Here is a 57,671-nt window from a genome sequence, read left to right as displayed (position 1 = left end):
TCCCATGCCAGACGATTTGGCCACTCAGATAGCGCCTTTGCATGATGCGGTGCGTGCGTTGGGTTGGACTTTGATTTGCGAGCCAGGTGTCGAGGCCGATGATATTATTGGTACGCTTTCTGAGGCGGCTAGTAAGCAGCAGATTCACACCATTGTCTCTACCGGCGATAAGGACTTGGCTCAGTTGGTTAACCAGCACGTGGAGCTGGTTAATACGATGAATAATGAACGTTTAGATATGGCTGGGGTAGAGGCGAAGTACGGGGTGCGGCCAGAGCAAATTATTGATTATCTGATGCTGATCGGCGATACCTCGGACAATATCCCAGGTGTACCTAAAGTGGGCCCCAAAACAGCTGCGAAGTGGTTAGCTGAATATGGCAGTTTGGATAAGCTTGTCGAACAAGCAGATAAAATTAAGGGGGTGGCTGGGCAAAATTTACGCGACTTCATTCCTAACTTTGAATTGACGCGACAGCTCACGACGGTCAAATTAGATTGCCAAGTACCTGGCTTTGCAAAAGACTTTAGCGTTTTTAGGCCGCACCCTCGTAATACAGAAGTCCTCCGTGAGCTGTATGAGCAATACGGATTTCGCACTTGGTTGCGTGAGTTGACGCAAGATCCAGAGCGTATTCCGGCCGGAGATAGTCGTGTCGAGGTGCAGACCCCCGCCGCTCCTCTAGAGCTAGATTATCAAACTATCACTACTGAAGCTCAACTGAGCGCGCTGTTGCAGCAGCTTAAGGCTGCCAAGCTGGTGGCCCTCGATACAGAAACCACCTCACTGGATCCATTTGAGGCCCGTCTGGTGGGCTTGTCGGTAGCAATGCAGACGGGGAAGAGTTTTTATGTCCCAGTCGGGCATGTTGCCCCGGGTGATATTGAACAATTGGATAAGGCTTTCGTCTTGGCAACATTGCGTCCTTGGTTGGAAGACGCAGAGGCCCCTAAGGTGCTGCATAATGCTAAATATGATACGCATGTTTTTCTCAACGAAGGAATTTCCTTAGCGGGGATAAGCGATGACACCATGCTGCAAGCTTATGTGTTGCAATCGCATAAGCGCGTCAATATGGAAGAGTTGGCGCTGCAGTGGTTAGGCCTAAAGGGCACCTCGTACGAGGAGATTTGCGGCAAAGGAGCTAAACAAATTGGTTTTGAGCAGCTCGATGTGGCCACTGCCGCTCATTATGCGTGTGAAGATGCAGATTTTACGCTTCGTTTACATGAGTGCTTACGTCCTAAGGTGGCAGAACATTCGGGCACTGAGGACATCTACCATCTAGAGATTTTAGTGTCTCGTTGTTTGACCACTATTGAGCGCAATGGTGTGAAAGTGGATGCTCAGGTGTTGGCCGAGCAGAGCCATGAGTTAGGGCAAAAAATGCTGGCCCTGGAGGCAGCGGCCTACGAACTAGCAGAACAGCCTTTTAATATGAACTCACCCAAGCAGGTGGGAGAGATTCTATTTGTGAAGCAAGGTATACCCGTCGTTCGTAAAACGGCCAGCGGAGCTCCATCTACGGACGAGGATGTGTTGACGCGCTTAGCGCAAGATTATCCTTTACCTAAGCTGTTGTTGGAGTACCGCGGCTTAAGCAAGTTGAAGTCTACCTACACGGACAAATTGCCAACCATGATTAATAAGTCCACGGGTAGAGTCCACACACGCTACTCTCAGGCTTCGGTTATCACGGGACGGCTGGCCTCATCAGATCCTAACTTACAAAATATCCCCGTACGCACCGCCGAGGGAAGACGCGTACGTGGTGCATTTATTTCTGAGTTGGGTCGTGTGGTGTCTGCTGACTATTCTCAAATTGAGTTACGCGTTATGGCGCATGTGTCAGGAGATAAAAATCTGCAAAAAGTGTTTGAGATGGGTGGGGACGTACATAGCTCAACCGCTGCTGAGGTGTTCTCTGTTCCTTTGGCTCAGGTCTCGTCAGAGCAGCGTAGAGCTGCTAAAGCGATTAACTTTGGTTTGATTTACGGCATGGGTGAGTTTGGTTTGGCGAGTAATTTAGGGATTACACGTGACGCTGCTAGAGCCTATATCGATCGCTATTTTGCACGTTACCCTGGGGTGGCGGACTACATGAGCCGCATTAAAACCCAAGCACAGGAACAAGGTTATGTGGAGACCGTTTTTGGCCGTCGTCTGTGGTTACCCGATATAAAAGGGGCCAAAGGCCCACGTCTTGCCGGTGCACAACGAGCCGCCATTAACGCTCCTATGCAAGGCACTGCGGCAGATTTAATTAAAAAGGCTATGGTTGCCGTTCAGGATTGGATAGAAGCGCACGAGCTGCGTACTTTATTAGTGATGCAGGTGCATGATGAACTGGTGCTAGACGTGCCTTTAGACGAGTTAGCGTTATTGCACCAAGAGTTGCCGGGTTTAATGTGTCAAGTCGCGACCTTGGATGTGCCGTTAGTCGCGCAGTTGGGTGAGGGGGACACTTGGGAGCAGGCGCACTAGCCTGCATAGCGCTAGGCTAGAATTAGCTTAGCGCTTTTTTATTGGCCAGATGCCTATGGCGTCATGTCTTGATTGCTGCGTACGCGATTGGCCAGTAACTCACCATGCTTGGACAAAATTGGGTAGGCGACAGCGCTAACTAAGAAAGCGTTAATGGCCCCAAGATCTCGGATAATCTCCAGATATACCGAGCCTATATCGGCGGAATCAATGTTGCCGGCTTTAATAGCCTGTAAGTGGCGCTCGGCAACGGTGCTTTCTAACTCGCGAAAGTAGTCTTTTTCAAAGGCTAGATAACGTGCGGTTTTGACATCTTCGGCGACAAATAGTGCGGCAGCCTGCCGCTGGTTACGGATTAGCCTATCTAACACCTTATTGAGTTCATCTTTTTGTAACGGCGATAACGACGTGGCCAGCTTACGTAAGTTAGCGGTATGCGCCGATAAGCTAGTGACGCTAACGCTAGCCGCATGGGCAATATTAGAAGCAAAGGCAAGCACTTCGTTTAAGCGTCGAGTATCGGCGGTATTCAGGTTTTCGTTGTCGAGCCTAGCAAGATAGGCAGTAATAGCCATTTCCAAACGGTTCACAGCACTTAAAATATAGCGCACATGATTATTGTTTTGATTGTGGTTGCTTAGTAAGGCTGTGCGAGCCATACCCAAAATGCTTTGTAACATATCTGCCAGACGCAGCGCTTCCCGAGCGGCATTGCCCAGCGCTACGGCAGGGACTTCATGCGCGGAGGCGTCTAAGTATAGGGGCTTGGCAGGGTCATCAGGGTCGCTACGTTTGGGGAAGCGCTTAGTAAGTAGCTTGGCGTAAGGCTTAAGTAAAGGGAAAAACAGGGCTGCAGTGAAAATATTAAAAAGCGTATGAAAATTCGCTACTGCCCGGGCCGGATCGTCAGTCAGCCAACTCATCGCTGCAGGCACCCAAGGAAGCACTAGCATGGCCAGAGTGCAGCCAGCAAGGCGAGTACCAAAATTACCGATAGGCAGGCGCTTGGCCGAAGGGTCGTTTTCGCCTTGTGTGCCCTCGAGGATAGGGTTGATGGCCGTGCCTAAGTTAGCTCCTAATACCATCGCATAGGCAAGCTCTGGAGCGATGAAGCTGTGGTTGGCCAATGACATGATGAGTATCACAATGGCAACACTAGAATGTGCAGCCCAAGTGAGTGCCGCGGCAAGGAGCAACCCGATGAATGGGGCGTCGGCCAGCGCATCTAAGATGGTTTTAAGTAAGGGGGCTTGCTCAAGAGGAGCAAATAGGCTCACGAGCTCGTGTAGGGCTAGTAATAGCAGCCCCAGTCCAATGGCGACGCGGCCCAGATCGCGTTTGCGGCCAGGGCGTTGTGATTGGAACAGCCATACCCCTAATAAAATGAGGCCAGGGGCGATGGCGGTAAAGTTAAAGGACAGCAGTTGGACGATGAGCGTCGTCCCGACGTTGGCACCCAGCATAGCAGCCAGGGCAGGAACTAAGGCCAAGAGCCCACCAGCGGCAAAACTGGTAATCATGAGACCTGTGGCCGTGCTGCTTTGTACGGCCGAGGTAATTAAGGCGCCGCTTATAAAGGCTTTGCTAGGGCGGTTTAGTGCTTGCCCTAGCCAAACCCCTAATTGCGCGCCAAATGCGCGTTGCACGCCGGTTTGTACCATATGTACGCCCCACATTAGCAAGGCGATATAGCCACCGAAATTAAGCAGTATAAGAATCTCTTTCATGCCCGCCATGATAGCGTAACGCGGGCCTGCTCATACAGGGTAAAGGGTATTTTTACCTTACCGTGGCATTTTGCAAAGCGGCAATACGAGCAGGAATGGGTGGGTGAGAAGCGAGCAGGGCACTGACTGCTTTGCCGCCGGAAATTCCTGCTGCTTCAATGTTTTTAGGTAGGTCACCGGAGTGCATCCCCCCTAAACGAGCCAAGGCATTAATCATGGGTTGGCGTGCACCTAATAGTTGGGCAGAGCCAGCGTCGGCACGGTATTCGCGTTGGCGAGAGAACCATGCCACGATAATGGAGGCTAAAATGCCGAAAATAAGTTCGCAGGCAAACACAGCAGCGTAATAGCCAACACCAAAACCGCGTTCGTTTTTTAAGAGCACACGGTCTACAAAGTAACCCACGATACGCGCAAGGAAAATAACAAACGTATTGACTACCCCTTGTATGAGGGTGAGGGTGACCATGTCACCATTGGCAATGTGGGCGACTTCGTGCCCTAGCACCGCTGTGACTTCTTCTTCCGTCATGCCATGCAGCAAGCCAGTAGAAACAGCCACTAAGGCATCGTTTTTAAAGGCACCCGTAGCAAAAGCATTCGGCTCGCCGTCATAAATGGCCACATCAGGACGTCCAATGCCGGCCCGGTCAGCTAACTGATGAACCGTGTCTACCAGCCAGGCCTCGTCGGCGTTACGAGGCGCTTGAGGGTCAATAACGTGAGCGCCAACGCTGTGTTTGGCCATTGTTTTGCTCAGCAATAATGAAATAAAGGAGCCAGTAAAGCCCACAATGGCTGAGAAAATCAGAAGTTGGGTTAAGTCTAGACCTTGCGAGGTTAAATATCGACCTACGCCTAAAATATTCATGGAGGCGCTGAGGACCAGCATGACGGCAAGGTTGGTAATCAGAAATAAGACAATGCGCTTCATGAGAAGTATTCCTGGCGAATCAAAGAGTGATAGGACTGATGGTTGGGCTGAGGGTTCCGTCTGTGCCACAACTGAAAGGCTTTAAAAGCTAGAATTGTACGCAATTTATGCAACAGCTTAGAGCTAGATATGGGGGTGAACCGTATTTTTGCAAGCAAAAGAGTATAGTAATAACTTTAACGAATAACTATCTTTTTGGTCGCAGACATGCAGTCACTTTGGATGTTGCTTGCCAGCATCATGTTCGCGCTGATGGGCGCTTGTGTAAAAATTTCCGCCGATTTAGGGGTGTCTTTGCCTCAGGTTGTGCTGTTTCGTGGTTTGCCTTCTGTGGTGCTCATTGCTTTATGGGCTCACCTACGATCACGGCGCCTCAGGCCAGATAGTTGGAAGTTGCATATCCGTCGCAATATCTCGGGTGTCATGTCGATGTGGCTTGGGTTTCTAGCCTTATCAACCTTGCCTTTGTCTACCGCTGTGAGTTTGAACTACACGGCGCCTTTATTTATTGCTACTTGGCTATTGGTGTGGGGCGGTTCGCAGCGTGACCCCATTCGTATCTTGGCCGTCTTGTTCGGTTTCCTAGGGGTGTTGGCTGTTTTACGCCCCAGTATTAGCGAGGAACAGCTGATCTATGCCATGTTTGGTTTAACCGGTGGGGCACTGGCCGCGTTTGCCATGATGCAGATACGTGCCTTAGGTAGAGTAGGTGAACCAGAGTGGCGCACTGTATTTTTGTTTTCGTGTTTTGTCTGTGCAAGCAGTGTCATTGGATTGGGTATACAAGGATGGAGCGATCTGTCTTATGAAGCTTGGGCGGCAGTGATAGGGGTGGGCTTAGCGGGTTTAATCGGACAGCTAGCGATGACACGCGCCTTTGGTTTGGGGTCGGCCCTGTTGACGGCTGCCTTGCAATACACCACCATCATCTTTGCCGCCTTACTAGGTATGATGTTTTGGGGGGATATCCCCGATGTCGTGGCTTGGGCAGGAATGGTATTAATTATTGCTTCTGGTTTATTGTCTGTTTGGCGCACCTATCACGAAGATCGTATTATGCGAGGGCAGGCAGGAGCAACAACGACTCAGCGAGTGGAGGAAGATCATGTATAAATATTTGATTACACCAGAACAATTAAAACAACACTTGCACGAGCCAGGGTACCTAATCTTTGATGTTCGGCATGATCTGCTTAATCACCAAGCGGGTTTGCACGCTTATCAACAAGGGCATATACCTGGTGCGCTGTTCCTCGATCATGAACAGCAGTTAGCGGCCGAAAAAACAGGTAAAAATGGGCGTCATCCTTTACCCAAGCGTAGTGACTTTGCGGCATTAATGCGGTTACAAGGGCTGGGGACGCGTACTCAGGTAGTGGTGTACGACAGTAGTAACGGTTTGTTTGCTTGTCACTTATGGTGGATGTTGCGTTGGTTGGGGCATGAGAAAGTCGCGGTGCTCGAAGGTGGATGGCCTTCTTGGTTAGCGATAGGCGGTGAGCAGGAGACCGGTATACGCAAGCCCGCGCGCACCGAAGCACAGGCTTTGCAAAGCTTGCCTATGTCAGAGCACGCGGCAATGCCTGTGCGTACGGTGGACCAAGTTTGTGCAGAGCTAGGTAATGATAATCGGGTCGTGTTGGATGCTCGAGCTCCTGAGCGCTTCCGTGGCGAGCACGAGCCTATGGATCCAGTCGCTGGCCACATTCCGGGCGCACTGAACCGCAGCCATCTGCAAAACTTAGAGGCCGACGGTAAGTTCAAAACCATCGAAAAGTTGCGCGAGGAGTTTGACGCTTTACTGGGGCATATAAAGCCACCGCAGGTAACGCATCAATGCGGCTCGGGAATTACCGCATGCCATAATTTGTTTGCGATGGAAATGGCTGGCTTGGCAGGGTCTAATTTGTACCCTGGCTCATGGAGCGAGTGGGTCGCGGATGCTAGCCGTCCTGTAGAGCTGGATTAGTCCTTTTACTCATTAAAAGTGCAATAAGCGCCGCTGAGCGGCGTTTTTTTCGTGCTTTGAATAATTTAGTAAAGAAGAAAACAGAGGTTTTAACAGTAAGTGCTGCACATTCCCGTACAATTCGGTCTGAATGCAAAGCTGGCACGCTGCCAGAGTGGTTATAAATTGAGAATATATTCATGCTAGAGAGTCAAGATAAAGCAGCAACTGTAGAGGCTGCTGATTTCGAATCAGCATTAGCAGAGCTAGAAGCTTTGGTAGCCAGTATGGAAAGTGGCAGTTTGCCCTTAGAGCAGTCTATTAAAGCTTATGAGCGTGGTGTAAGTTTGGCCAAGCTATGCCAGAGCCGACTGGATCAGGCCGAGGAGCAAGTGCGCGTATTGCAGGAAAATTTGTTACGCCCGTTGTCTAGTGCTGATGAGCAGGAGTAGGTGATGAGTACATCCTCGTTAGAGTTTGATCAATGGTTGCAATTGCGCATAACCGAAACAGAGTCAGTCTTAAATACGGTGTTGCCTTTAGCAGAGCAAGCGCCGCAACGCTTACATGAGGCCATGCGTTACGCTGTCCTGGGTGGCGGTAAGCGAGTACGCGCCAGCTTGGTCTATGCCGCCGGTGAGGCGGCGCTGCAAGGTAAGCCTATGGCAGCAGCGCAGGAGAAGGCCTTGGGGTTGGCTGCCGCAGCGGTAGAGCTGATTCATGCTTACTCCTTAGTGCATGACGATTTGCCCTGTATGGATGATGATCAGCTTAGGCGTGGTATGCCCACCGTGCATGTGCAATATGGTGAGGCTTGCGCCATGCTAACGGGTGATGCTTTGCAGCCCTTGGCCTTTTCAGCCTTGGCACAAATGCCGGTGGCTCCCGCCTTGGTGGTACAAGCCATGGGTTTGTTAGCGCGAGCAGCGGGCAGCCTTGGTATGGCAGGTGGGCAGGCGATAGATTGTGATAGTGTCGGTAAAAGCTTAAGTCAAACCGAGCTCCAAACTATGCACAGTTTAAAAACGGGTGCCATGCTAGAGGCCAGTATTTTAATTGGTGGCATTGTAGCGGGTGCGTCGTCAAGTGTGCGTCAGGGCTTACAGCATTATGCCGATGCGGTGGGCTTGGCTTTTCAAGTAGCCGATGATATTTTAGATGTGACGGCCGATACAAAAACGTTAGGTAAAACGGCGGGCAAAGATGCCGCTGATAACAAACCAACGTATGTGTCTATTATGGGTCTGGAGGGTTCACGCAACTTACTGCAAGAACTCGCGCAAAATGCAGCACTTGCCATACGACCTATCGGGGCATCTGGCTTGCGTTTGAAACAGTTAGCTGAATATATCGTCGATCGCGACCGATAATTAGGGCCTGAGCTCATACCGGTTTACAATATTCAGTTCCCCCTTGATTGTATAGGGCATGCCCCTTTTTCTGCCTTAGAGCATGTGTATGGCCAAAGTATCCTTAGAACAAATTCAAGCACCTGCTGATTTACGGCAGTTAGATATGCGTGAGTTACGAGACATCACGAGCCAATTGCGTGAGTTTGTTTTGCGATCGGTTTCCCAAACTGGTGGGCATTTATCTTCCAATCTGGGCACGGTAGAGCTTACCAGTGCGTTGCATTACGTGTTTGAAACACCGCACGATCGCATTGTTTGGGATGTGGGGCATCAATCCTATGCGCACAAAATTTTAACGGGCCGACGTGAGCAAATGGCTGGTTTGCGCCAGTTCGGTGGAATATCAGGTTTTCCTAAGCGGTCTGAGTCCGAATACGATGATTTTGGTACGGCGCACTCATCCACTTCTATTTCTGCCGTATTAGGTATGGCGGTGGCCTCGCGGAATGCGGGTATTAAACGGCAGCATATTGCCGTCATTGGCGACGGTGCCATGACTGCCGGGATGGCTTTCGAGGCGTTAAATAATGCAGGCGTCACGCCGGGTGTGAACGTGTTGGTTATTTTGAATGACAACGATATGTCTATCTCACCGCCGGTAGGGGCACTTAATCGGTATTTAGCACGGTTGATGTCAGGTCAGTTTTATGCGCGCGCCAAAAATGTTGGCAAAGCCGTACTGCAGCATGTGCCCCCGGTGTTAGATTTAGCGCGTAAATTTGAAGGGCATGCTAAGGGTATTTTATCACCCGCCACGTTGTTCGAAGAGCTGGGCTTTAACTACGTAGGCCCTATCGATGGTCATGATTTAGATGCTTTGGTGCCGACCTTACAAAATTTGCGTGAATTAGGTGGCTTGCAATTTTTGCATGTGGTGACGCGCAAAGGCCAAGGGTATAAATTGGCCGAGGCTGATCCGGTGCTTTATCATGGCCCGGGTAAGTTCGATCCAGATGTAGGAATAGTTAAGTCCAGCGAGCCGCAAAAAATTAGCTTTACGCAGGTGTTCGGGCAATGGCTGTGCGACATGGCAGCTCACGATGAACGGTTATATGGCATTACACCAGCAATGCGTGAAGGCAGTGGCATGGTGGAGTTCGAGCAACGTTTTCCTACCCGTTATTTTGATGTAGGGATTGCTGAGCAACACGCAGTCACGTTTGCTGCTGGACTGGCCTGTGAAGGTCAAAAGCCTGTGGTGGCTATTTATTCGACTTTTTTGCAACGTGGTTACGATCAGTTAATTCACGATGTAGCCTTACAAAATTTAGATGTCACGTTTGCTCTCGATCGTGCTGGCTTGGTGGGCGCCGATGGGGCGACTCATGCGGGCAATTATGATATTGCTTTCTTGCGTTGTGTTCCCAATATGGTGATTGCTACGCCATCGGATGAGCAAGAAACCCGTTGCTTATTAAGTACTTGTTATCAACATCCGGGTCCGGCTGCGGTGCGTTATCCACGCGGCAACGGCGTAGGGAAACCTGTACAACCAAACTTAGCCAGTGTGGAATTAGGTAAAGCTAAGGTAGTGCGAATGGGTAAAGCCATTGCCTTGCTGGCGTTTGGGCCAATTTTATATGAGGCAGCCAAGGTTGCTGAGAAGTTCAATCTAACGCTGATTGATATGCGTTTTGTGAAACCCTTGGATACCGGTTTGCTGCAAGAGTTAGCCCAGACTCATATGGGCTTTGTCACGCTTGAAGAAGCCGCGCTGATGGGGGGCGCTGGTAGTGCAGTGCTTGAGTATTTCAGTGCTGCCGACATTACCGTGCCTGTACTGACATTAGGTTATCCGGATGAGTTCATTGATCATGGTGATCAAAAACGTCTAGCCGCTAACTTGGGGCTGGTGGCAGAAGGTATAGAGCGTTCGATAACTGAGCGTTTTTCCGATTTGCTCGAGGCCTGAATTCGCAAATAAGTGCGGAGAGCAATTTTGTTGTTTATACCAGACCATCCGTAAGGATATGCTGGGGTGACAACCATAAGCGTTAGATAATACGAGTCTTAAGCGATTACAGGGCTGTTTTAGTCCATATTGATGATAATGAATACTGTATCGGAAGCTCTAGAGAGCATGCCGGATGTGCAAAGCAGCGTCGATCAGCGAGAAATTGCTATCCAGCGCGTGGGCGTTCGTGGCGTTCGCTACCCTATGTTACTTAGCCTTGAGGCTGGGCAAAGCACGCCCACTGTTGCAGACTGGGAAATGACGGTAGCCTTATCTGCCCAAGAAAAAGGCACCCATATGTCGCGCTTTATCGCCTTGCTTGAACAGTACCGTAATGTAGCCGTTACACCGTTCCATTTTATGGCGTTAGCGCGCGAAATGTTGACCTTGTTGGGCGTAAAGCAAGGGGATATTAGCGCAAGCTTTCCGATTTTTCTGGAAAAGCTGGCGCCTGTCTCTGGTGTGGCGAGCTTGCTGGATTACACCCTGGGCTGGACAGCACGTGTCGGAGCGGATGCGGCACAAGATGAGTTTGAACTTAGTGTGCTGGTGCCGGTTACTAGCTTGTGCCCTTGCTCTAAGGCCATTTCTCAGTACGGCGCGCACAATCAACGTTCGCACGTGACGGTGGTAATTGTTTACCGTCACCCTGATGCCATTGATATCCCCCAGCTCATTACTCAGATCGAGCAGCAGGCCTCCTGCGAATTGTGGGGCTTGCTGAAACGTAGCGATGAAAAATATGTCACCGAACGTGCGTATGAAAATCCGAAATTTGTTGAGGACTTAGTGCGTGATGTGGCGGTGCTCGTTAAACAGCAGCCGGGAGTGCAACGGTTCCGAGTTGAGGCGGAAAACTTCGAGTCCATCCATAATCATTCGGCCTACGCTTGCGTTGAAGGTTAAGCAACACTTTTTATATTAAGTTTGCTGTTTTTTTGCAGGCTGTGCTAAAATCTACGGTTTCTTTGCTCGAACCTAATTTTATTAGGCGGGCTGTCGCGTCTTTGATTTGTATTGGCTTATGGTCAAGTAAATAAAGGCGATATCCACAAGGAGTTGTTCCATGCGTCACTACGAAGTAGTGTTTATTGTGCACCCTGACCAAAGCGAGCAGGTTCCTGCTATGGTCGAGCGCTACCAAACGATAGTCACCTCTGAGGGTGGTAAAATCCATCGCTTAGAAGACTGGGGCCGTCGTCAATTGGCTTACCCTATCCAGAAACTCGTTAAAGCACACTACGTTTGCTTTAACATTGAATGCGGCAAAGGCATACTCGAAGAGCTGGAGCATTCATTCCGCTACAACGATGCAATCTTGCGTTACTTGATTTCCAGCACTAAAACAGCTCCTGAGGGTGCTTCGGTGATGATGAAATCGGTAGAACGTGAAGAAGCGCGTAAAACCAGTTCTGATGCCAATGCAGAAGCTAGCGACGAAGCTATCACTGAAGAAGCTGCAGACGAATAAGTAGTATTGGTAAACGGTGAACCAGTTCGCACTTAGCGCTCACATTTTAGAGATTAAGCCCTTACGCTACACCCCAGGTGGAGTGCCAGCACTAGAGCTTTTACTGGAGCATCAGTCAAACGTAGTACAAGCCGGTCATCCGCGACAAGTTAACTTGCAAATACAGGCATTAGCCTTAGGTGACATGGCAAATTTGTTAGCCCAAACTCCTCTGGGAACCTTATTACAGACACAGGGTTTTTTGGCTGCTGCCCGTAAAGGGTCTACGCGTTTGGTTTTTCACATACAAAACGTGAAATCTCAGTACGCGGGCCAGGGTTCTACTACTGTTTGAACGCTTAACCAATATTCGTAGCGAAGTACGCTTATGCTTCGCATCAATGAATTTACTCCCGGTTCTTACCGGTAATTAACGAGGCACATATGGCTTTCCGTAGAGGCAAAGACAAACGACGCAAATTTGCTCAACAAAATCCGCTGTTCAAGCGCCGCAAATTCTGCCGTTTCACCGTAGCAGGTGTAGAAGAGATTGATTACAAAGATCTGGATACACTGCGTGATTTTATTCAGGAAAACGGCAAGATTATTCCTGCCCGCCTGACAGGCACTAAAGCCCACTACCAGCGTCAGCTTGACACCGCTGTTAAGCGCGCTCGCTTCTTGGCTTTGTTGCCCTACACTGACAATCATAAGTAATCCAGAGGGCTATAGTCATGCAAATAATTTTGCTCGAAAAAGTTGTCAACCTGGGTAATCTGGGTGATATCGTACGTGTGCGTAACGGTTTTGCGCGCAACTACTTGATTCCACGTAAAATTGCTCGTCGTGCTACGCCTGCAGCATTGCAGGAGTTCGAAGTGCGTCGTGCCGAACTAGAGAAGTTGCAAGCAGATAAATTGGCTGCTGCTCAGGCTCTAGGCGAGAAACTGAATGGTCAGGTCTTCACTATTTCGCAAAAAGCGGGTGTGGATGGTCGCTTGTTCGGTTCCGTTACGACAATGGACATTGCAGCTGCATTGCAAGCAAAAGGTTTTGATGTACTGAAAGTACAAGTACGTCTGCCTGATGGTCATTTGAAAGCAGTTGGCGAGTATCCTGTTACAGTAGTCTTGCATGCTGATGTGCAAGTTGAAATTCAGGTTACCGTAGTGGGTGAGGCCGCTTAAGCGAGTCTTCCCTATGCATGGTACATTCCAACATCGGATGTACCGCGCTAAAGAAAAGCCGGTGCAAACCGGCTTTTTTTGTTTTTTCAAAAAGGTTCTGCAGTGGAAAGCAAATCTGCCCCAAAAGATACATCGTTAGATTATCTGCGCATCCCCCCGCATTCTATTGAGGCCGAGCAATCCGTATTAGGTGGTTTGCTATTAGATAATGCTGCCTTTGACCGCATCGCAGATGTGGTGAATGACGAGGATTTTTATCGCTACGATCATAAATTGATTTGGCAGCACATGACTAAGTTGATAGGTCTATCCAGACCCGCTGACGTGGTCACGGTGTACGAGTCATTGTCCACCAGTGGTAAGGCCGAAGAGGTCGGTGGCCTTGCTTATTTGAATGCCTTAGCTCATAACACACCGTCTGCGGCCAATATTCGACGTTATGCTGAAATTGTGCGCGAGCGCTCTATGCTGCGTAAATTAGTTACAGTAGCTGATGAGATCTCCGAGGCAGCGTTTAATCCACAAGGTAAAGAAGCACGCGAAATACTCGATAAAGCAGAGTCGCGAGTGTTTCAGATATCTCAAGAGGGCGCGCGTGGTTCCCAAGGATTCTTGGAGATTCAACCTCTATTGGGACAGGTTGTAGAGCGTATTGACGAGCTTTATCACCGTGAAGGAGACTCAGAGGTGACGGGCGTGCCGACCGGTTTTAGCGATCTTGATAAAATGACGTCAGGTTTGCAAGCGGGTGACTTGGTGATTGTTGCTGGCCGTCCTTCGATGGGTAAAACCTCGTTTTCGATGAATATTGGTGAGCATGTCGCTATTGAGCAGGGCTTGCCGGTGGCTGTGTTTTCCATGGAGATGGGAGCAGTGCAGTTAGCGATGCGTATGGTGGGCTCTGTAGGCTTGTTGGATCAACACCGTATGCGTACCGGTAAGCTAACTAACGAAGACTGGCCTAGACTAACCAAGGCAGTGCAGCAAGTCCAAGAGGCTCAAATCTATATTGATGAAACCCCAGGGTTGTCGTCTATGGAAGTGCGGGCGCGGGCGCGTAGGCTAGCACGTCAATGCGGTCAACTAGGCTTAATCATCATCGATTACTTGCAGCTCATGTCCTCCAGTGGTGGTGAGAACCGAGCCACCGAAGTGTCAGAAATTAGCCGCTCTTTGAAGGGTTTAGCCAAAGAATTAAATTGTCCGCTAATTGCTTTGTCGCAGTTGAACCGAAGTCTAGAGCAACGCCCCAACAAGCGGCCTGTGATGAGTGATTTACGCGAGTCTGGTGCCATTGAGCAAGACGCCGACTTGATTTTGTTTATTTATCGCGATGAGGTCTATAACCAAGACTCGCCTGATAAAGGAACAGCGGAAATTATTATAGGTAAGCAGCGTAACGGCCCTATTGGCACGGTTAGGTTGACTTTCCAGGGTGCTAGTACGCGTTTCTTGAACTACACCCCTTTATAAACGTAAGAGCGGATCTGCATCCAGAGCGGGTGCAGATCATGCTCTTACACTTTGTTAGATACACTCATTTCTAGCGCGAGTTGTGCAGCGCTCAGTAGCGAGGCGGGGTCAGCGATCCCTTGTCCAGCGATATCGAAAGCAGTGCCGTGATCTACACTGGTGCGTACAAATGGTAGCCCAACGGTCACATTGACGCCTTCATCTAGGCCTAAGTACTTAATGGGTATAAGGCCTTGGTCGTGGTATTGCGCCACGACAATATCAAACTCACCCTGGCGTGCGCGCATGAAAATAGTGTCGCCTGGCCAAGGGCCACTGACTTGCATGCCCTGCCGGTGCGCCTCTTGTATAGCAGGCAGAATAATCAGTTCGTCTTCGGCCCCAAACTTTCCTCCCTCGCCAGCATGGGGGTTTAAGCCCGCCACGGCAATTCGGGGGTTAGCAATGCCCGCTTGACGACAAGCCGTGTAAGCGAGCTGAATAATGTGTAGCTCTTTTTCGGTGGTGATAAGGCTAGGTACTTTAGCTAGCGCTTCATGAATCGTTACTAAAATCACCCGCAAGTCACGATTCACCAGCATCATGGCGTAATGTTCGGTGCCAGTGCGCTCTGCGAGGATTTCAGTATGGCCAGGGGCGTCTATGCCCGCTAATTGCATAGCGTGCTTGTTTAAGGGAGCCGTGACGATGGCGCGTAGTTGGCCTGCTTGTGCATCATCAATGGCATGGCACAAGTACTCGTAGGCGGCGCGTCCAGCGTCAGGGTGAGCTTTCCCTAGCGGTAACAAGGGCAAGGGAGGGGTACGGCTGATTACTGGAATAAGGCCTGCCTGAGGGCTTGCCAGAGGTTTTTTGGTTGGCCACACTTGTAAGCTTGCTTGGAGGCCAAGCTGGAAAATAGTGCGTTCTAGGGTGCCTGGATCCCCGTACACAACAGCAGGGTAATTCAGTTGCCCATCAAACAGTTTGACAATAATTTCTGGGCCAATGCCGGCAGCATCGCCCATAGTGAAGGCAAGGGGTAGGGCAGGGTGTGTGGTCATAAGAAAAAAGCCAGGCTTGGGGCCTGGCGGTGTAAGTTATAAGGCTTCGCTGGCATAGTCGGCAAGACGTGAGCGCTCGCCCCGCTGTAAAGTAACATGGCCCGCATGTGGCCAGCCTTTAAAGCGATCTACGACATAAGTAAGCCCAGAGCTACCTTCAGTAAGGTACGGAGTATCGATTTGGGAAATGTTGCCTAAGCAAACGATTTTAGTTCCTGGGCCAGCGCGAGTTACCAAGGTTTTCATTTGTTTAGGTGTGAGGTTTTGGGCTTCGTCTATGATCAGAAATTTGTTCATGAACGTGCGACCACGCATAAAGCTCAGCGACTTTACTTTGATTTTAGAGCGGATTAGTTCCATCGTGGAGTTGCGAGGAGAGTCAGCCGTGGACAAACCGCTATTGTTTTTCCCTGTGCCTAGATGTAGAACCTCTAGGTTATCTTCCAGAGCCCCCATCCAGGGCTGCATTTTCTCTTCCTCTGTACCAGGTAGAAAACCGATATCGTCCCCTACAGGGACGGTTGCACGTGTAATGATGATTTCGTTATAGCGCTTGGTTTCTAATGTTTGGGTTAAGGCACTAGCCAGGGCTAACAAGGTCTTGCCTGTGCCTGCATGCCCAAGTAGTGAAACAAAGTCGTAGTCGGCATTCATGAGCAAATTGAGTGCAAAGTTCTGCTCACGATTGCGTGCAGTAATGCCCCAGACATTGTTTTTCCCGTGACTATAATCGCGTAAAGTGGCTAACACAGCGGTGTTGCCGGCGGTTTCCCGCACTTGGGCATAAAGAGGGTCGTCTCCTTCGGTATACACGAATTCATTGACCATGAATTCACTGCATAATGGGCCGTGAATGCGGTAGAAGGTTGTACCGCCTTGCTGCCAGGACTCTAGGTCTTTATCATGCTTCGCCCAGAAGTTAGCCGGTAAGGGCATGACACCATCGTACAGCAGGTCAGAGTCGTCGAGTACATGGTCGTGCAGGTAGTCTTCTGCTAGTAAGCTTAAGGCTTTTGCCTTCAAGCGCATATTGATGTCTTTCGACACTAGTACGACGTCACGCTCAGGGTGTAGTTGAGCTAGGGCATGGACTACGCCTAGTATGGCATTGTCAGCTTTGCCATCAGGTAAAGTAATCGGCAGTACTGTGTCTAGCGCCGTGGTTTGGAATAGCAGAGAACCCAGCGCCTCACTATTTCCTAGGCCATCAAGATGAATTTCATGGTCTAAGGTTTGATTGCCCACCAGACCTTCTAGGTAGCGGCTGACTTGACGCGCATTTCGGGCCACCTCAGATAAACCTTTCTTTTGATGATCGAGCTCTTCTAGCACAATCATGGGCAAGAAAATATCGTGCTCTTGAAACTTAAACAGCGAGTTTGAGTCGTGTAGTAATACATTGGTATCGAGCACAAATAGCTTACGTTCTAGCTTAGCGAGGCGAGGGCGTACTTTGCTTCGCGGTGCGGGTGGCTTCTTGGGGCTGGTGTGGGTGCCGTTGGCGCTGACTAAAGGACTTGGCGCAGGAGTAGTAGCCGTAGTACTTGTTTTTTTACTAATGGTTTTGGTGGCGGAGGGCTTTGGCTTCGCGGTAGGTGGAGCCTTAGGCGGAATTGCTTCAGGTTCTACTGGGGTTGTGGTGACGGTGGCGACAAGCTTGTAGTTGTCTTCGCTCAGTAGAGCACCCATTTTAGTGGGCAGACTGGGTAATGGCATGTAAGACATACTCCTGAGTGTTACGTCTGTCTGTCTTGCAGACAGGGCGTAAGGCGAGATTCAGTGTTGTGCGGTAAGAGTAGCTAATACTTGATCAACGTGTCCGGGAACACGTACACCGCGCCATTGGTGTAGAAGTGCGCCTTGTGCGTCAATCACAAAAGTACTGCGCTCAATACCACGTACCTGTTTACCGTACATATTTTTCATTTTGATGACGTTGAAGATATTGCATAGTATTTCTTCGGTGTCAGCAATGAGTGGAAAGTTCAGCGTTTGCTTATCAATAAAGCGCTCGTGTGACGCTAAGGTATCACGGGATACGCCAATGATTTGTACGCCTAGCTGTTGAAACTGGGATAGCGCATCACGAAAGTTTTGTGATTCAGTAGTGCAGCCAGGCGTATTGTCTTTGGGGTAAAAGAACAACACCGTGATTTGACCTAATAGGTGATCCTGGGTGAGCTCTCCAGCCGTACTGCTCACAGTGAAGGCGGGTATAGCCTGTCCAATTTCTAACTGACTCATGGGTTTTCCTGTATCAAAATGGCGAGGACCTTGCGGCCTTCTGACATGAGAATATTGTACGTTCTTGCAGCGGCTTGGCTATCCATAATTTCCACTCCTATACCCATGCTGAGCAGACGTTGCGTGACAGCAGGGTGTAGAAATTGTTGTTTATGTCCCGTCCCCAGCACAATAAGCTCTGGAGCATGTTCTGGCTTGCTAGGCTGAACATCATCTAAAAAATCCATGGGTGAGCGTTGAATTTGATCTAGGCCTGTAATGCGATCAAGTTCATCACTGGTGATTTCTTGGGCAGAACGTAATGCAAGTGGGTGCACGTCACCCTCTGGTAAAAAGTAGATGGAGTTTACGTATCGGACCAAGTTAATTTCTATGTAATCATCACCGTAAGCAGTGATGGCATTTTGGTTAGGATGGTGTTCTCGTTGAAGTTGCACAATAGCTCTCCCGTTGACTGTTCTGATAATAGCGTAAAGCTGTTATGTTGTTAGGCTTAGCCATGCGTTGCACGACGATTCTCAGTTTTGCTTTCATGCATTAAACTCATTGGTTTAATGTTCATACTTCCGTCTTATTTCAAGGACTGTCATGAGTAGCTTTCCGCGCATTGAGCGTTTGCCCCCATATGTCTTCAACATTACCGCTGAGTTGAAAATGGCGGCGCGTCGCCGTGGTGAAGACATTATTGACATGTCCATGGGTAACCCAGACGGTGCAACCCCTCAACACATCGTCGATAAGCTAGTAGAGGCTTCGTCGCGCCCCGACACGCATGGCTACTCTGTGTCACGTGGTATACCGCGTTTACGTCGCGCGATTACAGCTTGGTATGAGCAGCGTTATGACGTGAGCCTAGATTATGAAGATGAAGCTATTGTAACGATAGGGTCAAAAGAGGGGCTAGCGCATTTAATGTTAGCTACGCTGGACAAAGGGGATACGGTTCTAGTTCCTAACCCCAGTTATCCCATCCACATATACGGCGCTGTGATTGCAGGGGCGAACATACGCTCGGTTCCTATGGTGCCAGGGATTGATTTTTTTGAAGAAATTGATAAGGCTGTGCGGGAGTCTATACCCAAGCCTAAAATGATGATTCTAGGATTTCCCAGTAATCCTACTGCGCAATGCGTTGACTTGCCTTTTTTCGAGCGTATTGTCGCGCTAGCGCGTGAGCATAATATTTTGGTCGTGCACGATTTAGCGTACGCTGATATTACGTATGATGGTTATGTAGCACCTTCAATTATGCAAGTAGAAGGTGCGCGTGATGTGGCGGTTGAGTTTTTTACTATGAGTAAAAGCTACAATATGGCCGGTTGGCGTATTGGCTTTATGGTAGGTAATAAACAGTTAGTACATGCTTTAGCGCGTATAAAAAGTTATCATGACTATGGCACATTTACACCCATTCAAGTGGCCGCCATTGCTGCACTAGAAGGTCCACAAGACTGTGTGCAAGAGGTTGTAGAGCAGTACCGTCGACGTCGTGATGTGTTAGCCAAAGGGCTACAAGAGGCGGGATGGGAAGTGGAGTTACCCAAAGCCTCCATGTATATATGGGCAAGAATTCCCGAATTTTATAAGCACCTGGGCTCATTAGAGTTCTCCAAGCGTCTGTTGAGCGAGGCCAAAGTAGCGGTCTCTCCTGGCGTAGGCTTCGGAGATTTAGGGGATGATTACGTGCGCTTTGCCCTGATTGAGAACGAGCAGCGTACACGCCAGGCAGTGCGAGGCATCAAGGAAATGTTCCGTAAGGACGGTTTTGTTAAATGAGTTCAGTCAAAATAGGTTTATTAGGTTTAGGTGTCGTAGGTGGTGGCACCTGGGACGTGTTGCAACGCAATGCGACCGAAATCGCACGTCGTGCGGGTCGAGATATTGAAGTGGTTGCTGTCGCTGTGCGAGACACGGCCAAAGCTCGTGCGCTACTAGGTGACTCGGTGCGAATTAGTACAGATGCTATGGAGATCGTGCGCGATCCAAATATAGACATCGTTGTTGAGCTGGTGGGAGGGACTGAATTAGCCCGTGAATGGGTCTTAGAGTCTATTGCGCAGGGTAAGCATGTTGTTACTGCCAATAAGGCTTTACTGGCGAAGCACGGCAATGAGATTTTTGCTGCCGCTCACGAGCGTGGTGTTATGGTGGCCTTTGAGGCTGCGGTAGCCGGCGGGATTCCCATTATTAAGGCGATGCGTGAAGGCTTAACCGCCAATCGCATTCAGTGGGTCGCCGGTATTATCAACGGCACCACTAATTATATTTTGTCAGAGATGCGTAATCGCGGGGTATCGTTTGCGGAAGCGCTAGCGGATGCTCAGCGTTTGGGCTATGCGGAAGCGGACCCTACTTTTGATATCGAAGGTATAGATGCCGCTCACAAGCTCAGCTTATTGGCTTCGTTGGCATTTGGTATTCCCGTGCAGTTTAGTAAAGCGCACATTGAGGGAATTACCTCATTGGCCCAAGAAGATATACAACATGCCCAGCGTTTAGGCTACACCGTTAAGCTGTTGGGTATTACACGAGCACGTCCAGAAGGTATTGAGTTGCGGGTACATCCTACGCTCATTCCAGCTGACAGCATGTTGGCCAATGTGCAGGGCGCGATGAATGCGGTGCTGGTGCATGGTGATGCGGTAGGCCAAACGGTGTATTACGGTGCGGGTGCCGGTGCTTTACCCACCGCCTCCGCTGTAGTGGCCGATTTGGTCGATGTAGCTAGGTTGTTAAATGCGGCTCCCGAGCAGCGAGTGCCGTATTTAGCCTTCCAGCATGATGCGATGGCTGATACGCCTATATTGCCTATGGAAGAAGTCCAGTCGGCCTACTACTTACGTCTACGTGTGGATGATAGACCAGGCGTGTTGGCCGACGTCGCACGTATTTTGGCTTCTGCGGAAATCTCTATCGGTTCAATGATTCAAGAGCCTGCGGGCGATCATGCAGATATTATGTTTCTTACCCACGAGGCGCGTGAGGGAGCGATTAACGGCGCTCTGAGTCAAATCCAAAGCTTACCCTTTGTGCGTTCCGCAGTTACCCGTCTACGAGTTGAGGCCTAGGCATGAAATACATTTCCACTCGTGCTGGCATGCAGCCCTTGTCTTTTAGTGACATTTTGCTAGAGGGTTTGGCTCCTGATGGCGGCTTGGCAGTTCCCGAGCACTACCCTCAGGTAAAGGCTGATACTTTAGAAGCATGGCGTGATCTGAGCTATGCTGAGTTAGCAGCACAAATTTTGGGTTTGTTTGTTGATGATTTGGATAAGGACACCTTGCGTCAACTGACCGCTCAAGCGTATCAGTCCAGCGTGTTTGACAGCCCTGATATTGTGCCGCTTAAGCCTTTGCAACAAGACTTCGCCTTATTGGGCCTGTCACAAGGGCCCACCTTAGCGTTCAAAGATATGGCCATGCAGTTCTTAGGGCAAATTTTTGAATACGTGCTTGATCAACGTCAGACAACCTTGAATATTGTTGGTGCCACCTCAGGAGACACCGGTTCGGCGGCTGAGTATGCCTTGCGTGGTAAACGCGGGGTGAGCGTTTTTATGCTCTCACCCTATGGCCGTATGAGTGCATTTCAACGCGCACAAATGTATTCATTGCAAGACGAAAATATTCATAACTTGTCCGTAAAAGGGGTTTTTGACGACTGTCAGGATATCGTCAAAGCCTTATCAGGTGACTTGGCTTTCAAGTCTGCCAAGCATTTGGGAGCCGTTAACTCAATTAACTGGGCACGTATCGCGGCGCAAGTTGTTTACTATTTTTGGGGCTGGTTGCGAGCTAGCAATGGGCCAGGGCAGAAGGTTTCGTTTGCTGTGCCTTCGGGTAATTTTGGCAATATTTTGTCGGGTCATATTGCGCGGCAGATGGGCTTGCCCATTCACCGTTTGGTATTGGCGACGAATGAAAATAATGTATTGGAAGAGTTCTTTCGTACTGGTATTTATCGCCCTCGTCCAGCAACACATACCTATGCGACATCGAGTCCTTCGATGGACATCTCGCGTGCCTCTAATTTCGAACGCTTCGTCTTTGACCTACTAGGTCGCGACGGTCAGCAAGTGCGCCATTTATGGCAACAATTGGCCGAGCAAGGCAGTTTTGATCTTAGCGCCTACTTGCCTGAGTTCGAAGCACGTTACGGTTTTGTGGCTGGCGTCAGTACGCACGCTGATCGCTTGGAGACTATACGTAGAGTACAGGCAGAGTATGGTGTGTTAATTGATCCGCATACCGCAGATGGAGTTAAGGTCGCTGAACAGTATCGTGAGCCAGGCATTCCTATGCTGGTCTTGGAAACAGCCTTGCCTGCTAAGTTTTCAGAAACCATAGAAGAAGCTACTGGAGCGCCTGCTCCTATTCCTGCTCATTTAGCGCAGTTGGCAGACTTACCGCAGAAAGTGGTAGTGATGGATGCCGATTTGCTTCAGGTACGTGCCTACATTGAACAGCATGCACCTGTATAAAGCGAGTTAAGCCGCTTGTGTTCAGTTATTCATTGGCTTAACAGTGGGTAACTGGGCACGTCTCTTTTTTATAGTCTTGCAAGCATAAATCAGCTGCTCGCAGGCCACTGCGAACCGCGCCTTCTAATACTCCGGGATAGCCTGTGTCTGTCCAATCGCCAGCTAGGTACAGGCCAGGCCAAGGGCTGCGGTTGTCAGGACGTTGAAGTCCGGGAGTAGCGGCAAAGCTTGCCCGTTTTTCCATGATCAACTCACTTCCGCGCACGCTAGGCATAGGGGGAGCCCATTGCGCCGTTTGTGTTGCTATCTGAGCGATGACGGCATCAATAATGGTGTCTTTAGCGGTATGCTGTAAGCGTCCTGCGTCACTGATCACCACTGCGAGCAAGGTGGACTCAGGATGCAAGCATGAATGATCAAATAGCCATTGTCCTGCGGCTAGGCCCTGTGGGTCCTCTTGGAGCAGCCACATAGGGTGCGGTAAGCACCAAGGGGCCTCTAACTCTAGGTACACCGTGGCAATTGGGATATGTTGCATGGCTTGCATGCTTTGCAGTAACTCTACGCTTCCTAGGGCAGGGGGCAGATCTTGGAGAAGACTGGCCGTGTGAGGCGCTTGAGCACACGCAATCACCGCGTGATAGGTGTCCTCATTGAGTAGATAGGTGCCGTTGGTCTCTTGCTTAATGGTGTTTACTCTCGTACCAAGACGTAAATCTGTCTGGGCTAATGCATGCTGGCACCAGAGTTCACTAAGACCGCATAAAGGAATCAGGCTTTGACTGGCTTGTCGCGTAGCGCCGAGGCTATCGCGTAGCACATGGGCGAATAATTGCGCGCACGCAATATCTATCGGTGTGTTCATGGCAGCGACGCATAGTGGTTGCCAAAAAATACGCACCAGACGATCACTTTGTTTGCCTTGTCGGAGCCATTGCTGAACTGTTTGTCCTACAGGCACCTGCCACTGTTGATACCGTAATTGTGTACAGATACGTAAGAGCTGCCATTTTTCTCTAAGCGTTAGGCCTTGGGCATTCAGCACCCCCCAGAGTAAATGCCAAGGGGCGGGAAGCGCTGCAGTGCGTAAAACAAGTGAGTGATCAGCGCAACGTATGCTTAAGTCGTCACGCAGCAATCGTTGGCTAAGGTCCAGCCCGAGTGACTGCATGAGCGTTAAGATCGCTGAGTAGGCCCCTAGCAAGATGTGTTGCCCGTTATCCACGGTAAGGTTTAGTTTGGGGCTATAGTTGCTGCGCGCTCGCCCCCCCACATGCCTGGAGGCCTCAAATACGGTGACCTGGTGTCCTGCTTGTTGCAGTCGGTAGGCAGCGGCCGCTCCTGCCCATCCTGCCCCGACCACGGCCACTTTCATAGCTTGAACTGTTGCGTTAAGTTGCGTCCACCGCGTACCCATGTTTTCCACGCCAACCAAAGCTTGCGGATCGGTGTCAATGCGATACGCTGTTCTAGAACATGCCAGCGATCATGGGCAATTTCATTTAATAGAGCATGGTAGATGGCGGCCATGAGTAAACCTGGCCGTTGTGCTCGTCGATCAGCCTCTGGTAAGGCCTGTAATGCCTCTTGGTATAAGCGCTTTGCTCGCTCAGTTTGAAACTGCATTAAGGCCTCAAAACGCTCTGAGTGCTGATGATCCAGGATTTCTGTATTGCGAATTTTAAAACGCTCTAGATCTTCTTGAGGTAGGTAAATGCGGCCGCGGCGGGCATCATCACCCACGTCGCGGATGATGTTAGTGAGCTGAAAGGCTAAGCCTAGTTTTTCGGCGTAATCGCTGGTTTGTGGTTGTGTTTGTCCAAAAATACGGGCGGACATGAGTCCGACCACGCTGGCCACATGCCAACTGTAGTTTTTAAGTTCATCCCACGTTTCATAGCGGGCCTTTTCCAGGTCCATCTCCATACCATCGATGACGGCCAGCATATGCTCGGCTTTTAAGTCATAGGTATGGATATGGGGCATTAATGCTTGCATGACCGGGTGTTGGGCATGGCCTTGGAAAAGCTGATCGACTTGAGTGCGCCACCAGACTAGTTTCATGCGTGCGACAGACTCTTCACTAACCTCGTCCACGACATCATCCACTTCGCGACAAAACGCGTAGAGGGCAGTAATAGCCTTACGGCGCTCAGGGGGCAGAAATAAAAAGGCATAGTAAAAGCTGGAACCACTACGGGCAGCTTTGTTCTGACAATATTCGTCGGGACTCATGATTAGGAAAGGTAGCCAGGTTAAATAGAGGGAGTGGAGCGGGTGCTACGCCACAGTAGACGTAACCAGTCGCTTTTCCCTAGTGTAGGACGTTGAGCAAAGACGTCATAGGAAAGTTGGTCTAAGCGCTCTAGTATCCGCAAGCCTCCAAGTACAATCAGCTTTAGCTCTAGGCCAATGCGTCCCGGCAAGGCTTGGTGCAAGGGTAGGCCCGATTTTAACCGTTGTCGTGCGTCTTCGACTAGCTTAGCCATAAGCGCTGACCATTCTTGGTCAGCGTCGGGTTGACGTATAAGTAGGCAGCGGTTCGCTATGTACTCTTCCGTGAGTCCATGCTCGTGAAGCAGGTTTTGTGGAATGTAAACACGATGCTTTTGCCAATCTATGGCGATATCTTGCCAAAAGTTAGTAAGTTGTAGGCCTGTACAGACAGCATCCGACATACTCAACAGTTCGTCGTCATAGTGCTCATACAAGTGCAGCAAAATTCTACCCACTGGATTGGCGGAGCGCTGACAATAATTAAGTAAACCACCTATGTCGGCATAGCGTTGTACAGTCACATCCTGCTGAAAGGCAGACAATAAGTCGTGAAAAGGGGTAAGTGGCAAAGAGTGCGCTTGGATGACGTGTGCCAGGGGCGCAAAGACCTCGTAGTGTGGGCTGCCTAAGACAATCGGCAAGCCGTGTTGTATGTCTTGCAGCCTGCCCTCGTACTCTTGTAGTAATCGCAAGCGCTCTTGTGCAGGATGATCACCTTCGTCAGCAATATCATCGGCAGTACGAGCAAATCTATATATATTTGCTACCGGAGTGCGTAGGCGCCGTGGTAAAAGTACGGAGGCAACGGGGAAGTTTTCATAATGATCGACTGACATAGAACGCAAGTATAAGGTAGTGTGACGCTTCGCGTAATCTCTCTGTACTTTCCCTTCTGTGTAGTTCGGTTTAGACTTTCATATTCCGTAGGGGAGATTCATGCCACGTCCGATTTTGGCGACCATCAGTCTGCCAGCACTTGAACACAATTTACACACTGTTATTCAGTCGCTCAACAGCGCTACTGCTCTGACTGGACAGGCTCGACCGCGTGTTTGGGCGGTCATTAAAGCCAATGCCTATGGGCATGGTATAGCACAAGCCGTGCGCGCCTTTGAGCAAGCAGATGGTTTGGCGATGCTAGATGTAGCCGAGGCCGTACTGTGCCGAGAGCTGGGATGGAAACATCCCATTATGTTGCTTGAGGGCTTTTTTGAACCCAGCGATCTCGAGATTGTTGCACGCCATGACCTAACGGTGGTGGTGCATACGTTTGAGCAATTACATATGCTAGAGCGTTGGGGTGGGACTGTACCAATACGCATTTGGTTAAAGTTAAACACGGGGATGAATCGTCTTGGCTTTAGTGTGCCTGATTACCCGTTAGCCTTTCGCCAAGCACAAAGTTTGCAGGCTGCAGGGAAAGTGGCCAGTATTGGGAAAATGGCACACTTTGCACGGGCAGATGATGATGTCCACACCACCATTGAGCAGATTCATTGTTTTATCGCGGTGACTGCTGAGTTGCCCGGGCCAATTAGTTTGTGTAACTCCGCTGCAACCTTAAGTCCAGATTTAGGGGCTCATATGCCTGCTGCTGCAGAGCAGTGGGTACGCCCTGGTATATGTTTGTACGGTAGCTCACCTTTCGCCCATATTCCGGCGACTGATTTTGGTTTGCTGCCTTCCATGACTTTAGCCGCCGATATTATTAGCGTGCGGGGTGTAGAGGCCGGACAAGGTATTGGTTACGGCTATACCTTTGTTGCCGATAAGCCCCTACGCATTGGTGTTGTTGCTTGTGGCTACGCCGACGGTTATCCACGTCATGCTCCCTCGGGCACACCTATTTATGTCAATGGCATCAGAACACGCTTGTTAGGGCGTGTATCCATGGATATGTTAATGGTTGATTTAACGCCTGTGCCAGCCGCCGGGGTAGGAAGTCGGGCTGTGCTATGGGGCGAAAATGGCCCTAGCATAGATGAAGTGGCTGCACATTCCGGAACTTTAGGCTATGAGTTAATGTGTGCAGTTGCGCCGCGAGTTCCTCGTCATATTCAGGACTTGAAGGTGTAAACTTGCTCATGAAAAATAAATGTGTATTGGTTACTGGGGCTACCAAGGGAATAGGTTGGGCGATCAGTCAACGTCTTGCTGACTTGGGGGCACATGTTGTCGGTTTGGCACGCCACACCGACAATATCGATTTTCCAGGGTATTTATACGCCTGTGACTTAAGCAATGCGGGCGAAACAGAAGAAGTGTTGCGCGTCATTCGGGAAAAATACCCCGTGGATGCTCTGGTGCATAATGTCGGCATGAGCGCACCCGAGTCACTCGGTCAGGTGGACCTGGCTGCCTTGTATCAGTCTTTTGACTTGAACGTGCGTGTGGCAGTGCAAGTTACGCAGGCTTTTGTCGCGTCCATGAAAGCTCGTAAAGAAGGGCGTATCATCAATATATGCAGCCGCGCCACGCATGGTGCGGTCAATTGCACCAGTTATACCGCAGCCAAAAGTGCATTGTTGGGATGCACGCGGACTTGGGCCCTAGAGTTAGCACCTTATGGTATTACCGTGAATGCGGTGTCACCCGGTCCTATCGAAACAGAAGCATTTCGCACAGAGCACGCCATAGGCAGTGAGTCAGAGCAACAAATTTTGGCAGGCATTCCACTCGGACGCGTTGGACAGCCTGCCGATGTCGCCGCCTTGGTCACCTTCTTATTGAGTGACGAGGCCGCTTACATTACTGGACAGGATATCGGCGTGGATGGCGGTGGCACACTAGGAGGGCGTTAAATAACTACATGGCTACCAGAAAAACGTCTAAAGTTCGTACCGCGTATGTGTGTCAGGAGTGCGGTGGAGAAAGTCCCAAATGGGCCGGAAAGTGTCCTCATTGTGATGCTTGGAATAGTTTGCAAGAGGTGCAGCAGGCTGCCGGAGAGGATGCGCATCGATTTGCCTCTCTTGCGGGCTCCAGTCCTGTACAAAGCCTTGCTGAGGTGCAGGCACGCGAGCAGTCGCGTCAACCTTGTGGTATTGGTGAGTTTGATCGTGTACTTGGTGGAGGCTTGGTGCACGGAGGGGTTATCCTTATCGGAGGAGACCCCGGCGTAGGCAAGTCCACCTTATTGCTCCAGGCTGTGTCCTCGTTAGCGAGTCAAGGAACAGCGGTGCTTTATGTCACTGGTGAAGAGTCTGCTGAGCAGGTGGCTTTACGTGCGCGGCGGCTGGGAGTGCCTGTAGTAGGGGTAGATTTACTAGCTGAAATACGTTTGGAGTCTATTTCAGCAGCCTTACAAACGCATAAGCCACAAGTGGTGGTCATTGACTCCATTCAAACCTTATATTCAGATCAGCTCTCCGCGGCACCAGGTTCTGTTTCCCAAGTGCGTGAGTGTGCTGCGCAGTTGACGAGGCTGGCAAAGCAAAGCGGCATTTCGATGATTTTTATAGGTCATGTTACCAAAGATGGGAGCTTGGCTGGCCCTAGAGTGTTAGAGCATATAGTAGATACCGTGTTGTATTTTGAAGGTGATACACACTCCTCATTCAGACTGGTACGAGCTTTTAAAAATCGCTTTGGCGCGGTCAATGAGCTGGGCGTCTTTGCCATGACTGAAAAAGGGTTGCGCGGGGTAGGTAACCCTTCGGCTTTGTTTTTGTCGCAGCATCAGCAAGATGTACCCGGCTCTTGTGTCATGGCGACTCAAGAAGGCACGCGTCCTTTGCTGGTAGAGATACAAGCTTTGGTAGACACGGCGCATGTGCCTAATCCTAGGCGTTTGACCTTGGGGTTAGAAAGCAGCCGACTAGCGATGTTGTTGGCGGTGATGCATAGACATGCCGGCGTTATTACGTACGATCAAGATGTATTTGTGAACGCCGTAGGAGGTGTGAAAATCAGTGAACCAGCTGCTGATTTGGCCGTTTTACTGGCGATACAGTCCTCGCTCAATAACAAACCTCTACCCAAAGGCTTGGTAGTGTTTGGCGAGGTGGGTTTGGCTGGCGAAATACGGCCGGCCCCCAGAGGTCAGGAGCGCTTGCGAGAGGCGGCTAAATTGGGGTTTACCAAGGCTTTGATTCCGAAAGCTAATGCTCCTCGACAAGAAATAGAGGGCTTAGAGATTTGGCCAGTTGAACGGGTAGAGCAAGCCTTAGCGCGACTGCGGGATGCATAGCGATTGAACTGGTATATATTGGTTCCCGTGTGCTTGTCGGCAGGTGCCCTGATAGGATTTACAGGTGGTTTGCTTGGTATAGGGGGAGGCTTGATTGCGATCCCTTTACTGGGCTTGTTACTTGGGATGGATCAAGCGCTGGCACAAGGCACCGCGTTAATAATGGTGTTGCCAGCGATTTTGCTTTCTGTGCGCCATTACAATCGACGCTCAAAAATAGATAAGCGTGCTGCATTATCGGGCGCGCTAAGCACCGTGGCATTTACTTGGCTGGGAGCCCGCTTGGCATTAGCGATGGATGCGGGTTTGTTACGCATGATTTATGCTGTTTTTGTCGTGGGAATGTCGCTGTATTATTTCTATCAAAGCTACGTTTTAAGGCATCGCCTTTCCGTTCCGCGGCTTGATGCTTCTGTTAAGGCCACAGTCTACACTCGTTACCGTTACTTAGCGTTAGGCGCCTTGGCTGGCACGTTTGGTGGTGTGTTTGGGGTTGGCGGCTCTGTGTTGATTGTTCCCGTTTTGGTGGCTCGTATGGGCTATAGCCAAACTCAGGCACAGGCGTTGGCGCTAAGTATGGTGATACCGGGCACTGTCGTGGCTTTAGGTACATATAGCTGGCATGGCCAAGCCGATTGGCTGGTCGGTATACCTTTAGCGTTGGGTAGCATTGCTCTGGTGCCCTATGGTGTGCGCTTGGCTTTTGCATGCTCCGAGTCTCGTTTGCGCTTGGCGTTTGCCTGTATGTTGTTATTGATGGTGCCCTTATTGCTATTAAGCGTATGACTCAAAATACAATCTCTGCCCAGGTTTCATTGTTCTCTTATCCTCAAGGGGGGGCTTTGCTGGATCAGACGCTGGCAGATCGCTTGCCAAATGCTCAGCCAGTGAGCATACAAGCTATTTTTGACGAGCTCACTTATGGCGAGCAGGCGCAAAAAGTGGGACAGGGGGGGCGCCAAGCAGCTTGGTTTATTACTACTTCATTTGGGGATGTCGTACTGCGCCATTATCGCCGAGGCGGTCTGATGGCTAAAGTTACTGATCGTCTTTACTTCTGGGCAGGGGCCGAGCGCACTCGCTCGTGGCGGGAGTTTCAAATCATGGAGTATCTTTATGAGCAGGATGTGGCGGTGCCTAAAGTTCTTGGTGCTTACTGGTGGCGCCACGGCTTGTGTTACACGGCAGCATTAATAACGGCACGCATTCCCGGTGCTAAACCGTTAGCCAGTGACTTGAGTGATGTGTATTTACAACCCGTGGCGATAGAGATTGCCCGTATGCATCAGCTTGGTGTTTGGCATGCCGACTTGAACGCCTACAATATTCTATTGGATGATGGGATGGCCGCTTGGTTGATTGATTTTGACCGTGCTCAGCAAGTTCCCCTAACATCCAGACTGATACAACAAAATTTATTGCGCCTGCGTCGCTCTCTGGTCAAGCTGCATGGTCAAGCAGGAGAGCATTGGTGGCAAAAATTTTATCTTATTTATTCAAGCCTGATGCAATCTTGATGCGCCACTGTGTGCAAAAAGGCTTTATCATCACGCCTTTTGGGTTTTTCGCTTTCTTTTGGAAGGGGGCTCGCGATGAATTTGGGAATGTGTAAACCACTACTGTTGACCACGCTTGTTGCTGCAGGGGCTGTCATGCCCAGCATAGCGCAGAGTAAGGTAGTTAATGTTTATAACTGGGCTGAGTACACGGCACCAGATACGATTTCCGGTTTTGAAAAAGCAACGGGCATTAAAGCTCGTTATGACACCTACGACAGCAATGATACCTTGCAGGCAAAGTTGCTAACGGGTAAGTCAGGGTATGACGTCGTCGTTCCGTCGACACACTATGCTGCGCGCCAAATTGAGGGTGGTCTGTTCCAGAAACTAGATAAATCGAAGCTCCCTAATTTAAAGTATCTTGACCCAGGAATTATGGCGGTCTTAGCGGATGTTGATCCGGGTAATGACTACTTGGTGCCATGGGGCTATGGTACAAACGGCCTAGGCTACAATGTTAGTCGTGTCAAAGAAATCATGGGCGACGACGTGGACTTGGGCAACTGGGACATGTTGTTTAAACCTGAAAACGCAGAAAAGCTACGTGCGTGTGGTATTTCCGTCTTGGACGAAGCGGCGCAAGTGTTTCCTGCCGCCTTGCATTATTTGGGCAAAGACCCAAACAGTAGCGATCCAGATGATTTGCGGGCTGCGCTAGACTTACTAAAGACAATCCGCCCTTATATACGTCAATTCAGCTCATCGGGCTATATCGATGAGCTCGCAAGCGGCGATTTATGTATGGTCTTTGCCTATTCAGGTGATGTCATGATTGCGGCCACGCGTGCTGAGGACGCTGGAAAGCCCTACAGTATCGACTATTACATTCCGCAAGGCGGTGCGCCTATTTGGTTTGATACCATGGCCATCCCTAAAAGTGCGGGGAATGTCGACGAGGCACATGAGTTTATCAATTACATTGAAACTCCCGAGGTGCACGCGGCAATTACCAACACCATGTTTTTTCCGAATGCCAATCAGGAAGCGCGTAAACATGTTGTCAAGCGAGTCGCGGATAATCCTATGATCTATCCGGAGGGCGAGGTGGCTAAGAGTTTATACGTCATCAAACCTCAGCCGTTGCCAGTGCAGCGTCTGCAAAACCGTTTGTGGTCCGAGTTGAAATCAGGGCGCTAGAAATCATGCAAGACACCCGTAGCTTTTCCCCCTCCTGGTCGGCAGGGGAGGAAGACTTTGTTCGTGTGGAAGAGGTTGTCAAAATTTTTGGCGACACTGTAGCCGTGAAGTCCGTAAACATGAGCGTGCGTAGACACGAATTTTTTGCCCTTTTAGGCAGCTCCGGTTGCGGGAAATCAACCTTGCTACGAATGCTGGCAGGGTTTGAGGAGCCCACGTCGGGCCGTATTTACTTGGATAATGAAGACATTACTGATTTACCGCCGTATAAACGTCCGGTCAATATGATGTTTCAATCATATGCATTATTTCCGCATATGACGGTAGAGGCCAACGTGGCATTTGGCCTAAAGCAAGAAGGGGTGGCTAAGGCAGAAATACACGAGCGTGTTTTTGAAGCGTTAGACTTGGTGCAAATGGGGGCGTACTCGCGTCGCAAACCTAATCAGTTATCGGGCGGACAGCAACAACGTGTAGCGTTAGCGCGCAGCTTAGTGAAGCGGCCTAAGCTCTTGTTGCTGGATGAGCCTATGTCTGCATTGGATAAGCAAATACGCCAAAATACGCAGATAGAACTGGTCAAAATTCTAGAGCAAGTCGGCGTTACATGCATTATGGTTACGCACGACCAAGAAGAAGCCATGACGATGGCGCATCGCCTGGCGGTGATGTCCGAGGGGCAGATTCAGCAGTGCGGCACTCCCTACGATGTTTACACCTTTCCTAACTCTAGATTCGTAGCAAGCTTCATTGGTTCGACTAATTTGTTTCCAGGTACGATTACGGTCGATGAGCCAGACTATGTGCATATCGAATGTGATGCCCTGAATCGTCCTTTATTGGTGAGTCATGGTATTAGCGAGCCTCTAGGTATGGATGTGTTCGTATCTATTCGTCCCGAGCAAATACAGGTGCTGCGTGATATGCCCAAAGAGGATACAAATTGGGCACATGGCATGGTTGTGCACGTAGCTTGGATGGGCAGTTTTGCTCGTTATCAAATACGTCTAGACTCGGGGATGCAAATCGAGGCCCATATGCCCAGTTTGTCTCTCGCTCAACCCGATGCCCCGGGAGTAGACGAAGAGGTGTATGTCAGTTGGTCAGATGACAGCGCTACGGTACTAAGCTCATGAGAAAGATCAGCTTGGGTAATCCCAGAACCGTCCGTCGGTTCTGGGTGATTGCCCCTACGTATATCTGGATGGTGCTATTTTTATTAGTGCCATTTTTATTGGTGCTCAAGATCAGCTTTGCTGACTTGAACTTCGGTGTGCCGCCCTATACAGCCTTAACCAAGCTGGAAGACGGAATGTTGTCCTTATTCGTGAACTTGCGTGGCTATATGCTACTGTTCACCGATAGTTTGTATTTGAACACCTATATCAGTTCGGTCCGCATGGCGGCCGTCACCACCTTGTGCTGTATTCTGATTGGGTACCCTATGGCTTACTATATTGCGCGATCTGCACCCAGCACGCGTAATTTGTTATTGCTTGGCGTTATTTTGCCCTTTTGGACGTCACTGCTATTACGCGTTTACGCTTGGGTAGGCATTTTGCGGGATGAGGGCTTACTTAATTATCTGTTGATGGCACTGGGCTTGATTGATAAGCCTTTGGAAATCTACCGTACAGACTTGGCGGTTTATATAGGGATGGTGTATGCCTATTTGCCGTTTTTTATTCTGCCTTTGTACGCCAATTTAGTGAAGTTGGATTTACGCTTGCTAGAGGCCGCTTACGATCTAGGTGCTCGACCTTGGACTGCATTTTTACAAGTCACTTTGCCATTATCTATGCCCGGTGTGATTGCTGGGGGGATGTTGGTGTTCATACCGTCGGTAGGGGAGTTTGTGATACCACAAATGTTGGGTGGAGCCGATACCCTGATGATAGGTCGGGTGATGTGGAGCGAGTTTTTTGATAATGCCGACTGGCCCATGGCTGCGGCGGTCACCTGTGTGATGGTCTTGATCCTGATAGTGCCTTTAATCCTGTTCCAGTACAGTCAAATGCGTCAATTGGAAAAGCAAGGTAGGGCAAGCTAATGACTAAACCAAATCCTTTACTGCGTGCGTTGTCATTAGGCGTGGGTTTTGCCTTTTTGTATGTGCCTATTTTGTTTCTGATGGTGTTTTCATTTAATGACTCTGCCATCATGACCTCATGGTCAGGCTTCTCATTGCGTTGGTACGTAGCCTTGTTCCAAGATCAGGCCTTACTGGCGGCAGCGAGGTTATCGTTTTTAGTGGCCGGCTTAACCGCGACGGCGGCTTTGGGATTGGGTACGTGGGCAGGCTATGTCTTAGCACGTATGGGACGCTTTCGTGGCTTTGTGCTGTACATCGGTTTAGTCAGCGCTCCCTTGGTTATCCCAGAGGTGGTGTTGGGTATTTCTTTGCTGCTCATGTTTGTAGAGCTAGGCAGTATTTTTGGTTGGCCCGAACAAAATGGTGTGTTTACTATTTGGGTAGGCCATGTGTTAGTGTGTATGGCTTATGTGACGGTGATTATTCAGGCCCGCATCCGCGAACTAGATCGCTCCCAAGAAGAAGCTGCCTTAGACTTAGGCGCTACGCCACTTAAGGTTTTTTTCCTTATTGTGGTGCCCACGATCGCTCCCGCTTTGATGGCGGCATGGTTGCTCGCGTTTACTCTATCGCTTGACGACGTGGTGATTGCCTCTTTTTTGTCTGGGCCAGGTTATACCACCTTGCCTGTCGAGGTGTTCTCACGCGTACGCTTGGGCTTGCGCCCGGAAATTAACGCTTTGGCAACCTTGTTTATTTTACTCATTGGAATATTTGTCTTAATCGCTAATCGAATACAAGTACGCCGCGAACGCAAGGCAATGCAGTAGTGTTAAGCATGAAGGAGTAGGCATGAATAAGATGTATGGTTTGAGCAAGTGCAGCACGTGCATTAAAGCTCGTCACTGGTTCGAGCAGCAGGGGCTTGCCGTTACGTTCACCGATTACCGTGAGCATCCTTTGGCGCCTAGCGATTTACAACACTGGGCGCAGCAACTGGGGGGATGGCCGAAGTTGGTGAATCGTGCCTCCATGACATGGCGCAACCTGCCCGAGGAGCGTAAGCAACCAGATACTGATCAACAGTGGTTGGCCTTGATTGCTGAGTTTCCAGCCTTGGTACGACGTCCTTTAGTCGTGGATCAGCAAGGGCAGGTCAGTGTGGGCTTTAACGAAAAGAAAATGGCCGAGCGTTTTTTGTAATGTTGATGAAGTATTGGCCGGAATTATTATGTATACACAACAAGAGTTAAAACAGCAGGTTGCTCAAGCAGCAGTGCAGTATGTGCTGCCCTATTTGCAACCTGACACGATTTTGGGCGTAGGGACGGGCTCTACGGTGGATCTTTTCATTCATGCTCTGGCGCCGCACGCAGATCGTTTTAAGGGGGCGGCCTCCAGCTCTAACCGCTCAACGCAGTTAATGCAGCAATTAGGTATAGACGTAAAAGATCTCAATGAGATCGAATCTATGGATTGGTACGTGGACGGTGCCGATGAAATTGATTTGCAGCTAAATATGACTAAGGGTGGGGGCGGAGCCTTAACACGCGAGAAAATCGTGGCCTCAGTGGCTCAGCGTTTTCTGTGTATTGCCGATGACTCTAAGTTGGTGCAGCAACTCGGTGCGTTTGCGTTACCGGTTGAAGTCATTCCAATGGCTCGTGCTGCGGTGGCTCGAGAACTAGCAAAATTGGGGGGGCGGCCACATTTACGTGAAGGTTTTATTACTGATAACGGAGGGCTTATTCTTGATGTTGAAGGTTTGGACATCCGTGATCCTGCACAACTAGAGTCTCACATCAATAATATCCCCGGTGTGGTGTGTTGTGGTTTATTTGCATTGAAACCTGCAACGGTGGCGTTGTTAGCCGGTCAGGCAGGTATTCAGCGTTTGCTTTCAAGCGCTTCATGACATTGTCATAATTTTATTTTAAGCTGATACATTGCACCGCTTAGGGGCGAGTTCTCCCGTATCGTCACAGAAGGCTACTATGATAGAACACACTAACAAACAGTTTCATTCCGACCTAGAAGCTGCTCGTTCACTATTTCTGGAAATGGGCGGTATCGTCGAATCCATGGTCAGAGATGCCGTACAAGCCTTGCGTACTGGCGATATGGCTTTAGTGGATCAGGTTCGCGATCGTGAAAAAGAAGTTAATCGTCTAGAAAATGAAATTGATGAGCGCATTACCAATCTTATCGCGCGTAATCAACCTACCGCGATCGATTTGCGTTTGATCTTATCGATCTCCAAAATGCTCACCGACATGGAGCGTTGTGGGGATGAAGCCGAACGTATCGCCAAAATGGCCCGCCGTTTGTACGACAATAACTTGGAGTACGAACCCGTTATCGAGCTCAGTCATATGGCCTTATCGGTCACCACCATGATTCACGACGTATTGGATGCATTTGCGCGGCAGGATGCAGTGCATGCTGCTACGGTAGTGCGTCACGATAAAAATGTGGACCGTGAGTGGAAAGGTTCCTTACGCCACATGATTACTTATATGATCGAAGACCCGCGCACGATTTCATTGTCTATAGACATGATTTTTATTACTCGCGCTCTAGAGCGTATCGGTGATCATGCCAAGAATATGGCCGAACGCGTTATCTACATGGTGCGGGGTGATGATGTACGTCACACCAACGTCAAAAATGTAGAACGTATTGCTCGCGGGGAAGCCTTAGAAGAAAATGAGGGCGACGAACTCATTTAGTTGTCGAATGAAATAAGAAACCGGCTTGTATGAACTACACCCCAAAAGTTGGGCTTTAATCCAACTTTTGGGGTGTTTTATATGGGTTCTACTTACAAAGGAGGGGCTACATACCCCTGCGCTTCAACGTCTATATCTTCGAACAGGTGCTTTTCCATTTGTTCTTTTAAGTATTTGCGCGCTCGAGTATCAGCCAGATTTAAGCGGTTTTCGTTGACTAATCGGGTTTGTATGTCAATCCAGTTGGCCCAGGCTTGCTTGGAAATGCTTTGCCAAATCTTGACGCCTAAATCACCTGGGTAGGGGGGGAACTCTAGGCCCTCAGCCTCTTGCTTGAGTTTGACGCATTGAACCATACGTGTCATGACAATACCTCTAAAAATAAAATGACTTCGTCCGTAGTATGTAAAAACCTACGGGGCTTACAGTTTTTTTATGAAAATCATGCTGTTGCGTGAGCGATTGTAGTTGGCTTGTTTATGTTTAGGTAGATCAGAGACCCCACCGGCAACAAAACCGCGTTTGATAAACCAGTGAGAGGTCCTCGTAGTGAGCACGAAGAGGCGCTTTGCCCCTATCGCTCTAGCCTTGGCTTCTGTGTGTCGCAGTAGCATGTCCCCTTCGCCTTCTCCTTGCCATTCCGACTGTACGATTAAGCAGGCTAGTTCGGCCATTTGCTCATCAAGGTAGGGAATGAGTGCTACACAGCCATAAATAATGCCATCGTGTTCCAGCACGGTGAAGCGCTCAACCTCGCGTTCAATCACAGCTCGGCCGCGCGGCACCAACGTGCCGTCTTGCTCTAAAGGCTCGATAAGTTGGACTATAGCACCCACATCATCTAGGGTAGCGGGGCGTAAATCGTCTAAGGTGTCTTCCACTACCATGGTGCCCACACCATCGTGCGTAAAAATCTCTAGTAAGATGCTGCCATCTTGTTTGTAAGGCACTAAATGGGCTCGTGCTACGCCTCGCTTGACGCCCAAAGAGGCAAAGCGTACAAAAGTGGCGCAGTCTTCATCTAGGCTACCAGAGCTGATCAGCGCCTCGGCGTCCAATCGCGCTAGCTCGGTGTCTATATCCAGATTATTAGAGTGACCTATATGCTCGGGCGTCAGAAAGATCAGTTTTTCTGCTCGTAGAGCAATGGCCGCACTGGTAGCCAAGTCTTCCATGGCTAAGTTAAAGGCTTCGCCAGTGGGGGAGAAACCCAAGGGGGACAGCAAAATGATTGCACCTTGATTTAAGGTTGTGCGCATGGCGTCGATGTCTAGTTTGCGCACAGCGCCAGTATGCTTATAGTCCACCCCGTCAATAACGCCTACTGGTCGGGCAGTAACGAAGTTGCCCGAAATGACGCGAATCTGGGCGTGAGACATGGGAGTGTTGGGTAAGCCCTGACTGAAAGCGGCCTCTATATCGAGACGAATTTCACCTGCTGCTTCTTTTGCGCACTCAAGTGCGGTTACACTTGTGGGTTCAATGCCTCGACCAAATTGTTGGGTTTGGCCTTTTAGACTAAGCTGCTCATTGACCTGTGGCCGCGAGCCATGTACCAATATAAGTTTAATGCCTAGTGCCGACATCAATGACAGATCGGGAATGAGCGTATTAAGCAGTCCGTCGTTGATCAATTCTCCACCAAAACCAACCACAAATGTTTTGCCCCTAAAGCCATGTACATACGGAGCGACCTCGCGGAACCAGCGTACAAATTGTGCTGCTTCGGAGTCTTGAAGGTCTGTGGGGGCTTGTGTATCGTTGTTCATTGTCTGCGTTTGCTTGTCCAGTTGAAATGCTTAGGTCGTTGAGATTCAGCTCTATGCGTTATTTTAGGCAATGCTTAAAACCAAAATTATAATGACGGTCGTATTAAGAAAGTACCATTCATGCAAGAGTCTGTTGAAATAAAGCCCCAGTCTACGGTTTTACCCCGTATTAGTTACCCGGAAGATCTGCCTGTTAGTGCGCGGCGTCAAGAGATTGCACGCGCCTTACAACAGCATCAGGTGATTATTGTTTGCGGTGAAACCGGTTCAGGAAAAACGACACAGTTACCTAAAATTTGTTTAGAGCTTGGACGTGGCCAAGAAAAACTGATAGGGCACACGCAGCCTAGGCGTTTGGCGGCTACTTCTGTCGCTAAGCGCATCGCCCAAGAGCTCAATACAGAGTTAGGTGAGTGGGTAGGATACCAGATACGATTTAGCGATAAAACAGGTCCTCGCTCGGCTATCAAGCTAATGACGGATGGTATTTTGCTTGCTGAGTCACAGCGAGACCCAAGCTTAAGCCGGTATGACACGATCATTATTGATGAAGCGCACGAACGTAGTCTGAATATCGATTTTTTATTGGGTTTTCTTAAGCAGCTTTTGCCTAGGAGGCCAGACTTAAAGCTGATTATTACGTCGGCCACGATTGACGCAGAACGTTTCTCCCAACATTTCGCTCATCATGGCAAGCCTGCACCGGTTATTGAGGTGTCCGGCCGCTTGTACCCTGTAGAGATTTTATATCGTCCATTAGGTAAGGACGAGCTCGATAATGCAGGTGAGCCTGCCTTGGACGACGAGGCAGACTTGTATACAGGTATTGTTGATGCGGTCAGTGAGTGTGCTACGCATGGTCAGGGTGATGTCTTAGTGTTTCTGCCTGGCGAGCGTGAAATCCGTGAGGCTGCCGAGGCGTTGCAAGCCGCTAAGCTATTTAATACTCAAATTTTGCCCTTATATGCGCGTCTATCTCAGGCTGAGCAAGAGCAGATATTCAGGCCGCAGGGCAACGCACGTCGTATTGTGTTGGCCACGAACGTGGCTGAAACTTCACTCACTGTACCAGGCATACGTTATGTCGTGGATAGCGGTCTGGCACGGATTAAGCGTTACTCCTGGCGCAATAAAGTCGAACAGCTACGTATAGAGCCCATTAGCCGTGCTTCCGCTAATCAGCGTGCTGGTCGATGCGGGCGTATTGGCCCCGGGGTGTGTATACGCTTATATGAAGAACAGAGCTTTTTATCTCGGCCTCCTTTTACTGATCCTGAGATATTACGTTCCTCCTTAGCCTCCGTTATTCTACGTATGAAGGCGCTGCATTTAGAGGATGTAGAAAGTTTCCCTTTTGTGGAGCCTCCTACTGGGCGAGCGATTGCTGATGGCTACCAAATCTTGCAAGAGCTTGGTGCGTTGGATGAGCAGCAAGCCTTAACATCAGTGGGTAAGGCTTTAGCAAAGCTACCGGTCGATCCGCGTGTCGCGCGTATGGTGTTAGCGGGGCATCATGAACAGTGTTTGCGTGAGATGCTGATTGTGGCCGCTGCCTTATCGACGCAGGACCCTCGTGATAGGCCTATGCATGAGCGTGATGCCGCCAACCAAGCACATGCTAAATTTAAAGATAATAAGTCTGAGTTTTTGTCCTACGTGAAGCTATGGGACTGGTTAGAGGCCCAAACGCAAGAGCAACCTTCACAGCGCAAGTTTGCCGCTGCGTTAAAGCAAAATCTGCTGTCCCCGTTACGGGTGCGAGAGTGGCGTGATGTACATAAGCAATTGAGTAGCTTAGCCGCTGAGCACAAGTGGCGCGTCAATACTCTGGCTCCTAGTTACGAACAAGTACACAAAGCTTTATTAACAGGTTTGCTGGGCAATGTGGGCCACAAGTCTGAGGAGTCAGGCTTGTATCAAGGTACACGCGAGATTCGTTTTGTCATTCACCCGGGCTCCAGTCTGGTGAAAAAAGCTGGACGCTGGGTTCTGGCGGGGGAGCTGGTGGAAACATCACGGCTATTCGCTCGGTGTGTGGCGAGTATTGAGCCACAATGGATAGAGCGAGTAGCAGCACACCTGTTAAAGAAAACCTATTCTGATCCACGTTGGGAAAAGAAAGCAGGGCAGGTGGTCGCTAATGAGCGCGCGACCTTATATGGCTTGATGATTTACAGTGGCCGAAGAGTGAATTTTGGGCGTATTGATCTTCCGCAGGCCAGAGAGCTATTTTTGCGACAAGCTTTAGTGCCGGGCGAAATCGATTCTAAGCTGCCCTTTTTGCGCCATAACCAACAGCAAATACAGGCGGTGGAAAAGTTAGAGCATCAGTCACGTCGTCCAGATATTTTGATTGATGATGAACTGATCTATGCGTTTTATGCTGAACGTATTCCTGATCATATCTGTCAAACGGCGAGTTTGGAGAAATGGTACAAAGAGCTTAGCCCAGAACAAGCCCAAGGTCTGTTATTGCATCGTGACGATTTAATGCGTCATGATGCTGCCGGTATTACCACTGATGTGTTTCCCCGTAGCGTGGAGTGGAACGGCGTCAAGATGGCGTTGGACTATCATTTTGAACCCGGCTCTGTACGCGACGGCGTCACCCTTACCGTGCCGTTGTTTGCCTTAAATCAGTTGGATGGTGCCTTATGCGAATGGCTGGTGCCGGGCATGCTGAAAGAAAAAGTGCAAGCTTTGTTGAGGTCGTTGCCACAACGCATGCGTAGGCATTGTGTTCCTTTACCCGAGTACGCAGAAAGCTTTCACCGACGGTGGTATGAACGCTTACGCAATCCCGGTAAAAGCTTAATTGATGCGCTCATTCAGGACATCTGGGAGCAATGTAAGCAACGGCCGTTACGCACCGATTTCAAGCCAGAAACTTTAGCCCCTCACTTGTTCATGAACTTTAAAGTGGTGGATGAGCATGGGCGTATGTTGTCCGGTGGACGTAATCTCGATCAGCTTAAAGCCGAGCATGGTAAACAGGCACAAGCTTCGTTTCAACAGTTGGCTGCAGGTGATGAGCAGGTGGCCAAAGTACTGGACCATGAGCGACTGACGGGGTGGAGCTTTGGTGCGCTACCTGAACTCATGGAGATCCAACGCAAAGGTCGCAGCTATATTGGTTATCCCGCGTTACTAGACAAGGGAAGCCATTGTGATTTAGATGTTTTTGACGATCAGCATGAGGCTCGTCGCCAACATAGACGCGGTTTAAGACGTTTATTTAGCTTGGCATTGAAAGAGCCGTTAAAGTTTCAGGAAAAAAACATTAAAGATCTGACGCGTATGGGCATGTTGTATATGTCTTTGGGCACGCAGGAACAGTTAAAAGAACAAATCCTACAGACCGCTCTAGAGCAGTCGTGCATGCAAGAGCCGTGGCCTGAGAGCGCAGAGCAGTTCGCTACCCGCACCCAAGAGGGGCGAGAGCGCTTGGGCTTATTGGCACAAGAAGTAGCGCGTTTATGTGGCCACATTTTAGCCGAGTGGTCGCAAGTGCAGAAAAAACTACCACAGTTGAAAGCGTATCCTGAGGCCTATAAAGACGTACAGCAGCAGTTACAAGCGTTGATGCCCGCTCAGTTTTTAGAACGCACAGAGTATGGCCAGTTAGCTCACTACCCGCGTTATTTAAAAGCGATACAGCAGCGTATAGATAAAATTCGTTTAGATCCGTTGCGGGATGCACGCTTACAACAAGAGATCACCCCCTTGTTACAGAAATATCAACGTGCAGTGGCGGCCTTAAAAGGAGCCGAAGATAAATCGCTACGCGATTTTCGTTGGATGTTTGAGGAGTTACGAGTTTCACTGTGGGCGCAGGAGTTACGCACGCCTATGCCCGTATCTGTGAAACGTTTGGAAAAGGCATGGGCGGCCCTACAGCGCTAGTTATACCAGGGATACATTTCCCCGCTAAAATCTCATTATGAATGAACAATCCTTTCCTTTTGTACACTTACGCAGCCACTCTGAGTTTTCTGTGGTCGATGGCATAGCTCGTATTCCCGCTATGGTAAAAAAAGCGGTTGAGTACCAGCAACCTGCCTTGGCACTGACCGACTTGGGCAATTTTTTTGGCCAAATTAAGTTCTACCGCCAGGCACGTAAAGCGGGCTTGAAAGCCATCATGGGCGCCGATATCTGGGTTCAGAATGAGGATGATAGGGAAAAGCCGCAACGGCTTTTATTACTCGTTAAGAATGAAACGGGTTACCTGGAAATGTGCGACATACTGACTCAGGCTTGGTTAACGAATCAATATAAGGGTCGGGCCGAGGTGCGGAAGGAGTGGTTACACAATCGTAGCGGCCTTCTGGCTTTGTCGGGAGGCAGAGCGGGCGATATAGGGCAAGCCATCGAGGCGGGTAGCCTGGAGCTTGCTAAACAGTGTGCGCAACACTGGAGCGCGTTATTTCCAGACTCTTTTTATATTGAGCTCCAACGTCGCGGCATGGACGGTGATGAGCTATATGTACAGGCTGCGATGCGGCTAGCGGCCGATTTGGATATTCCGGTGGTTGCTACCCACCCTATTCAGTTTATTGCGCAAGAGGATTTCCGGGCTCACGAAGTACGCGTGTGTATCGCCGATGGCGAGCAGCTAGCCAATCCTAGACGTGTGCGCCGTTTTACGCCTGAGCAATACTTTTTGAGCAGCGAGCAAATGTATGAGCGCTTTCAAGATGTACCTGTGGCATTGCACAATACATTGGAAGTCGCTAAGCGTTGTAATTTGGAAATGGAGTTAGGCAAACCGTATCTGCCCGACTTCCCCACGCCTGATGGTATGGGGTTAGGTGATTACCTTATAGACTTAGCTAAGCAGGGGCTGGAGCATCGCATGATGCAGCTTTACCCTGATGCAACGGAACGTGAGCAGCAATACCCCGCCTATCGCGAACGTTTAAAAATAGAATGTGACACGATTATTAGTATGGGTTTTCCAGGCTACTTTCTGATCGTGGCCGACTTTATCAACTGGGGTAAAAATAATGGTGTGCCAGTGGGGCCAGGACGAGGGTCGGGAGCCGGCTCGCTGGTAGCCTATGTGTTAGGTATTACTGATCTTGATCCTTTGCGCTATGACTTGCTGTTTGAGCGGTTTTTGAATCCCGAGCGCGTTTCTATGCCTGACTTTGATATTGATTTTTGTCAGGATAATCGCGAACGGGTGATTGATTATGTAAAGACGACTTACGGGCGCAAAGCGGTCAGTCAGATTGCCACTTTTGGCACTTTAGGTGCGAAAGCAGTAGTGCGTGACGTGGGGCGCGTACTAGAGCTGCCTTATAGCTTGTGCGATGGTTTATCTAAGCTCATTCCTTTTAGCCCTGCCGATCCATGGACCCTAGAGCGGGCCTTAGCTGACGAGCCCGCTTTCAAAGAGCGCTACGAAACCGATGAGGAAGTGCGTTCCTTGATTGACCTGGCACGCCCATTAGAAGGTTTGACCCGCAGTGTAGGGATGCACGCAGGCGGAGTGTTGATTGCGCCGGGGCAGTTGATTGATTTCTGTCCGTTGTACGCTCAGCCTGGTCCAGATGCCAATGCGGTCTCCCAATATGATAAAGATGACGTCGAGGCAGCTGGGTTAGTAAAGTTTGACTTTTTAGGCTTGCGTAACCTGACTATTTTGGACTGGGCCGTTCGCTACGTGCGCCAGTTCAATAGCAATAAACGTGATTTTGATATCATGAGTTTGCCGCTTGATGATCCGGCCACGTATGCTTTGCTGTGTGAAGGGAATGCTACCGCTGTATTCCAACTGGAATCGCGGGGCATGAAAGAGCTATTGCGTAGTTTACGACCATCAAACTTCGAAGACATCATCGCTATGCTGGCCTTGTACCGGCCAGGGCCTTTAGAGTCGGGCATGGTGGTGGACTTTGTAAATCGTAAGCATGGTCGAGCAGAGGTGGATTACTTTCATCCTGATTTAGAAAGCACCCTGCAAAGCACGTATGGCGTTATCGTCTACCAAGAGCAGGTCATGCTGATCTCGCAGATTATTGGAGGCTACTCCTTAGGGGGCGCTGACCTATTGCGGCGTGCCATGGGGAAGAAAAAGCCCGAGGAAATGGCCAAACACCGTACTCTGTTTGAAGAAGGGGCGATTAAAAAAGGCTATGACGCCGATCTGGCCGTGAAGCTGTTTGACTTGATGGAAAAGTTTGCAGGGTACGGTTTTAATAAATCGCACTCCGCAGCGTATGCCCTGATCGCTTATCAGACAGCCTGGCTGAAGGCTCACCATCCAGCAGAGTTCTTGGCGGCAACCTTGTTGTCGGACATGGATGATACGGACAAGGTACAGATATTTTGGAAAGATGCCCTTGCTAACGGAGTTAAGGTACTGCCGCCCGATATCAATGCCTCTAACTATCGCTTTGAACCTGTTGAAGACACGTATACGGCTCAAGGGCTGCCTCCACGAACAATGCGTTTTGGCTTAGGAGCCGTCAAAGGCACTGGTCAGTCGGCGATTGAGGCGATTGTCGCGGCGCGTAAGGCAGACGGAGAATTTGCTAGTTTGTTTGACTTCTGTCGTCGTATAGATAGGCAGTCCGTCAATAAACGCAGTATTGAAGCATTGATACGGGCTGGTGCCTTTGACAGCATAGAAGATAATCGGGCCGCTTTGTTGGCTAGTATTGGTAGTGCCATGGAGGCCGCGGAGCAAGCCGAACGTAGCGCTAACCAAACCTCGCTATTTGCCGATGATTCTGATGATATTGTCGAAGGCGAACTGGCCAAAGTGGCACCATGGAGCTTGCAAGAGCGCTTACGTCAAGAAAAATTAGCCTTAGGCTTTTGTTTTAGCGGGCATTTATTTGACGCATGGCGTGATGAGGTGCGACGTTTTGCCCCAACCCCCTTGGTACGCCTTGAACCATCGCGCAGCTTGCAATGGTTTGCTGGCATACTCTCGGGCGTGCGGGTGCGCATGACGCGACGCGGAAAAATGCTGTATGCCACCCTAGATGATGGCTCCGCGCAGCTTGAGGTGGCGATTTTCAACGAGCTGTTTGAAGAGCACAAGCATAGGTTGCGCGAAGATCAGTTAGTAATTATTCAGGGAAAGGTCAGCCATGATGATTACACAGGCGGCTTGCGCGTTTCTGCCGATGCCATCTTTGATTTGCAGTTGGCACGTGAAGCACGCGCCACCAATTTGCGTATCACCGTCGATAGCACCTTAGATGTGGATACTTTATATAGCCAGCTAAATCCTTACCGAGCCGAACCAGAAAATAATATTCTTGGTGTGCCGGTAGAGGTTTTATTGCAACAAGCTGATTATGATTGCGTCGTGAAGTTGGGTGCAGAGTGGCGAGTGCGTTTAGCTGACAGCATGCTAGAGCGCTTGGAAGCCTGGTCTAGTGCAAGTGAAGTGGAAATATTTTACCGATGAGTAGCTTAAAAATCCTGCACAGTGAAGCGGCCACTTCTTTTGGTGGTCAGGAAACTTATATTTTACAGGTGATGCGAATATTGCGTGAACGAGGGCATCAGGTCGAGGCTGCTTGTCAACCACATGCGCAGTTAACGGCGCGTTTGCGTGATGAGGGGTTTGTGGTGCACACCTTGTATATGGATGGAGCTAAAAACTATATACGTGGTGTCAAACAACTAAGCGCAGTGTTGCGTCAGGGGCAGTTTGATGTGGTTAATAGCCATAGTAGACGGGATACCTTACTAGCAGGGATGGCGGGACGGTTGGCGGGAACGCCGGTAATCGTTCGTACTCGACATTTAGCTAAAAAAGTAGGTTCTTTGCTCTCTTACACCATAGTCCCGAATCGAGTCATCACGCCTAGTGAGTACGTACGGCAGCATTTGATTGAAAAAGGTGTTAAGCCTGAAGCGGTACAGGTTGTTTACCCTTGTATCAATCCAGACGAGATCGATCATGCGCCTACTTTAGATTTACGGGTAGAGTTAGGCCTAGATCCGCAGGCTTTGCTAGTAGGTTGCGTGGCGGTGTTGCGTCGGCAAAAAGGTCACAAAGAGCTCCTCATGGCCCTGAGGCCTTTATTTCAAAAATATGCCAATCTGCATTGGGTGGTAGTAGGCGACGGAACTCCAGGGCGAGAGGAGTTAAGTGCTCTGATAACAGAGTTAAACTTGTCTGATCGCGTGCATTTGCTGGGCAGGCGAGCTGATGTACCATCGCTTTTACCTAATTTTGATGTGTTTGCTTTGGCCACTCATATCGAGGCCTCTGGTACGGTTTTCTTGGAAGCTGGCGCAGCCGGTATACCTGTGGTGGGTACTCGGGTGGGTGGGGTGCCAGAAGTTATACAGGAAGGGAAAAGCGGGTTAATCGTTCCTTTGTATGATATTGATGCTTTAACGCTAGCCCTAGAGTGTTTGATACGTGATCCTGCCCTCCGGCAAGAAATGGGGCAGGCAGGTAAAGCATTTTGTCGTCGAGATGACCTTTTTACCCCTAAGGCAATGGGTGGGCAGCTAGAAAGTGCCTATTATCGCTGGTTAAAGGAGTTGCGGAAATGAGCGGAGCAACGACAGTGCCTGTGATGATGTATCATCACGTCACTCCACAGGGAGGCATGATCAATGCTACACCTGAGCATTTTGAGCAGCATCTACAATGGTTACAGCGAAATGGCTGGGTCAGCTTAAGTGCTGAACAGTTTGCCGGTCACTTGGTGGGGCGTAAGGTGCCGCGTAAGTCGGTGTTGATTACGTTCGACGATGGCTATCTGGATAACTGGGTGTATGCCTATCCTTTACTAAAAAAGTATGGCTTTACGGCGACGATCTTCCTCGTTACTTCCTGGGTGAACGACGGCCCTGTGCGGCCTTATGCGGGGCAGGCTGATCTACCTTATTGTCCTACTCATAAAGAATGTGAGGAGTTGATCGCAGCAGGACGTAGTGATGAGGTTATCTTGCGGTGGAGCGAAATTCGTGCCATGCAGCAGGAGGGGGTGATTGAGTTTCACAGCCACACGCACACGCATACCCGTTGGGATTTAGGTGCACAGCGGGCAGAGAAAAATGAAAAAATTCGTTGGGAGCTCGAGCAGTCTCGTCAAACCTTAATCACTCAGTTGGGCGCTGTCTCTCCGCATTTTTGCTGGCCTCAAGGGTATTTCGATCAAGACTATGTCCGCATTGCTCAAGAGCTAGGTTTTACTCATTTATATACAACCCAAGCATTCGGTTCTAATCAGGTAGGAACTTCCCCTGCCCATATTTATAGATTTGCCGTCCGCGATACGACAGGGGCTTCCGTCGGGCGTCGCTTAAATGTAGCAGTGCACCCTTTAATCGGACCCGTTTTTAATGCTTGGAAAGCTTGGCGCCGACGGAGACGTCAGCAATGACCTTACCTACGCTCTCCGTGATTATCATCACAAAGAATGAGCAGGCTCATATTCAGGCTTGCCTAGAATCGGTTGCCTTCGCCGACGAAATTATTGTGGTGGACTCCGGTAGTACGGACCGTACTGTTGAGATCGCAGCAGCCTTTGGGGCCAAGGTGTCTATAACGACGGATTGGCCCGGATTTGGGCCGCAGAAAAATAGAGCCTTAGACTTAGCCACCAGCGAATGGGTATTGTCGATTGATGCTGATGAACGAGTTACTCCTGAGTTGGCTGACAGTATTCGGCAAGAGCTTACACAACCCCGAGCAACCGCTTATCGTATCGCAAGGCTGTCTGAGTTCGCTGGTAGATGGATACGTCATAGTGGCTGGTGGCCGGATCGGGTACTACGTTTGTTCCGGCGTGACTTAGGTAGATTTACCACGGTCAAAGTTCATGAGCGAGTAAACGTATCCGGTTCTGTTTTAACTCTTCAAGGTCATTTTTTGCATTATCCGTACGCGTCGTTAGAAGTATTTATTAATAAAATCAATCAATACTCTTCCTCAGCGGCACAGCAAGCATTCGAACGAGGCAAACGTACTAGCGTTATTGGACCATTTGGGCATAGTTTTTGGACGTTCTTGCGTCACTATGTGTTGCGGCGAGGTTTTTTAGATGGTTGGCAGGGGCTTTTTTTGGCTGGCATGGCAGCTACCGGTAGTTTTTATCGTTATGTGAAACTGTACTCTCTGATTAGGCGCAAGAAGTAAACGTCTTTATGAAAATTTTATATACCAATGCTCACCTAGGGAATGGTGGGGGACATGCCACATATATTGTTAATTTAGCAGCTAGTTTTAATAAAGAGCATGACGTTTATATCGCTACGCCCTCGAGTAGTCGCCTGTATGCGTTAGCTAGCAACGTAAGCAATGTAACGTGCTTACCCACAACGTTTAGCTCTAGATTTTTTACGATGCTGGCTGAGACACGACGTTTGTATAAGCTACTCCGCGATGTAGAGTTTGATGTTGTGCATGTGAATGGATCCTCTGATCACAAGCAGGCTATTTTGGCCTGTGCTTTCTTGCCTACTCCGCCCAAAATTGTATGGACCAAGCATAATACTATGCCGGTAAGTAGCATAGGCCATCGTTTGCGAGCAAACGTGGGTACGGCGGGGGTAATTGGAGTCTGCGACAAGGTGAGCGAATTGCTGCATCGGTCTAGTTACCAAAAGTTGGCTATTAAAACAATTCGTCTAGGAGTGCATCTTGAACGGTTTGCCCCTGTGCTTGAGCCTGAATGGCGGTCAGCGCGTCAAAGGTTTCTAGGCGACATCGGTAATGAAGTGCTGGTATTGGGCAGTGTGGGCGGAACGGACTTAGATAAAGGTTGGTTGGTTTTAGCGCGTGCTATTTCTCAACTCCCCAAGACAAGTCAAAAACGTTTACGTTTGCTAGTCGCTGGAGATCCTCCTGCCCCAGCAGTAAGAGCTGAGGTTGATAGTTTAGGTTTGCAAGATATTGTTATTTTTCCAGGTTTGGTCAGTGATCCTGCGAGTGTTTTAGCTGCCAGTGATATAGGTTTTGTATTTTCGTTTCATGAGGCGGGCTCTTACGCGGCGTGTGAGTCTTTGGCGATGGGCTTGCCTACGTTGGTCTCTAACGCTGGCGGTTTGCCGGAGCTGGTTAGAAATGAGGTGGACGGCTGGGTGTTGCCTGCAGGAGATGTGCAAGCAGTCCAAAGCTGGTTGCAGGCTTTGCTTGATAATGGTTACCCTCTGGCTATGAAAAAAGCGGCGCGTGAGCGTGCTCAAGATTTGTTTTCTATGAGCTTGTTAGCACAGAGCACCATGGATTTTTATACCGAGGTATGTGCGCAGTAAAGCAATACCTTATAATTTGCTCATGATCCCTATATTGATGTACCACCAAGTCGGCTTACCCGCTCCTAAGGGCTCTCCCTATAGGGGTTTAACGGTGCATCCCAGCGACTTTCGCCGCCAAATGGTGTGGTTGAAACGGTTGGGATATCGAGGCCTATCTATGGCTCAAGTCTTGCCTTATGTACGAGGCGAGCGTCATGGTAAGGTTGTTGGCTTGAGCTTCGATGACGGCTATCGCAATGTTTTTCAAAATGCTATGCCAGTGTTAGATGAGCTAGGCTTTACTGCCACAAATTATTTTGTTGCTCGACACCTAGATGGGTCTAATTTTTGGGACCAGCCTAAAGGTGTACCCCATTCCAGTCTGATGTCCTTGCCAGAGCTGCGCGCTTGGGTCGCTTCAGGTCATGAAGTGGGTTCTCATACGTTAGACCATGTTCATCTTAACGAGCTATCTTCAGAGTTAGCAGCCTATCAAATTACGCAGTCTAAGCGTGAGTTAGAGAATATGATTCAGCATGAGGTTAGCGCTTTTTGTTATCCTTATGGGCACTACGATAACAATATTCGTGATCAGGTTTCGAACGCTGGCTATACTAATGCCACGACTACTCATCGTGGTTTAGCTCGAATGGATGACGATCTTCTACAACTTCCTCGGGTAACCGTTTCGCGCTCAACAAATATAGTGCGTTTTTTGCAAAAGTGCTTAACTCGACTCGAAGATAATAAACGCAGGTCCCGCTAATGAGTTTACACAGCGCTTCCGGCTCAGAGTTTGCTGCGGGCAAGCGAGGCTTACGTCTTGCCTTTGTTGTCGATAAGTTTGGTAATCGTTTTGGTGGTGCCGAGTCTTATGGTGTTGAGTTAATGCGTCAGCTGGCGCAATACTACGAAATTACTGTCATCGCCCGTGAATACGATGCGCACTGCGATTTGCGCTTACCGTTTTTGCCCATCACACTCTCACGTCACTGGCCAAGTTGGATTAGGTCTTTTTTTTTCGCACGCGCCGCAGCAAAACTGACCCGAGATGGTTTTGATTTAGTGCACTCTCATATGAACGGCTGGTGTGGTGACGTAGAGGTGGTGCATGTCACCCCTGTGCGTTATCAGTGGCGAGTTCGTGTTCGTTCTTGGTGGAAAACACTAGATTCTTATCTTAGTCCTAGGGTTGCTATGTACTTGGGGTTAGAGAAAAGACGGCTAGAGCCTAGAGCAGGCCACAGGGTAGTGGCAGTTTCTGGGCTCATCGTTGAACAGCTGCAGCAGGCTTATCACAAGCTTTATGCCGGGCAAACCTACCCGGTTATTCCGCCCGGTGTGCACGTACAAGCTTATTATCCTCAGCACCCCGTCCGCCAAAAAATACGTCAAAATTATGGTTGGGAGAAGCAGGATATTGTTTGCTTGTTAGTCGCGCGTAATCCTTTACGTAAGGGGTTGCATACAGTCTTACAGGCAATGGCTATGCTGGCGCCTCACTATAAATTATTAGTGGTGGGGGGTGAGACAAGTTTATATGCTCAGTTGGAGCCCGAGCTGCTGAAATGTCAGTTGGTGGATAGGGTGAGCTTTCAAGAAGCGACAGCCAATGTTGAGCCTTATTATCGGGCCGCCGATATATATGTGCACCCCACACTAAATGATAGTTTTGGTATGGCTCCGTTAGAAGCCATGTCGTTTGGTTTGCCTGTTATCCTCAGCCCTACCCCTTGGTGTGGCTTTGCAGAGTATGTTGAACATGAAAAAACAGCATTGCTGTTGAGTCATCCTGAAAATGCCCACGAGCTTGCTGACTATATACGTCGTTTTGGCGAGCAGCCTTTGCTAGCACAGCGCTTGCGTGAGAATGCTATGTCGCAAGTGGCTAGTCAGCATACTTGGGGAGTAGTGGCTGAAGCCTATGACGCGCTTTATCGCGAAATTTTGGCAGAAAAGTTGAGCGCCTAACCTTAAGGTGATTGAGTACTTGGGTTACTTAACCGCTCTAAGTCGTGCAAGTATTGCAAAGCATAGTCACGGTTACTGCCGCACATTTCCATGCTGGCTTGTAAGCTGCTGCATACTCTTGGACGGGTAGCTAGTCCAAATAGCTCACAGCGTAAGTCATTGAGCAAATGCGCACAGCGCACCCCAGCGGGTTTACCGTGTGGCATTTTGGGCATAGGGGTGCTAATCGATGGCGCAATGCAACAAGCAGCGCACTGGGCACGGCAGCTAAAACTGCTGGTGATTGAGCTCGGCACGTTAAATCCAGCCTCGCACCCAATATATTGTCATCCCTAAATACTCCTTAATAATAGAGCGACTAGATTGCAAGGTGTGCATACTGGGCAGCCATAGCGAGAACGATAGTTGGTTAGGCGCTACGATCTGCGGGGGTGCGGGGGCGGCGAGCACATCGACACCTTGCTTTTTAAAAACGGCCATAGCGCGAGGCATGTGTAAGGCCGATGTGACTAATAGCACGTGTTGTAGTTGATGCTCACGCAGCAGTTGAGCGCTGTAAAAGCCGTTACCTTCAGTGGTTAAACTTTGCTCTTCTTGCAATGTGGCGGATGGTGGAACATTAAATTGCATAAGGGTTTGGGTCATCATCTGCGCTTCACTGACCCCGCCATCTAGGGCTGCGCCCGATAGTATAATTATTGGAGCGCGACCAGCGTGATAGATGTCAGCAGCCATGCGTACACGACTAGAAGTGCGACTAGCGCTATCAGGTAAAAACCAGTTGCTGCGGTTTTGTGCTGTATGTCCTCCTAGCACGACGATAGCATCAGCCTGAGCTAAATTAGCAGGAGCAACGTAAGGATAGCGCTGCTCTAGATAAGAGCCAGCTAAGATATTAAAAGCTGGCGTTGACCACAGTCCCACCCAGAGCAAACCAGATAACGCCGTGCTAAAAGCCAGCTTGCGCCAGCGAATAATAAAAAACAATAAAGCAAGAAGCAGTAACGCGGCACATAGGTTTAGCGGAACAACGAGCTGTGCTAGGACGGAAGAGAGATTCATAGGCTGGATAAACTAGGCTCTAGAGTTGAAAGTACTTGCTCTAAGCTGGGCCATTGGCCATCGCGGCCTAGACACAGAGCTCGTTCGGACCAAGGGCCGGTATCTTCTGGATTGGTGACACCACAAAGTGTGAGTTGTTGGGCTTGAATCGCCGCTGCTACATGAGAGACGCCGGAGTCATTGCACACCACCCAAGCGGCTTGTTGGCAAAGTCGGGCAAAGGCTCCTAGTGGCAACGAAGGAAGGCATAGGGCATGGGGCACAGTGTTTAGCGCTGCCTGCCGCTCCGCGGGGGGCGGACACATGCATACGGTATATCCTCGAGCTTGAAGCGCGATGCATAACTCATTGAAATAGGGCCAAACTTTTACTCTGCCCTTATGCAGTCCTATGGCAGTAGGAGCGATGAGTATATATCGTCCGGCCTCTAGGTTGGCTTGTGCTAGGGCAAGGTCGCCGGCTTGTCGTTGAGCCTCACTAAGTTGTAGACCTAGTTGTTTTAAGGGCTGTTCCCGCGGAGTTGGGAATGACCAACGTTGCAATGCTTGCTGCACAATGTAATACCACGACTGCACGGCATGCAATTTATGCAGTGGTTTGCTAAGTGGCCAGCGCAGTAATACACTGCGACCATCATCTTTATAGCCTACACTGGGTAGGCCCGCTAGGCGAAAGCATAAGGCACTGCTCAGTGAGTCGGGCAAAAGTACCCCTGCTGCTTGCTGATGGCGGTGTGTGCGGCGATAGCTTTTGATTGTTTGGCTATCTGGCCACCATTTACCCGTTAAGGGTATAAACCCAGCGATGTTTAACCCCAAGAGTAATTCTTTAGCCCAAGGCTTAGCGCACACCACTGTGGGGATACCGCTGTCGATCAGGGCTTGTAAGCTGGGAAGGCTCATGCATACATCACCCAACCAGTTGGGTAAGCGTACATAAATGGCAGAAGGTGTAGACATGCAAATACAGACCAGGTGAAGCAGCAAATTAGACACTCAGTAAGAGCGTACAACGTTAAAATAGTATCAACAACATAGTATATAGGTGTCTGTTTTGCCGCAAAATAAGGAATTAAAATTTCAAGCAGCTAGTCACGAGCCAGTACGCGCTGAGTTATGGAACCGAATCTATAGCCGTTTGCGCCCTTATTGGAAAGAAGTGGCGCTGGCATTGATACTTGTTAGTATTGCATCGGCCACGCAGCCTTTGCTCGCTATTATTATGAAGCCTTTGCTTGATGACGGCTTCACAGGTGGTAAGCCTTATTATATTTGGTTCTTGCCCTTGTCTGTCATCGGCTTAATGTTGCTGCGAGGTGTGACGACCTATCTGAGTACCTATGTGTTTGCTTGGGTGACGAACAAAATGTTGTTCTCGCTGCGAGCCGAAATGTTTCAGCGCTTGTTGAATCTTCCGGACGAAGAGTTCAGGCGTGGCGATACAGGGCGTTTATTAAATCGCTTCACCATCGATGCGGGGGTCATGACGGGCGTGGCCACTGAAGTGGTTACTGTGGTGACCCGCGAAGTACTGACGGTTATTGCCTTGCTAGGCGTGTTGCTATACATGTCTTGGCAGCTAACTATTATTGTTTTTTTAGTGATGCCCATCTCGGTGTTTGTGGCGCGTATGGTGTCGCGTCGCCTGCGTCGTATTAACCGTGACACCATTAATATGAATGCTGAGTTGACTCGAGTGGTGAACGAAGCGATAGATGGTCAACGCGTGATTAAGTTGTTTAATGGTTATGAGCGCGAGCAAGAGAGATTTTCCTATGTTAACGCCCGCTTGCGCCGTTTTGCGATGCGGGCTGCTGCGGCAGATGCCGCTCTTTCGCCTATTACTCAGCTATTTGTGGCGGTGGCTGTGGCAGGGGTGATTTTTGTCGCCTTATATCAAGCTAATACTGGGGCGTTGACCATAGGCAGTTTTGCTGCTTTTATGGCCGCATTAGGTCAAATCTTCGATCCTATTAAACGCTTAACCAATATGACAGGCACTGTGCAGCGTATGCTGGTTTCAGCTGAAAGTGTTTTCCGTTTAGTCGATCAAGAGGCCGAACAAGATTTGGCAGGCGGTGATCTGGATAAGCCTGTCCGTGGTCGTGTGGAGTTTGTGAATGTTAGTCATCAGTATCCGAATACAGCACACCGCACATTAAACAATGTTTCATTTGTGGTTGAGCCAGGCCAAACCGTCGCACTGGTGGGGCGGTCAGGAAGTGGTAAAACGACGCTAGCGAACATGTTGCCGCGTTTTGTCCAGGGAGAGTCTGGGCAGGTATTGCTTGATGATACTGATATACAGACGCTGAGTTTACGTAATTTACGCAGTCAAATATCGTTAGTCAGTCAAGATGTCGTACTATTCGAAGGATCTATTGGTCAAAATGTAGCCTATGGTGCTGAGGGTGCCGTATCCGAGGAGGAGATCTGGTTCGCCTTAGAGGCAGCTAGTCTCGATCAGTTTGTTAAAAGCTTGCCTCAAGGGCTAGAGACGCAAGTAGGTGAGAATGCCAGTGCATTATCCGGGGGGCAGCGTCAAAGGTTGGCTATTGCCCGGGCCTTAATTAAAAACTCTCCCGTTCTGATTCTAGATGAAGCGACCTCTGCGCTGGACAACGAGTCTGAGCGGCAGGTGCAGGTGTCATTAGAAGCGCTGATGCAGGGGCGCAGCACAATTGTGATTGCGCACCGTTTAAGCACTGTCCAAAAAGCGGACATGATATTGGTGTTAGATCAAGGTGAAATCATCGAACGCGGACGCCATGACGAGCTGCTCAAGCTAGATGGGGTGTATGCTAATTTGTACCGTTTGCAGTTCGCCAATAGTGAAGTGGCATAACGTAGTGCGTATATTAAGGAATCAAAAATTGAAGTACAAACTAGGACTTTCACTTTGCATTGGCTTATTGTTAGGGGCCTGTAGCACAACAACCGAGGGGCTACGTCAATCTGACTTACGCCAAGCTACTTATCTAGTGGGCGAATATAAAATAGCGGCCAATTTTCCCGAAATACAAAAAGCCTTGTTTCAACACCAAGCTGCGTGTGGTAAAGCTGCTGTGTTTCGCATGGATGAACGGCAAGCAAGCTACGGCACACTACGTTACGCACGCAATGAAGACGGCGGCTGGGAAAACACGATACTTTTCGAGCTTACCCAATTGGCTAGTGGCAGCACGGTTGTACAAGCATACAGCTACAGGCCGGGTGGTTTAACGCAGGTGCAAGAAGTGCTGGCCTCTATTCGGGCGCCAGGTGTTTGCGAGCATGACGCCGAACCGGAGTCTAAGAAAGAATAATGTCGTACTGCTCTTGGGTGTGGTGGGGGTCAACTTCCAGCGTAATTGGCTTGCCAATGAAATCTCCCGCCACAGCTAGGTGCTGGCTTTCCTCTTCCAAGAATAAGTCCACTACTTCTTGCGATGCCAAAATACGAAACTCTTTAGGGTTGAACTGCTTAGCCTCACGCAGTACTTCCCGTAAAATTTCATAGCACACGCTTCGCGCGGTGCGTACAGAGCCCCTAGATTGACAGGTTGGACAAGGCTCGCAAAGCTGATGAGCTAAAGAGTCACGGGTACGTTTTCGTGTCATCTCTACCAACCCCAACTGACTAAAGCCATTAATCGTCACACGAGTCCGATCTTTGCTGAGTGCTTTATGTAGCTCCTCTAATACAGAATCTTTGTGTCTAGCGTTATCCATATCGATAAAGTCTAGAATAATAATGCCGCCCAAGTTGCGTAAGCGTAGCTGACGAGCTAGGGCGACAGCGGCTTCTAAATTGGTTTTGAAAATAGTATCGTCAAAATTACGGCCCCCTATGTAGCCGCCCGTATTGACATCAATTGTAGTGAGCGCTTCTGTCTGGTCTATCATTAAATAACCACCTGACTTCAAGTCGACTCGGCGGGACAGAGCCCGTTTGATTTCTTCATCAACATTGGCGGTATCAAAAAGGGGACGGCTGCCACGGTGATGTTGGATAAGATCCATAACCGATGGGGTATAAATTTTTGCCCAGTCCCTCATTTCTTGGACGACAGTCCTAGAGTCCACAATAATCGATCCGGTGTTGGGCGTCACTATATCTCGTAATACGCGTTGAGTAAGGTCTAAGTCTGTGTATACAACCGAAGGAGCGCCTTGAGTTTTGATTCGGTCTAGTATTCTTGCCCACAAATTGCGTAAGTACTGCTGATCTGCGGCGATTTCTTCATCACTGGCGCATTCAGCTTGAGTGCGCACGATAAACCCCGCTTTTTCTTCTTTGGGCATTAAGCTGATAACACGGTCACGTAATGCTTGTCGTTCAGCATCACCACCTATACGTTGCGAGACCCCAATATGAGGGTCAAACGGTAAGTACACCAGCATGCGTCCTGCAATGCTAATTTGTGTGGAGAGTCGCGCCCCTTTAGTACCTAAAGGATCTTTGATGACTTGTACTAATAGAGACTGCCCTTCAAATAGTAGCTTCTCTATGGGGGTGGGAGAGGCGCCTTGAGTACGTTCTACACGGTTTTGCCGCAAATCAGCGACATGGATAAAGGCAGCGCGATCTAATCCTATATCGACAAAAGCACTTTGCATGCCAGGCAGGACTCGCGATACTTTGCCTAAATAAACGTTGCCAACATAACCGCGTTGTATGCTGCGTTCTATGTGAATCTCTTGAACCGCACCTTGTTCTACCAAAGCCACTCGAGTCTCAAACGGTGTAACGTTTATCAGTATGTCTTCGTGCATGATGTAAGAAAGCCAGTAAACAAATGAGTAGTAAACAGTGTAGGGGGTAAATAAACAGACGGCTACGCCTTTATATATAGGGATCGTTATATATGTATACGACAGCGAGCTGACATCATGCTCGGAGTGGATCCCTTAAACCGATGCGTAAAACGAACTAAGCCTCTTTTTTCACAAAACGCTTGCAATGTTAATTTAGGCTTGCTATAGTTTCGTTCTTGGTTGCTTATCAGCGCTTTACCAACCCACTAACACAACGTTAGGGGTCAGGTTTTAGCTAGTTAGTAATAAGCAAACAAGCTGTATCACAGTGTGCGGTTTAGCCTAATGGCAGCCCACTCAGTTTTACAGAGTAAGAAAATAACTTGCACAAATCAAAATCACCGTGTTATAGTTATCGACCTTACTGGGTGATCTTAAAAACAAGTTTGTTTTATAGGTTACGAAGAAGTCATCCCTTAGTACAGATTGCTGCAGTAAGTAATTTGCACTAAGTGATGAGTGAAGTGAAGTTTGTAGGAGCTGCCAATAGGCAGCAGCAAGCAGAAAACAGTTTAAAAGATTTTTAAATTATTTTCACAAAGTGCTTGACACAACAAACCAAATGCTTCATAATTCTTCTTCTTTGCTTGATG

52 protein-coding genes (1 of these 52 running past the window's edge) are annotated in these 57,671 nt (G+C 49.4%); 37 read left to right on the top strand and 15 right to left on the bottom strand.

Annotation, left to right across the window (positions count from 1 at the left end; all coding sequences use genetic code 11):
• Nucleotides 1-2,485: the 3' portion of a DNA polymerase I gene (gene polA, locus OSH01_RS08680; RefSeq protein ID WP_266123704.1), read on the top strand. 233 nt of this gene lie to the left of the window's left edge; the window shows 2,485 of its 2,718 coding nt (coding positions 234-2,718); the start codon falls outside the window, past its left edge; the stop codon is at nucleotides 2,483-2,485.
• Between the two features lie 53 nt (nucleotides 2,486-2,538).
• Here polA and OSH01_RS08675 read toward each other — a convergent pair whose 3' ends face one another.
• On the bottom strand, nucleotides 2,539-4,212 hold the full coding sequence (locus OSH01_RS08675; protein WP_266123703.1) for a Na/Pi cotransporter family protein: 1,674 nt from the start codon (nucleotides 4,210-4,212) through the stop codon (nucleotides 2,539-2,541).
• A gap of 52 nt (nucleotides 4,213-4,264) precedes the next feature.
• The gene (gene htpX, locus OSH01_RS08670) at nucleotides 4,265-5,146 is read right to left on the bottom strand and encodes a protease HtpX (protein ID WP_266123702.1); all 882 of its coding nucleotides are present in this window, start codon (nucleotides 5,144-5,146) and stop codon (nucleotides 4,265-4,267) included.
• A gap of 207 nt (nucleotides 5,147-5,353) precedes the next feature.
• On the opposite strand from htpX, the gene OSH01_RS08665 reads away from it, so the two are divergent.
• The 11 genes from OSH01_RS08665 to OSH01_RS08615 all read left to right on the top strand — a co-directional run bounded on the left by OSH01_RS08665 (nucleotide 5,354) and on the right by OSH01_RS08615 (nucleotide 14,570).
• Nucleotides 5,354-6,259, top strand: coding sequence for a DMT family transporter (locus tag OSH01_RS08665; protein WP_266123701.1), 906 nt, complete (start codon nucleotides 5,354-5,356; stop codon nucleotides 6,257-6,259).
• Complete coding sequence (locus OSH01_RS08660) at nucleotides 6,252-7,115, top strand: sulfurtransferase (RefSeq protein ID WP_266123700.1); 864 nt, start codon at nucleotides 6,252-6,254, stop codon at nucleotides 7,113-7,115. Before OSH01_RS08665 ends, OSH01_RS08660 begins: the two co-directional genes overlap by 8 nt.
• 179 nt (nucleotides 7,116-7,294) lie before the next feature.
• Nucleotides 7,295-7,546 carry an exodeoxyribonuclease VII small subunit gene (locus tag OSH01_RS08655; protein ID WP_266123699.1) on the top strand — a complete coding sequence of 84 codons (252 nt, stop codon included), beginning with the start codon at nucleotides 7,295-7,297 and terminating at the stop codon, nucleotides 7,544-7,546.
• A gap of 3 nt (nucleotides 7,547-7,549) precedes the next feature.
• On the top strand, nucleotides 7,550-8,464 hold the full coding sequence (locus tag OSH01_RS08650) for a polyprenyl synthetase family protein (protein WP_266123698.1): 915 nt from the start codon (nucleotides 7,550-7,552) through the stop codon (nucleotides 8,462-8,464).
• An 88-nt stretch (nucleotides 8,465-8,552) separates the two neighbouring features.
• Nucleotides 8,553-10,418 carry a 1-deoxy-D-xylulose-5-phosphate synthase gene (gene dxs, locus OSH01_RS08645; RefSeq protein ID WP_290459670.1) on the top strand — a complete coding sequence of 622 codons (1,866 nt, stop codon included), beginning with the start codon at nucleotides 8,553-8,555 and terminating at the stop codon, nucleotides 10,416-10,418.
• A gap of 138 nt (nucleotides 10,419-10,556) precedes the next feature.
• Nucleotides 10,557-11,366 carry a GTP cyclohydrolase FolE2 gene (gene folE2, locus OSH01_RS08640; RefSeq protein WP_266123696.1) on the top strand — a complete coding sequence of 270 codons (810 nt, stop codon included), beginning with the start codon at nucleotides 10,557-10,559 and terminating at the stop codon, nucleotides 11,364-11,366.
• A gap of 160 nt (nucleotides 11,367-11,526) precedes the next feature.
• Complete coding sequence (gene rpsF / locus OSH01_RS08635) at nucleotides 11,527-11,931, top strand: 30S ribosomal protein S6 (protein WP_266123695.1); 405 nt, start codon at nucleotides 11,527-11,529, stop codon at nucleotides 11,929-11,931.
• A gap of 16 nt (nucleotides 11,932-11,947) precedes the next feature.
• The gene (priB, locus tag OSH01_RS08630; RefSeq protein WP_266123694.1) at nucleotides 11,948-12,265 is read left to right on the top strand and encodes a primosomal replication protein N; all 318 of its coding nucleotides are present in this window, start codon (nucleotides 11,948-11,950) and stop codon (nucleotides 12,263-12,265) included.
• Between the two features lie 89 nt (nucleotides 12,266-12,354).
• Nucleotides 12,355-12,627, top strand: coding sequence for a 30S ribosomal protein S18 (gene rpsR, locus OSH01_RS08625; protein WP_266123693.1), 273 nt, complete (start codon nucleotides 12,355-12,357; stop codon nucleotides 12,625-12,627).
• Between the two features lie 17 nt (nucleotides 12,628-12,644).
• Entirely contained in the window at nucleotides 12,645-13,097 is a 453-nt protein-coding gene (gene rplI, locus OSH01_RS08620) for a 50S ribosomal protein L9 (protein WP_266123692.1), read from the top strand.
• A gap of 102 nt (nucleotides 13,098-13,199) precedes the next feature.
• Complete coding sequence (locus OSH01_RS08615) at nucleotides 13,200-14,570, top strand: replicative DNA helicase (protein WP_266123691.1); 1,371 nt, start codon at nucleotides 13,200-13,202, stop codon at nucleotides 14,568-14,570.
• 44 nt (nucleotides 14,571-14,614) lie between these two features.
• Here the strand turns inward: OSH01_RS08615 and pdxA are convergent, their stop codons facing one another.
• The 4 genes from pdxA to OSH01_RS08595 are packed head-to-tail and all read right to left on the bottom strand — an operon-like array spanning nucleotide 14,615 to nucleotide 18,294.
• Nucleotides 14,615-15,613 carry a 4-hydroxythreonine-4-phosphate dehydrogenase PdxA gene (pdxA, locus tag OSH01_RS08610; RefSeq protein ID WP_266123690.1) on the bottom strand — a complete coding sequence of 333 codons (999 nt, stop codon included), beginning with the start codon at nucleotides 15,611-15,613 and terminating at the stop codon, nucleotides 14,615-14,617.
• A gap of 36 nt (nucleotides 15,614-15,649) precedes the next feature.
• Nucleotides 15,650-17,329: a PhoH family protein gene (locus OSH01_RS08605; protein WP_266123689.1), complete on the bottom strand. Its 1,680-nt coding sequence runs from the start codon at nucleotides 17,327-17,329 to the stop codon at nucleotides 15,650-15,652.
• Between the two features lie 60 nt (nucleotides 17,330-17,389).
• The gene (locus tag OSH01_RS08600; RefSeq protein ID WP_266123688.1) at nucleotides 17,390-17,857 is read right to left on the bottom strand and encodes a peroxiredoxin; all 468 of its coding nucleotides are present in this window, start codon (nucleotides 17,855-17,857) and stop codon (nucleotides 17,390-17,392) included.
• Nucleotides 17,854-18,294: an Mth938-like domain-containing protein gene (locus tag OSH01_RS08595; protein WP_266123687.1), complete on the bottom strand. Its 441-nt coding sequence runs from the start codon at nucleotides 18,292-18,294 to the stop codon at nucleotides 17,854-17,856. Before OSH01_RS08595 ends, OSH01_RS08600 begins: the two co-directional genes overlap by 4 nt.
• Before the next feature lie 151 nt (nucleotides 18,295-18,445).
• Here OSH01_RS08595 and alaC point away from each other — a divergent pair, with 151 nt between their 5' ends.
• From alaC to thrC, 3 genes are read left to right on the top strand one after another with little or no spacing between them, the layout of a single operon-like run.
• Nucleotides 18,446-19,633 carry an alanine transaminase gene (gene alaC / locus OSH01_RS08590; protein ID WP_266123686.1) on the top strand — a complete coding sequence of 396 codons (1,188 nt, stop codon included), beginning with the start codon at nucleotides 18,446-18,448 and terminating at the stop codon, nucleotides 19,631-19,633.
• Nucleotides 19,630-20,925, top strand: coding sequence for a homoserine dehydrogenase (locus OSH01_RS08585; RefSeq protein ID WP_266123685.1), 1,296 nt, complete (start codon nucleotides 19,630-19,632; stop codon nucleotides 20,923-20,925). The genes alaC and OSH01_RS08585 overlap by 4 nt, the downstream gene beginning before the upstream one ends.
• 2 nt (nucleotides 20,926-20,927) lie before the next feature.
• The gene (thrC, locus tag OSH01_RS08580) at nucleotides 20,928-22,337 is read left to right on the top strand and encodes a threonine synthase (RefSeq protein WP_266123684.1); all 1,410 of its coding nucleotides are present in this window, start codon (nucleotides 20,928-20,930) and stop codon (nucleotides 22,335-22,337) included.
• A gap of 37 nt (nucleotides 22,338-22,374) precedes the next feature.
• Here thrC and hpnE read toward each other — a convergent pair whose 3' ends face one another.
• From hpnE to hpnC, 3 genes are read right to left on the bottom strand one after another with little or no spacing between them, the layout of a single operon-like run.
• Nucleotides 22,375-23,754: a hydroxysqualene dehydroxylase HpnE gene (gene hpnE, locus OSH01_RS08575; RefSeq protein ID WP_266123683.1), complete on the bottom strand. Its 1,380-nt coding sequence runs from the start codon at nucleotides 23,752-23,754 to the stop codon at nucleotides 22,375-22,377.
• Nucleotides 23,709-24,572: a presqualene diphosphate synthase HpnD gene (gene hpnD, locus OSH01_RS08570; RefSeq protein ID WP_266123682.1), complete on the bottom strand. Its 864-nt coding sequence runs from the start codon at nucleotides 24,570-24,572 to the stop codon at nucleotides 23,709-23,711. Before hpnD ends, hpnE begins: the two co-directional genes overlap by 46 nt.
• A 20-nt stretch (nucleotides 24,573-24,592) precedes the next feature.
• Nucleotides 24,593-25,450: a squalene synthase HpnC gene (gene hpnC / locus OSH01_RS08565; protein ID WP_266123681.1), complete on the bottom strand. Its 858-nt coding sequence runs from the start codon at nucleotides 25,448-25,450 to the stop codon at nucleotides 24,593-24,595.
• A 100-nt stretch (nucleotides 25,451-25,550) separates the two neighbouring features.
• Here hpnC and alr point away from each other — a divergent pair, with 100 nt between their 5' ends.
• The 12 genes from alr to phoU all read left to right on the top strand — a co-directional run bounded on the left by alr (nucleotide 25,551) and on the right by phoU (nucleotide 36,260).
• Nucleotides 25,551-26,690, top strand: a complete 1,140-nt coding sequence (gene alr / locus OSH01_RS08560; protein ID WP_266123680.1) for an alanine racemase — start codon at nucleotides 25,551-25,553, stop codon at nucleotides 26,688-26,690.
• An 8-nt stretch (nucleotides 26,691-26,698) separates the two neighbouring features.
• Nucleotides 26,699-27,415 (top strand): SDR family oxidoreductase, encoded by a 717-nt coding sequence (locus tag OSH01_RS08555; RefSeq protein WP_266123679.1) that lies wholly within the window; start codon nucleotides 26,699-26,701, stop codon nucleotides 27,413-27,415.
• Nucleotides 27,416-27,423: 8 nt separating this feature from the next.
• Nucleotides 27,424-28,803 (top strand): DNA repair protein RadA, encoded by a 1,380-nt coding sequence (gene radA, locus OSH01_RS08550; RefSeq protein WP_266123678.1) that lies wholly within the window; start codon nucleotides 27,424-27,426, stop codon nucleotides 28,801-28,803.
• A 3-nt stretch (nucleotides 28,804-28,806) separates the two neighbouring features.
• Complete coding sequence (locus OSH01_RS08545; protein ID WP_266123677.1) at nucleotides 28,807-29,589, top strand: sulfite exporter TauE/SafE family protein; 783 nt, start codon at nucleotides 28,807-28,809, stop codon at nucleotides 29,587-29,589.
• Nucleotides 29,586-30,320, top strand: coding sequence for a 3-deoxy-D-manno-octulosonic acid kinase (locus OSH01_RS08540; protein ID WP_266123676.1), 735 nt, complete (start codon nucleotides 29,586-29,588; stop codon nucleotides 30,318-30,320). The genes OSH01_RS08545 and OSH01_RS08540 overlap by 4 nt, the downstream gene beginning before the upstream one ends.
• An 87-nt stretch (nucleotides 30,321-30,407) precedes the next feature.
• Nucleotides 30,408-31,499, top strand: a complete 1,092-nt coding sequence (locus OSH01_RS08535; protein ID WP_266123675.1) for a polyamine ABC transporter substrate-binding protein — start codon at nucleotides 30,408-30,410, stop codon at nucleotides 31,497-31,499.
• Nucleotides 31,500-31,504: 5 nt separating this feature from the next.
• A complete protein-coding gene (locus OSH01_RS08530) occupies nucleotides 31,505-32,635 on the top strand; it encodes an ABC transporter ATP-binding protein (protein WP_266123674.1) in 1,131 nt (376 codons plus the stop codon).
• Nucleotides 32,632-33,549, top strand: a complete 918-nt coding sequence (locus tag OSH01_RS08525) for an ABC transporter permease subunit (RefSeq protein ID WP_266123673.1) — start codon at nucleotides 32,632-32,634, stop codon at nucleotides 33,547-33,549. Before OSH01_RS08530 ends, OSH01_RS08525 begins: the two co-directional genes overlap by 4 nt.
• A complete protein-coding gene (locus OSH01_RS08520) occupies nucleotides 33,549-34,361 on the top strand; it encodes an ABC transporter permease subunit (RefSeq protein WP_266123672.1) in 813 nt (270 codons plus the stop codon). Before OSH01_RS08525 ends, OSH01_RS08520 begins: the two co-directional genes overlap by 1 nt.
• Nucleotides 34,362-34,383: 22 nt before the next feature.
• Nucleotides 34,384-34,734 (top strand): Spx/MgsR family RNA polymerase-binding regulatory protein, encoded by a 351-nt coding sequence (locus tag OSH01_RS08515; RefSeq protein WP_266123671.1) that lies wholly within the window; start codon nucleotides 34,384-34,386, stop codon nucleotides 34,732-34,734.
• A gap of 28 nt (nucleotides 34,735-34,762) precedes the next feature.
• Nucleotides 34,763-35,446, top strand: coding sequence for a ribose-5-phosphate isomerase RpiA (rpiA, locus tag OSH01_RS08510; RefSeq protein WP_266123670.1), 684 nt, complete (start codon nucleotides 34,763-34,765; stop codon nucleotides 35,444-35,446).
• 79 nt (nucleotides 35,447-35,525) lie between these two features.
• Entirely contained in the window at nucleotides 35,526-36,260 is a 735-nt protein-coding gene (phoU, locus tag OSH01_RS08505) for a phosphate signaling complex protein PhoU (RefSeq protein ID WP_266123669.1), read from the top strand.
• A 92-nt stretch (nucleotides 36,261-36,352) separates the two neighbouring features.
• Here the strand turns inward: phoU and OSH01_RS08500 are convergent, their stop codons facing one another.
• Both OSH01_RS08500 and argA read right to left on the bottom strand, forming a co-directional pair.
• Complete coding sequence (locus OSH01_RS08500) at nucleotides 36,353-36,625, bottom strand: oxidative damage protection protein (protein ID WP_266123668.1); 273 nt, start codon at nucleotides 36,623-36,625, stop codon at nucleotides 36,353-36,355.
• Between the two features lie 57 nt (nucleotides 36,626-36,682).
• Complete coding sequence (gene argA / locus OSH01_RS08495) at nucleotides 36,683-38,029, bottom strand: amino-acid N-acetyltransferase (RefSeq protein ID WP_266123667.1); 1,347 nt, start codon at nucleotides 38,027-38,029, stop codon at nucleotides 36,683-36,685.
• Nucleotides 38,030-38,149: 120 nt separating this feature from the next.
• On the opposite strand from argA, the gene hrpA reads away from it, so the two are divergent.
• Genes hrpA through OSH01_RS08455 form a run of 8 tightly spaced genes read left to right on the top strand, consistent with a single transcriptional unit; the run spans nucleotide 38,150 to nucleotide 51,220 of the window.
• Nucleotides 38,150-41,932 carry an ATP-dependent RNA helicase HrpA gene (gene hrpA, locus OSH01_RS08490; RefSeq protein ID WP_266123666.1) on the top strand — a complete coding sequence of 1,261 codons (3,783 nt, stop codon included), beginning with the start codon at nucleotides 38,150-38,152 and terminating at the stop codon, nucleotides 41,930-41,932.
• Nucleotides 41,933-41,969: 37 nt separating this feature from the next.
• A complete protein-coding gene (gene dnaE / locus OSH01_RS08485) occupies nucleotides 41,970-45,455 on the top strand; it encodes a DNA polymerase III subunit alpha (RefSeq protein WP_266123665.1) in 3,486 nt (1,161 codons plus the stop codon).
• Nucleotides 45,452-46,558 (top strand): glycosyltransferase family 4 protein, encoded by a 1,107-nt coding sequence (locus tag OSH01_RS08480; RefSeq protein ID WP_266123664.1) that lies wholly within the window; start codon nucleotides 45,452-45,454, stop codon nucleotides 46,556-46,558. The genes dnaE and OSH01_RS08480 overlap by 4 nt, the downstream gene beginning before the upstream one ends.
• Nucleotides 46,555-47,394 (top strand): polysaccharide deacetylase family protein, encoded by an 840-nt coding sequence (locus OSH01_RS08475; protein WP_266123663.1) that lies wholly within the window; start codon nucleotides 46,555-46,557, stop codon nucleotides 47,392-47,394. The genes OSH01_RS08480 and OSH01_RS08475 overlap by 4 nt, the downstream gene beginning before the upstream one ends.
• The gene (locus OSH01_RS08470) at nucleotides 47,391-48,149 is read left to right on the top strand and encodes a glycosyltransferase family 2 protein (protein WP_266123662.1); all 759 of its coding nucleotides are present in this window, start codon (nucleotides 47,391-47,393) and stop codon (nucleotides 48,147-48,149) included. The genes OSH01_RS08475 and OSH01_RS08470 overlap by 4 nt, the downstream gene beginning before the upstream one ends.
• 8 nt (nucleotides 48,150-48,157) lie before the next feature.
• Nucleotides 48,158-49,267 (top strand): glycosyltransferase, encoded by a 1,110-nt coding sequence (locus OSH01_RS08465; protein ID WP_266123661.1) that lies wholly within the window; start codon nucleotides 48,158-48,160, stop codon nucleotides 49,265-49,267.
• Nucleotides 49,268-49,304: 37 nt separating this feature from the next.
• Nucleotides 49,305-50,015, top strand: coding sequence for a polysaccharide deacetylase family protein (locus OSH01_RS08460; protein ID WP_266123660.1), 711 nt, complete (start codon nucleotides 49,305-49,307; stop codon nucleotides 50,013-50,015).
• The gene (locus OSH01_RS08455; protein WP_266123659.1) at nucleotides 50,015-51,220 is read left to right on the top strand and encodes a glycosyltransferase family 4 protein; all 1,206 of its coding nucleotides are present in this window, start codon (nucleotides 50,015-50,017) and stop codon (nucleotides 51,218-51,220) included. Before OSH01_RS08460 ends, OSH01_RS08455 begins: the two co-directional genes overlap by 1 nt.
• Nucleotides 51,221-51,222: 2 nt before the next feature.
• Here OSH01_RS08455 and OSH01_RS08450 read toward each other — a convergent pair whose 3' ends face one another.
• The 3 genes from OSH01_RS08450 to OSH01_RS08440 all read right to left on the bottom strand — a co-directional run bounded on the left by OSH01_RS08450 (nucleotide 51,223) and on the right by OSH01_RS08440 (nucleotide 53,241).
• Nucleotides 51,223-51,435 carry a YkgJ family cysteine cluster protein gene (locus tag OSH01_RS08450; RefSeq protein WP_266123658.1) on the bottom strand — a complete coding sequence of 71 codons (213 nt, stop codon included), beginning with the start codon at nucleotides 51,433-51,435 and terminating at the stop codon, nucleotides 51,223-51,225.
• 82 nt (nucleotides 51,436-51,517) lie between these two features.
• The gene (locus OSH01_RS08445) at nucleotides 51,518-52,282 is read right to left on the bottom strand and encodes a YdcF family protein (RefSeq protein WP_266123657.1); all 765 of its coding nucleotides are present in this window, start codon (nucleotides 52,280-52,282) and stop codon (nucleotides 51,518-51,520) included.
• A complete protein-coding gene (locus OSH01_RS08440; RefSeq protein ID WP_266123656.1) occupies nucleotides 52,279-53,241 on the bottom strand; it encodes a glycosyltransferase family 9 protein in 963 nt (320 codons plus the stop codon). Before OSH01_RS08440 ends, OSH01_RS08445 begins: the two co-directional genes overlap by 4 nt.
• 85 nt (nucleotides 53,242-53,326) lie before the next feature.
• Here OSH01_RS08440 and msbA point away from each other — a divergent pair, with 85 nt between their 5' ends.
• The gene (gene msbA, locus OSH01_RS08435; RefSeq protein ID WP_376918070.1) at nucleotides 53,327-55,126 is read left to right on the top strand and encodes a lipid A export permease/ATP-binding protein MsbA; all 1,800 of its coding nucleotides are present in this window, start codon (nucleotides 53,327-53,329) and stop codon (nucleotides 55,124-55,126) included.
• Nucleotides 55,127-55,154: 28 nt separating this feature from the next.
• On the top strand, nucleotides 55,155-55,586 hold the full coding sequence (locus OSH01_RS08430; RefSeq protein ID WP_266123654.1) for a hypothetical protein: 432 nt from the start codon (nucleotides 55,155-55,157) through the stop codon (nucleotides 55,584-55,586).
• Here OSH01_RS08430 and rng read toward each other — a convergent pair.
• Entirely contained in the window at nucleotides 55,573-57,036 is a 1,464-nt protein-coding gene (gene rng, locus OSH01_RS08425) for a ribonuclease G (RefSeq protein ID WP_266123653.1), read from the bottom strand. The genes OSH01_RS08430 and rng overlap by 14 nt on opposite strands.
• Nucleotides 57,037-57,671 lie beyond the last annotated feature (635 nt).

This window comes from Alcaligenes endophyticus, assembly GCF_026344035.1.
GTDB classification, from domain to species: Bacteria; Pseudomonadota; Gammaproteobacteria; order Burkholderiales; family Burkholderiaceae_B; genus Alcaligenes; species Alcaligenes endophyticus.
Note: the sequence above shows the minus strand (reverse complement) of the source record. Positions and strands in the feature narration are given on the sequence as shown.

Bases quoted from the DNA above. Each gene is read 5' to 3' on its own strand.
- OSH01_RS08675 (WP_266123703.1), bottom strand. From the start codon at position 4,212: ATGAAAGAGATTCTTATACTGCTTAATTTCGGTGGCTATATCGCCTTG.
- htpX (WP_266123702.1), bottom strand. From the start codon at position 5,146: ATGAAGCGCATTGTCTTATTTCTGATTACCAACCTTGCCGTCATGCTG.
- OSH01_RS08665 (WP_266123701.1), top strand. From the start codon at position 5,354: ATGCAGTCACTTTGGATGTTGCTTGCCAGCATCATGTTCGCGCTGATG.
- OSH01_RS08660 (WP_266123700.1), top strand. From the start codon at position 6,252: ATGTATAAATATTTGATTACACCAGAACAATTAAAACAACACTTGCAC.
- OSH01_RS08655 (WP_266123699.1), top strand. From the start codon at position 7,295: ATGCTAGAGAGTCAAGATAAAGCAGCAACTGTAGAGGCTGCTGATTTC.
- OSH01_RS08650 (WP_266123698.1), top strand. From the start codon at position 7,550: ATGAGTACATCCTCGTTAGAGTTTGATCAATGGTTGCAATTGCGCATA.
- dxs (WP_290459670.1), top strand. From the start codon at position 8,553: ATGGCCAAAGTATCCTTAGAACAAATTCAAGCACCTGCTGATTTACGG.
- folE2 (WP_266123696.1), top strand. From the start codon at position 10,557: ATGAATACTGTATCGGAAGCTCTAGAGAGCATGCCGGATGTGCAAAGC.
- rpsF (WP_266123695.1), top strand. From the start codon at position 11,527: ATGCGTCACTACGAAGTAGTGTTTATTGTGCACCCTGACCAAAGCGAG.
- rpsR (WP_266123693.1), top strand. From the start codon at position 12,355: ATGGCTTTCCGTAGAGGCAAAGACAAACGACGCAAATTTGCTCAACAA.
- rplI (WP_266123692.1), top strand. From the start codon at position 12,645: ATGCAAATAATTTTGCTCGAAAAAGTTGTCAACCTGGGTAATCTGGGT.
- pdxA (WP_266123690.1), bottom strand. From the start codon at position 15,613: ATGACCACACACCCTGCCCTACCCCTTGCCTTCACTATGGGCGATGCT.
- OSH01_RS08605 (WP_266123689.1), bottom strand. From the start codon at position 17,329: ATGCCATTACCCAGTCTGCCCACTAAAATGGGTGCTCTACTGAGCGAA.
- OSH01_RS08600 (WP_266123688.1), bottom strand. From the start codon at position 17,857: ATGAGTCAGTTAGAAATTGGACAGGCTATACCCGCCTTCACTGTGAGC.
- alaC (WP_266123686.1), top strand. From the start codon at position 18,446: ATGAGTAGCTTTCCGCGCATTGAGCGTTTGCCCCCATATGTCTTCAAC.
- OSH01_RS08585 (WP_266123685.1), top strand. From the start codon at position 19,630: ATGAGTTCAGTCAAAATAGGTTTATTAGGTTTAGGTGTCGTAGGTGGT.
- thrC (WP_266123684.1), top strand. From the start codon at position 20,928: ATGAAATACATTTCCACTCGTGCTGGCATGCAGCCCTTGTCTTTTAGT.
- hpnE (WP_266123683.1), bottom strand. From the start codon at position 23,754: ATGGGTACGCGGTGGACGCAACTTAACGCAACAGTTCAAGCTATGAAA.
- hpnD (WP_266123682.1), bottom strand. From the start codon at position 24,572: ATGAGTCCCGACGAATATTGTCAGAACAAAGCTGCCCGTAGTGGTTCC.
- hpnC (WP_266123681.1), bottom strand. From the start codon at position 25,450: ATGTCAGTCGATCATTATGAAAACTTCCCCGTTGCCTCCGTACTTTTA.
- alr (WP_266123680.1), top strand. From the start codon at position 25,551: ATGCCACGTCCGATTTTGGCGACCATCAGTCTGCCAGCACTTGAACAC.
- OSH01_RS08555 (WP_266123679.1), top strand. From the start codon at position 26,699: ATGAAAAATAAATGTGTATTGGTTACTGGGGCTACCAAGGGAATAGGT.
- radA (WP_266123678.1), top strand. From the start codon at position 27,424: ATGGCTACCAGAAAAACGTCTAAAGTTCGTACCGCGTATGTGTGTCAG.
- OSH01_RS08540 (WP_266123676.1), top strand. From the start codon at position 29,586: ATGACTCAAAATACAATCTCTGCCCAGGTTTCATTGTTCTCTTATCCT.
- OSH01_RS08535 (WP_266123675.1), top strand. From the start codon at position 30,408: ATGTGTAAACCACTACTGTTGACCACGCTTGTTGCTGCAGGGGCTGTC.
- OSH01_RS08530 (WP_266123674.1), top strand. From the start codon at position 31,505: ATGCAAGACACCCGTAGCTTTTCCCCCTCCTGGTCGGCAGGGGAGGAA.
- OSH01_RS08525 (WP_266123673.1), top strand. From the start codon at position 32,632: ATGAGAAAGATCAGCTTGGGTAATCCCAGAACCGTCCGTCGGTTCTGG.
- OSH01_RS08520 (WP_266123672.1), top strand. From the start codon at position 33,549: ATGACTAAACCAAATCCTTTACTGCGTGCGTTGTCATTAGGCGTGGGT.
- OSH01_RS08515 (WP_266123671.1), top strand. From the start codon at position 34,384: ATGAATAAGATGTATGGTTTGAGCAAGTGCAGCACGTGCATTAAAGCT.
- rpiA (WP_266123670.1), top strand. From the start codon at position 34,763: ATGTATACACAACAAGAGTTAAAACAGCAGGTTGCTCAAGCAGCAGTG.
- phoU (WP_266123669.1), top strand. From the start codon at position 35,526: ATGATAGAACACACTAACAAACAGTTTCATTCCGACCTAGAAGCTGCT.
- OSH01_RS08500 (WP_266123668.1), bottom strand. From the start codon at position 36,625: ATGACACGTATGGTTCAATGCGTCAAACTCAAGCAAGAGGCTGAGGGC.
- argA (WP_266123667.1), bottom strand. From the start codon at position 38,029: ATGAACAACGATACACAAGCCCCCACAGACCTTCAAGACTCCGAAGCA.
- hrpA (WP_266123666.1), top strand. From the start codon at position 38,150: ATGCAAGAGTCTGTTGAAATAAAGCCCCAGTCTACGGTTTTACCCCGT.
- dnaE (WP_266123665.1), top strand. From the start codon at position 41,970: ATGAATGAACAATCCTTTCCTTTTGTACACTTACGCAGCCACTCTGAG.
- OSH01_RS08480 (WP_266123664.1), top strand. From the start codon at position 45,452: ATGAGTAGCTTAAAAATCCTGCACAGTGAAGCGGCCACTTCTTTTGGT.
- OSH01_RS08475 (WP_266123663.1), top strand. From the start codon at position 46,555: ATGAGCGGAGCAACGACAGTGCCTGTGATGATGTATCATCACGTCACT.
- OSH01_RS08470 (WP_266123662.1), top strand. From the start codon at position 47,391: ATGACCTTACCTACGCTCTCCGTGATTATCATCACAAAGAATGAGCAG.
- OSH01_RS08465 (WP_266123661.1), top strand. From the start codon at position 48,158: ATGAAAATTTTATATACCAATGCTCACCTAGGGAATGGTGGGGGACAT.
- OSH01_RS08460 (WP_266123660.1), top strand. From the start codon at position 49,305: ATGTACCACCAAGTCGGCTTACCCGCTCCTAAGGGCTCTCCCTATAGG.
- OSH01_RS08455 (WP_266123659.1), top strand. From the start codon at position 50,015: ATGAGTTTACACAGCGCTTCCGGCTCAGAGTTTGCTGCGGGCAAGCGA.
- OSH01_RS08450 (WP_266123658.1), bottom strand. From the start codon at position 51,435: ATGCCCAAAATGCCACACGGTAAACCCGCTGGGGTGCGCTGTGCGCAT.
- OSH01_RS08445 (WP_266123657.1), bottom strand. From the start codon at position 52,282: ATGAATCTCTCTTCCGTCCTAGCACAGCTCGTTGTTCCGCTAAACCTA.
- OSH01_RS08440 (WP_266123656.1), bottom strand. From the start codon at position 53,241: ATGTCTACACCTTCTGCCATTTATGTACGCTTACCCAACTGGTTGGGT.
- rng (WP_266123653.1), bottom strand. From the start codon at position 57,036: ATGCACGAAGACATACTGATAAACGTTACACCGTTTGAGACTCGAGTG.